At 63.5% G+C, this 55,732-nt stretch carries 52 protein-coding genes (2 of these 52 only partly in view); 26 read left to right on the forward strand and 26 right to left on the reverse strand.

What is annotated here, in order from left to right:
- Window positions 1–252, forward strand: partial view of a precorrin-6y C5,15-methyltransferase (decarboxylating) subunit CbiE gene (gene cbiE, locus BHD07_RS00540; protein ID WP_338277003.1) — the 3' portion only. 981 nt of this gene lie to the left of the window's left edge; the window shows 252 of its 1,233 coding nt (coding positions 982–1,233); its start codon lies off the left edge, out of view; it ends in the stop codon at window positions 250–252.
- A gap of 38 nt (window positions 253–290) precedes the next feature.
- Window positions 291–1,049 (forward strand): precorrin-4 C(11)-methyltransferase, encoded by a 759-nt coding sequence (cobM, locus tag BHD07_RS00545; protein ID WP_100672854.1) that lies wholly within the window; start codon window positions 291–293, stop codon window positions 1,047–1,049.
- A gap of 77 nt (window positions 1,050–1,126) precedes the next feature.
- Here the strand turns inward: cobM and BHD07_RS00550 are convergent, their stop codons facing one another.
- Window positions 1,127–2,059, reverse strand: a complete 933-nt coding sequence (locus tag BHD07_RS00550) for a LysR family transcriptional regulator (protein WP_338277006.1) — start codon at window positions 2,057–2,059, stop codon at window positions 1,127–1,129.
- A 90-nt stretch (window positions 2,060–2,149) separates the two neighbouring features.
- On the opposite strand from BHD07_RS00550, the gene BHD07_RS00555 reads away from it, so the two are divergent.
- On the forward strand, window positions 2,150–2,962 hold the full coding sequence (locus BHD07_RS00555; protein WP_338277008.1) for an NAD(P)H-dependent oxidoreductase: 813 nt from the start codon (window positions 2,150–2,152) through the stop codon (window positions 2,960–2,962).
- Here the strand turns inward: BHD07_RS00555 and mnhG are convergent, their stop codons facing one another.
- From mnhG to BHD07_RS00605, 10 genes are all read right to left on the reverse strand, one after another.
- Window positions 2,963–3,328: a monovalent cation/H(+) antiporter subunit G gene (gene mnhG, locus BHD07_RS00560; RefSeq protein WP_100672857.1), complete on the reverse strand. Its 366-nt coding sequence runs from the start codon at window positions 3,326–3,328 to the stop codon at window positions 2,963–2,965.
- Window positions 3,325–3,606 carry a K+/H+ antiporter subunit F gene (locus tag BHD07_RS00565; protein WP_003528834.1) on the reverse strand — a complete coding sequence of 94 codons (282 nt, stop codon included), beginning with the start codon at window positions 3,604–3,606 and terminating at the stop codon, window positions 3,325–3,327. The genes mnhG and BHD07_RS00565 overlap by 4 nt, the downstream gene beginning before the upstream one ends.
- Window positions 3,603–4,088: a Na+/H+ antiporter subunit E gene (locus BHD07_RS00570; protein WP_324762394.1), complete on the reverse strand. Its 486-nt coding sequence runs from the start codon at window positions 4,086–4,088 to the stop codon at window positions 3,603–3,605. Before BHD07_RS00570 ends, BHD07_RS00565 begins: the two co-directional genes overlap by 4 nt.
- Before the next feature lie 2 nt (window positions 4,089–4,090).
- Window positions 4,091–5,734: a monovalent cation/H+ antiporter subunit D gene (locus BHD07_RS00575; protein WP_198516767.1), complete on the reverse strand. Its 1,644-nt coding sequence runs from the start codon at window positions 5,732–5,734 to the stop codon at window positions 4,091–4,093.
- Entirely contained in the window at window positions 5,703–6,050 is a 348-nt protein-coding gene (locus BHD07_RS00580) for a Na+/H+ antiporter subunit C (protein WP_100672859.1), read from the reverse strand. The genes BHD07_RS00575 and BHD07_RS00580 overlap by 32 nt, the downstream gene beginning before the upstream one ends.
- Window positions 6,050–8,959 (reverse strand): monovalent cation/H+ antiporter subunit A, encoded by a 2,910-nt coding sequence (locus tag BHD07_RS00585; RefSeq protein ID WP_198516768.1) that lies wholly within the window; start codon window positions 8,957–8,959, stop codon window positions 6,050–6,052. Before BHD07_RS00585 ends, BHD07_RS00580 begins: the two co-directional genes overlap by 1 nt.
- 229 nt (window positions 8,960–9,188) lie before the next feature.
- Complete coding sequence (locus BHD07_RS00590; RefSeq protein WP_338279273.1) at window positions 9,189–11,825, reverse strand: bifunctional diguanylate cyclase/phosphodiesterase; 2,637 nt, start codon at window positions 11,823–11,825, stop codon at window positions 9,189–9,191.
- Between the two features lie 153 nt (window positions 11,826–11,978).
- Window positions 11,979–13,592, reverse strand: a complete 1,614-nt coding sequence (locus tag BHD07_RS00595; protein WP_100672860.1) for a cisplatin damage response ATP-dependent DNA ligase — start codon at window positions 13,590–13,592, stop codon at window positions 11,979–11,981.
- 3 nt (window positions 13,593–13,595) lie between these two features.
- Entirely contained in the window at window positions 13,596–14,606 is a 1,011-nt protein-coding gene (locus tag BHD07_RS00600; RefSeq protein ID WP_100672861.1) for a ligase-associated DNA damage response exonuclease, read from the reverse strand.
- A 184-nt stretch (window positions 14,607–14,790) separates the two neighbouring features.
- Window positions 14,791–15,744, reverse strand: a complete 954-nt coding sequence (locus BHD07_RS00605) for a nucleoside hydrolase (protein WP_100672862.1) — start codon at window positions 15,742–15,744, stop codon at window positions 14,791–14,793.
- A 199-nt stretch (window positions 15,745–15,943) separates the two neighbouring features.
- Here BHD07_RS00605 and BHD07_RS00610 point away from each other — a divergent pair, with 199 nt between their 5' ends.
- Complete coding sequence (locus BHD07_RS00610) at window positions 15,944–16,564, forward strand: hypothetical protein (protein WP_338277023.1); 621 nt, start codon at window positions 15,944–15,946, stop codon at window positions 16,562–16,564.
- 53 nt (window positions 16,565–16,617) lie between these two features.
- On the opposite strand, the gene lysS is transcribed toward BHD07_RS00610, so the two are convergent.
- From lysS to BHD07_RS00635, 5 genes are all read right to left on the reverse strand, one after another.
- Window positions 16,618–18,114 carry a lysine--tRNA ligase gene (gene lysS, locus BHD07_RS00615; RefSeq protein WP_100672864.1) on the reverse strand — a complete coding sequence of 499 codons (1,497 nt, stop codon included), beginning with the start codon at window positions 18,112–18,114 and terminating at the stop codon, window positions 16,618–16,620.
- A gap of 10 nt (window positions 18,115–18,124) precedes the next feature.
- Window positions 18,125–19,582: a glutamate--tRNA ligase gene (gltX, locus tag BHD07_RS00620; protein WP_324762386.1), complete on the reverse strand. Its 1,458-nt coding sequence runs from the start codon at window positions 19,580–19,582 to the stop codon at window positions 18,125–18,127.
- A 271-nt stretch (window positions 19,583–19,853) separates the two neighbouring features.
- Window positions 19,854–20,606, reverse strand: a complete 753-nt coding sequence (locus BHD07_RS00625; RefSeq protein WP_338277026.1) for a TerC family protein — start codon at window positions 20,604–20,606, stop codon at window positions 19,854–19,856.
- A 166-nt stretch (window positions 20,607–20,772) separates the two neighbouring features.
- Window positions 20,773–21,612 carry an AraC family transcriptional regulator gene (locus tag BHD07_RS00630; RefSeq protein ID WP_100672867.1) on the reverse strand — a complete coding sequence of 280 codons (840 nt, stop codon included), beginning with the start codon at window positions 21,610–21,612 and terminating at the stop codon, window positions 20,773–20,775.
- 119 nt (window positions 21,613–21,731) lie between these two features.
- Window positions 21,732–22,427: a TetR/AcrR family transcriptional regulator gene (locus BHD07_RS00635; RefSeq protein WP_100672868.1), complete on the reverse strand. Its 696-nt coding sequence runs from the start codon at window positions 22,425–22,427 to the stop codon at window positions 21,732–21,734.
- 246 nt (window positions 22,428–22,673) lie between these two features.
- Here BHD07_RS00635 and BHD07_RS00640 point away from each other — a divergent pair, with 246 nt between their 5' ends.
- The 12 genes from BHD07_RS00640 (at window position 22,674) to BHD07_RS00695 (ending at window position 37,846) form a co-directional block, all read left to right on the forward strand.
- Entirely contained in the window at window positions 22,674–23,879 is a 1,206-nt protein-coding gene (locus BHD07_RS00640; protein ID WP_100672869.1) for an HlyD family secretion protein, read from the forward strand.
- A 28-nt stretch (window positions 23,880–23,907) separates the two neighbouring features.
- A complete protein-coding gene (locus BHD07_RS00645) occupies window positions 23,908–25,497 on the forward strand; it encodes a DHA2 family efflux MFS transporter permease subunit (RefSeq protein WP_338277030.1) in 1,590 nt (529 codons plus the stop codon).
- A gap of 176 nt (window positions 25,498–25,673) precedes the next feature.
- Window positions 25,674–26,759 (forward strand): metallophosphoesterase, encoded by a 1,086-nt coding sequence (locus BHD07_RS00650; RefSeq protein WP_338279275.1) that lies wholly within the window; start codon window positions 25,674–25,676, stop codon window positions 26,757–26,759.
- Between the two features lie 97 nt (window positions 26,760–26,856).
- Entirely contained in the window at window positions 26,857–27,894 is a 1,038-nt protein-coding gene (locus BHD07_RS00655; protein ID WP_338277031.1) for a LacI family DNA-binding transcriptional regulator, read from the forward strand.
- A gap of 9 nt (window positions 27,895–27,903) precedes the next feature.
- Complete coding sequence (gene xylB, locus BHD07_RS00660; RefSeq protein ID WP_338277032.1) at window positions 27,904–29,358, forward strand: xylulokinase; 1,455 nt, start codon at window positions 27,904–27,906, stop codon at window positions 29,356–29,358.
- Between the two features lie 94 nt (window positions 29,359–29,452).
- Complete coding sequence (gene xylA, locus BHD07_RS00665; RefSeq protein ID WP_338277033.1) at window positions 29,453–30,763, forward strand: xylose isomerase; 1,311 nt, start codon at window positions 29,453–29,455, stop codon at window positions 30,761–30,763.
- Window positions 30,764–30,954: 191 nt separating this feature from the next.
- Complete coding sequence (locus tag BHD07_RS00670) at window positions 30,955–32,007, forward strand: sugar phosphate isomerase/epimerase family protein (RefSeq protein ID WP_018096677.1); 1,053 nt, start codon at window positions 30,955–30,957, stop codon at window positions 32,005–32,007.
- Between the two features lie 190 nt (window positions 32,008–32,197).
- Entirely contained in the window at window positions 32,198–33,382 is a 1,185-nt protein-coding gene (locus tag BHD07_RS00675) for a Gfo/Idh/MocA family protein (protein WP_100672875.1), read from the forward strand.
- 209 nt (window positions 33,383–33,591) lie between these two features.
- Window positions 33,592–34,965, forward strand: coding sequence for a GH1 family beta-glucosidase (locus BHD07_RS00680; protein ID WP_338277036.1), 1,374 nt, complete (start codon window positions 33,592–33,594; stop codon window positions 34,963–34,965).
- Window positions 34,966–35,301: 336 nt separating this feature from the next.
- Complete coding sequence (locus BHD07_RS00685) at window positions 35,302–36,378, forward strand: methionine ABC transporter ATP-binding protein (protein WP_338277038.1); 1,077 nt, start codon at window positions 35,302–35,304, stop codon at window positions 36,376–36,378.
- Complete coding sequence (locus BHD07_RS00690) at window positions 36,368–37,033, forward strand: methionine ABC transporter permease (RefSeq protein WP_018096681.1); 666 nt, start codon at window positions 36,368–36,370, stop codon at window positions 37,031–37,033. Before BHD07_RS00685 ends, BHD07_RS00690 begins: the two co-directional genes overlap by 11 nt.
- Window positions 37,034–37,069: 36 nt before the next feature.
- Window positions 37,070–37,846: a MetQ/NlpA family ABC transporter substrate-binding protein gene (locus tag BHD07_RS00695; protein WP_338277041.1), complete on the forward strand. Its 777-nt coding sequence runs from the start codon at window positions 37,070–37,072 to the stop codon at window positions 37,844–37,846.
- A gap of 250 nt (window positions 37,847–38,096) precedes the next feature.
- Here the strand turns inward: BHD07_RS00695 and trhO are convergent, their stop codons facing one another.
- The 3 genes from trhO to BHD07_RS00710 all read right to left on the reverse strand — a co-directional run bounded on the left by trhO (window position 38,097) and on the right by BHD07_RS00710 (window position 40,495).
- Window positions 38,097–39,044 (reverse strand): oxygen-dependent tRNA uridine(34) hydroxylase TrhO, encoded by a 948-nt coding sequence (trhO, locus tag BHD07_RS00700; RefSeq protein WP_338277043.1) that lies wholly within the window; start codon window positions 39,042–39,044, stop codon window positions 38,097–38,099.
- Window positions 39,045–39,122: 78 nt separating this feature from the next.
- Window positions 39,123–40,025: a CHAD domain-containing protein gene (locus BHD07_RS00705; protein ID WP_338277045.1), complete on the reverse strand. Its 903-nt coding sequence runs from the start codon at window positions 40,023–40,025 to the stop codon at window positions 39,123–39,125.
- On the reverse strand, window positions 40,022–40,495 hold the full coding sequence (locus BHD07_RS00710) for a CYTH domain-containing protein (protein ID WP_100672881.1): 474 nt from the start codon (window positions 40,493–40,495) through the stop codon (window positions 40,022–40,024). The genes BHD07_RS00705 and BHD07_RS00710 overlap by 4 nt, the downstream gene beginning before the upstream one ends.
- A 259-nt stretch (window positions 40,496–40,754) precedes the next feature.
- Here BHD07_RS00710 and BHD07_RS00715 point away from each other — a divergent pair, with 259 nt between their 5' ends.
- From BHD07_RS00715 to BHD07_RS00730, 4 genes are all read left to right on the forward strand, one after another.
- A complete protein-coding gene (locus BHD07_RS00715; protein WP_338277047.1) occupies window positions 40,755–41,393 on the forward strand; it encodes a 2-dehydro-3-deoxy-phosphogluconate aldolase in 639 nt (212 codons plus the stop codon).
- Between the two features lie 166 nt (window positions 41,394–41,559).
- Window positions 41,560–42,264 carry a tellurite resistance TerB family protein gene (locus tag BHD07_RS00720; RefSeq protein ID WP_338277049.1) on the forward strand — a complete coding sequence of 235 codons (705 nt, stop codon included), beginning with the start codon at window positions 41,560–41,562 and terminating at the stop codon, window positions 42,262–42,264.
- Between the two features lie 118 nt (window positions 42,265–42,382).
- On the forward strand, window positions 42,383–43,084 hold the full coding sequence (locus tag BHD07_RS00725; RefSeq protein ID WP_338277051.1) for a GNAT family N-acetyltransferase: 702 nt from the start codon (window positions 42,383–42,385) through the stop codon (window positions 43,082–43,084).
- Window positions 43,081–43,293: a hypothetical protein gene (locus BHD07_RS00730; protein ID WP_338277053.1), complete on the forward strand. Its 213-nt coding sequence runs from the start codon at window positions 43,081–43,083 to the stop codon at window positions 43,291–43,293. The genes BHD07_RS00725 and BHD07_RS00730 overlap by 4 nt, the downstream gene beginning before the upstream one ends.
- Before the next feature lie 38 nt (window positions 43,294–43,331).
- On the opposite strand, the gene BHD07_RS00735 is transcribed toward BHD07_RS00730, so the two are convergent.
- The 3 genes from BHD07_RS00735 to BHD07_RS00745 all read right to left on the reverse strand — a co-directional run bounded on the left by BHD07_RS00735 (window position 43,332) and on the right by BHD07_RS00745 (window position 46,001).
- Window positions 43,332–44,351 carry a nickel/cobalt transporter gene (locus tag BHD07_RS00735; RefSeq protein ID WP_127709132.1) on the reverse strand — a complete coding sequence of 340 codons (1,020 nt, stop codon included), beginning with the start codon at window positions 44,349–44,351 and terminating at the stop codon, window positions 43,332–43,334.
- A complete protein-coding gene (locus BHD07_RS00740; protein WP_338277055.1) occupies window positions 44,345–44,989 on the reverse strand; it encodes a DUF1007 family protein in 645 nt (214 codons plus the stop codon). The genes BHD07_RS00735 and BHD07_RS00740 overlap by 7 nt, the downstream gene beginning before the upstream one ends.
- Before the next feature lie 118 nt (window positions 44,990–45,107).
- Window positions 45,108–46,001 (reverse strand): LysR family transcriptional regulator, encoded by an 894-nt coding sequence (locus BHD07_RS00745; protein ID WP_100672886.1) that lies wholly within the window; start codon window positions 45,999–46,001, stop codon window positions 45,108–45,110.
- 581 nt (window positions 46,002–46,582) lie between these two features.
- On the opposite strand from BHD07_RS00745, the gene odc2 reads away from it, so the two are divergent.
- Complete coding sequence (odc2, locus tag BHD07_RS00750) at window positions 46,583–47,722, forward strand: ornithine/lysine decarboxylase (protein WP_234841209.1); 1,140 nt, start codon at window positions 46,583–46,585, stop codon at window positions 47,720–47,722.
- Window positions 47,723–47,807: 85 nt separating this feature from the next.
- On the forward strand, window positions 47,808–48,398 hold the full coding sequence (locus tag BHD07_RS00755) for a GNAT family N-acetyltransferase (protein WP_100672888.1): 591 nt from the start codon (window positions 47,808–47,810) through the stop codon (window positions 48,396–48,398).
- A 225-nt stretch (window positions 48,399–48,623) separates the two neighbouring features.
- Here the strand turns inward: BHD07_RS00755 and BHD07_RS00760 are convergent, their stop codons facing one another.
- Window positions 48,624–49,259, reverse strand: coding sequence for a LysE family translocator (locus BHD07_RS00760; protein WP_338277060.1), 636 nt, complete (start codon window positions 49,257–49,259; stop codon window positions 48,624–48,626).
- Window positions 49,260–49,537: 278 nt separating this feature from the next.
- Between BHD07_RS00760 and BHD07_RS00765 the strand changes: the two genes are divergently transcribed.
- Window positions 49,538–49,984: a glyoxalase superfamily protein gene (locus tag BHD07_RS00765; protein ID WP_338277062.1), complete on the forward strand. Its 447-nt coding sequence runs from the start codon at window positions 49,538–49,540 to the stop codon at window positions 49,982–49,984.
- 69 nt (window positions 49,985–50,053) lie between these two features.
- Here the strand turns inward: BHD07_RS00765 and BHD07_RS00770 are convergent, their stop codons facing one another.
- From BHD07_RS00770 to BHD07_RS00780, 3 genes are all read right to left on the reverse strand, one after another.
- The gene (locus tag BHD07_RS00770) at window positions 50,054–51,043 is read right to left on the reverse strand and encodes a WD40 repeat domain-containing protein (RefSeq protein WP_338277064.1); all 990 of its coding nucleotides are present in this window, start codon (window positions 51,041–51,043) and stop codon (window positions 50,054–50,056) included.
- Between the two features lie 43 nt (window positions 51,044–51,086).
- Window positions 51,087–52,196 (reverse strand): CobW family GTP-binding protein, encoded by a 1,110-nt coding sequence (locus BHD07_RS00775; protein WP_338277065.1) that lies wholly within the window; start codon window positions 52,194–52,196, stop codon window positions 51,087–51,089.
- Between the two features lie 116 nt (window positions 52,197–52,312).
- A complete protein-coding gene (locus tag BHD07_RS00780) occupies window positions 52,313–53,104 on the reverse strand; it encodes a creatininase family protein (protein ID WP_338277067.1) in 792 nt (263 codons plus the stop codon).
- Between the two features lie 113 nt (window positions 53,105–53,217).
- Between BHD07_RS00780 and BHD07_RS00785 the strand changes: the two genes are divergently transcribed.
- The 3 genes from BHD07_RS00785 to BHD07_RS00795 form a co-directional block, all read left to right on the forward strand.
- The gene (locus tag BHD07_RS00785; RefSeq protein ID WP_003528917.1) at window positions 53,218–53,721 is read left to right on the forward strand and encodes a MarR family winged helix-turn-helix transcriptional regulator; all 504 of its coding nucleotides are present in this window, start codon (window positions 53,218–53,220) and stop codon (window positions 53,719–53,721) included.
- Between the two features lie 108 nt (window positions 53,722–53,829).
- On the forward strand, window positions 53,830–54,852 hold the full coding sequence (locus tag BHD07_RS00790; protein WP_026168787.1) for a LacI family DNA-binding transcriptional regulator: 1,023 nt from the start codon (window positions 53,830–53,832) through the stop codon (window positions 54,850–54,852).
- A 73-nt stretch (window positions 54,853–54,925) separates the two neighbouring features.
- Window positions 54,926–55,732: the 5' portion of a 2-hydroxyacid dehydrogenase gene (locus BHD07_RS00795; RefSeq protein WP_100672893.1), read on the forward strand. Its footprint extends 156 nt past the window's final position; the window shows 807 of its 963 coding nt (coding positions 1–807); its start codon is at window positions 54,926–54,928; its stop codon lies off the right edge, out of view.

The following is a 55,732-nucleotide window of genomic DNA, read 5'->3' on the forward strand; positions in this document are numbered from 1 at the left end:
GACGCGATCTTCATCGGCGGCGGCGGCAGCGAGCCCGGGGTAATGGAGGCGGCGGTTGCGGCGCTCGCGCCCGGCGGACGTCTCGTCGCCAATGCCGTGACGACGGAGATGGAAGCGGTGCTGCTCGCCCGACACGCGCGGTTCGGCGGCTCGCTGATCCGCATCGACATCGCCCGGGCCTCGCCCGTCGGCGCCATGACGGGCTGGCGGCCGGCGATGCCGGTCACGCAATGGTCGTGGATCAAGGCGTGAGCCGATCTACGAGCCATGCTTTTTCGAGAGGACAGATCATGACGGTTCATTTCATCGGCGCAGGCCCGGGCGCGGCAGACCTCATCACGATCAGGGGCAGGGACCTGATCGGCCGCTGCCCCGTCTGCCTCTACGCCGGTTCGATCGTATCGGCCGAGCTCTTGCAATATTGCCCGCCGGGCGCCCGCATTATCGATACCGCGCCGATGTCGCTTGACGAGATCGAGGCGGAATATGTCCGCGCCGCCGAAGCCGGCGAGGATGTCGCCAGGCTGCATTCCGGCGATCTCTCCGTCTGGAGCGCGGTGGCAGAACAGATCCGCCGGCTGGAGAAGAATGGGATCGACTACACGCTGACGCCGGGCGTCCCCGCCTTCGCTGCCGCTGCCGCGACGCTCGGCCGCGAGCTGACGATCCCGGCGGTCGCGCAGAGTCTGGTGCTGACCCGCGTCTCGGGTCGTGCCTCGCCGATGCCGAACAGCGAGACGCTTGCCGCCTTCGGCGCCACCGGTTCGACGCTTGCGATCCATCTTGCGATTCACGCGCTCGGTCAGGTGGTCGAGGAGCTGACGCCGCTTTACGGCGCCGACTGCCCGGTCGCGATCGTGGCCAAGGCCTCCTGGCCGGACGAACGCGTCGTCCGCGGCACGCTCGGCGATATCGCAGCCAGGGTCGCGGCGGACCCGATCGAACGCACCGCGCTGATCTTCGTCGGACCGGGCCTGGAGGCATCGGATTTCCGCGAAAGCTCGCTCTACGACCCGGCCTATCAGCGCCGCTTCCGCGGGCGCGATTGAACGGGCGGGCATCGTTCAAAGTGCTATAGCGAGCTTTCCTGATAAGACACGCGGCGCCGCAGAAAAGCGCCGGCTGATCATTGCCCGTTCGGCGAACGGTCCATTCCCGGAAGCTTGCCGATCTCATTTGCGAGGAAGTCGATGAGAAGGCGGACCCGGGAGATGCCGGCGCGGTCCGGTACGACCAGCATGTTGAGCGGCACGGAAGGAAGCGAATAGTCGGGCAGCACGACCTCGATCCTTCCCGCCTCCAGAAGATCGCCGACAAGCCATCGATGCGCAGGCGCGATGCCGCGTCCGGAGACGAGCGCTTCGCGTGCGGCGAGGCCATGGTCCACTTTCAAGCGACCGCCGAAGGGAACGGCGTGGTACCTGCCATCCCGCCCCTGCAGGGCGAGGGTTTCGCTGCCTGCCACATTCGACATCCGGATGCCTTCGTGCCCGATGAGCTCCTGTGGAGTGGCCGGTCTTCCTCGCTTCGCCAGGTAGGCCGGCGCTGCCACCAGCAGCCGTCGGCTTTGGCCAAGCGCCTTCATCCGCATCGAACTGTCGGTAAGAGGCCCCAGGCGGAGCGCCACATCAATTCCCTCCCGCACGAGGTCGATCCGCTCATCGGTAAGGCTCAAATCGACGCCGATATCCGGATAGGCGTCCTGAAATTCGAAGATAAGCCGGCTTACATGCAGCACACCAAAAGCCGCCGTGCAGGAGATGCGGATCGTGCCGGCGTGGGCGCCGCGCGTAACGCGCACCTCGTCGCTGGCCTGTTCCACCAGGCGCAGGATCTCGACGCTTCGAGCATAGTAGCGGCTGCCTTCGTCGGTCATCGTGACGCGCCGGGTGGTCCTGCTCAGCAAAGGCGCGCCGACGGCCTCCTCGAGTTCGCGCAGATGCCGCGTCACGGTGGATTGGCCGATGCCGAGCTCTCGCGCCACTGCCGACAAGCTGCCCCGTTCCGAGACGCGAACGAAGGTGCGTATCCGTTCGAGGGTGACGTCTGATTTATCCATTATATGGCTCAATCATATCCATTCCAGACATATAGTGGAATATTGATGCTCCGGCTACAGTGAGGCGACCTACCATCAGGAGAATGATCCATGAAAATTCTGCTCGTCTTTGCCCACCCTGAATCGCGTTCGCTCAACGGAGCGCTCCGCGACGTCGCGGTCGAGGAGCTCATGAACCAAGGTCACGAAGTGCGGATCTCTGACCTCTATGCCGACGGCTGGAAGTCCGAAGTCGGTCACGCCGATTTCCCCCTTTGGCCGCCGGATGCGCGGCTGGTGCCGGTCGCGGCGTCCAAGAAAGCCTTCGAAACCGGTGCTTTGACGGAAGATGTAAGGGGGGAGATCGACAAGCTGCTGTGGGCCGACGTTCTGATCCTCCAATTCCCGCTCTGGTGGTTTTCCATGCCTGCCATTCTCAAGGGCTGGGTCGATCGGGTGTTCGCCTACGGCTTCGCCTATGGCGTCGGCGAGCATAGCGACAAGCGCTGGGGCGACCGCTATGGCGAAGGCAACCTGGCAGGCAAACGCGCGATGCTGATCGTCACCGCCGGGGGTTGGGAAGAACACTATTCGGCCCGCGGGGTGAACGGACCGATCGACGACCTTCTGTTCCCGATCAATCACGGCATCCTCTATTATCCCGGCTATGACGTGCTTCCTCCCTTCGTGGCTTATCGCGCCGATCGCCTCGACGAAGCCGGATTCACTGAGGCCGCTGAGGGTCTTCGGGAAAGGATGCGGACGATCGGGACCGTCTCACCCATTCCATACAGACAGCAAAATGGCGGAGACTATCTCATTCCAAGCATGCAGCTCCGCCCCGGACTGGGAGACCAGACTGCGTCCAGTTTTGCGCTTCACCTGGATGAGACGCGGGAGGCGCTTCGTCAGGCGGGCGAGTAGCTATTCTTCACCCGGTGCGGGTTTCTGCTTGGGCGGCACGCCCTGCCGTTCCTCGAAGCGGTCGCGGTACAGGGTCGCCTGGCCAAGCAGCATCAGGGTCACGGGCGTCGTCACCGTCACGAAGAAGATGATGAGGACTTCGTGGAACACCCAGCGGCTCTGCAGGACGGCGAAGCAGAGGATCGACGCGAGGCAGAGGAGGATGGTGCCGCCGCTGGTCGCGATCGTCGGGGCGTGCAGGCGCGCGTAGAAATCGGGCAGGCGCAGGAGCCCGAGCGATCCTATCAGGGTGGTCGCGGCGCCGATAAGCATCAGGCCGCAGACGAGCAGCGCCGCCCATGGCGGAAGGTCGGTCAGATGGCTCATTCGATCACCTCGCCGCGCATCAGGAATTTTGCCAACGCGATGGACGAGGCGAAGCCGATCACTGCGATGATCAGCGCCGTTTCGAAATAGACCGTATTCGCCGTACGGATACCGAAGGTGATGAGCATCAGCATCGCATTGATGTAGAGCGTGTCGAGACCGAGAATGCGGTCCTGGGCCCTCGGTCCTCTGGCCATGCGGTAGAGCGCGAAGGCCATGGCCAGCGCAAGCATGGTCTGTGCGACGAGCACGGACCAGACGACGGCAAGCTCCATCATTCGAATATCTCCTTCAAATCGGCCGCATAGCGCGTGATCGTTTTCCGCCACAGGTCCTCGTTGTCGATGTCGAGCACGTGGAAGAGCAGGATCTTCCGGCGACGGTCATATTCGAGCCATGCGGTGCCCGGCGTCGCCGTGACGACGCAGGCGAGCAGCGCCAGGGCGTTCTCGTCGGCGAGATCGAGGCTGACCGTCATGAAGCCCGCATTCACCGGACGCCTGCCTGCGCGCAGGATGATGAGCGTGACGGCGATATTGGAGCGGATGACGTCGCCGACGACGCGCAGGATGAATCCGGCGATCCGGCTCCAGCGGTGGAGACGCGAGCGGGCGGGCTGCAGGTTGAGCGTCACCCATGCGAGAGCCGTGCTGACCACCAGGCCGAGGACGATTGAGCCCGGCGCCACGGACTGGCTCAGAAGCAGCCACATGAGGAGGAGCGCGATCGAGAGCAGCGGGTAGGGGAACCAGGTACGCATCGCTACTGGCTCCCGGCCCGCGGCGCCGAAAGCACGCGCTCGCTGTGGGTGAGGGGCGCGAGCAGATCGTCAGCCGTCGCCTGCATGTAGCGCATCGCGGGCCCCGCCTGCAGGCTCAGGAAGATGCAGGCTGCGAGCAAGACGACGACCGGCGTGATCTCGATCACCACGACCCGCGGGATCGTACCCTCGATCGACGCCCAGAACGTTCGGATGCCGATGCGGTTCATCGCGATCATGGCAGCGAGCCCGGACAGGATGAGGAGAGTGACATAGGTCCAGTCGGCGGCGGATATCGCGGTCGCGAGCTCGGCGCCCGGCATGTCGAAGAGGCCGCTGATGAGCGCGAATTTGGCGATGAAGCCGGAGAAAGGCGGCAGGCCGGCGAGCAGCAGGGCACAGAGGCAGAAGCAGAGGCCGAGAACGGCCATCGTGCCGGGGATGGCGACGCCGACCTCTTCATCCTCCTCGTCCTCGTCAAAATCGCCATAGGCTTCCATCGTCACGGCCAGAACGTCGGCGCCGGCGTCCCGGCCGCGTTCGACGAGCTCGATCAACAGGAAGAAGGCCCCGATCGTCAGTGTCGAGCTGACAAGATAGAAGAGTGCGCCGGCGAGCATTCCGTCGTGGCCGAGGCCAACCGCGGCGAGCAGGGTCCCCGAGGATACGAGAACGGAGTAGCCCGCAAGACGGCCCATCGCCTGCGAGGCGAGCACGCCGATACCGCCGAAGGCGATCGTCAGCATTCCCCCGGTGACGAGCCAGTCCTGGCCGAAACCGGACGATGTGCCCGCCGCAGTGCCGAAGACGAGCAGATGCAGGCGGATGATGACGTAGATGCCGACTTTGGTCAGGACCGCGAAGACGCCTGCGACCGGCGGCGTCGCCGCGGCATAGGCCGTCGGCAGCCAGAAGCTGAGCGGCCACATGCCCGCCTTGACGAGAAAGGCGACGCCGAGGATGGCCGAGCCCATTTCGACGAGTGTTCTGCTTCTCGGTTCGAGGGCTGCGAGCTTCGTCGCGAGGTCGGCCATGTTGAGCGTGCCGGCGGCGCCGTAGATCAGGCTGACGCCGATCAGGAACAGCGCCGAGGCGGCGAGGTTGACGGCGATATAATGCAGCCCCGCCTTCACGCGCAGCGGACCGGAGCCGTGCAGGAGCAGGCCATAGGAGGCGGCCAGCATCATTTCGAAAAAGACGAAGAGATTGAAGAGGTCGCCCGTGAGAAAGGCGCCGTTGAGACCGGCTACGAGAAGCTGGAAAAGCGAATGGAAGTGATGCCCGGCCGTGTGCCACCGCGCCATGGAATAGGCCTGCGCGGCGAGTGCAAGGCCGCTCGTCAGGCACAGCATCAGGGCCGACAGGCGGTCGAGCACGAGGACGATCCCGAAGGGGGCGGGCCAATTGCCGAGCTGATAGACCCCTGATCCGGGCAGGCTGCCGGTGCCGGCCGCGGCAAGTCGCATGAGGATCAGCGAGAGGATGAAGACGACGAGCGTGGACGCGAAGCCGATGGCCCCCTTCAATGTGCGGTCGCGCTCGTTGATCGGGATCAGCACCGCAGCCACGGCAAGCGGCAGGAGGATCGGCAGGATGAGAAGATGATCGAGCCAATCAGTCACCGCGCTGCTCCCTTCCGTCCACATGGTCGGTTCCGGTGAAGCCGCGGGAGGCGAGCAGCACCACGAGGAAAAGTGCGGTCATGGCGAAGCCGATGACGATCGCCGTCAGCACCAGTGCCTGCGGCACCGGGTCGGTATAGCGGGCGAGATCGCCGACGCCGCCGGGATCGAGGATCGGAGGGCCGTTCACCCGCAACCGGCCCATGCCGAAGATGAAGAGATTGACGGCGAAGGAGAGCAGCGAAAGCCCGATGATCACCTGGTATGTTCGCGGCCTCAGGAGAAGATAGACGCCCGATGCGGTCAGCGTGCCGATCCCGGCCGAAAGAATGAGTTCCATTAGCGTGCCGCCTCCTTGTCCGAGCGTGCGGCCTTCGCATGCGCACGCGGCGCACGGACCGACTGGTGCGCCAGCGCGATGAGGATGAGAACGGTGGCGCCGAGCACCAGCGAGAAGACGCCGAGGTCGAAGAGGATCGCGCTTGCGAGCGGAAACTTGCCGACGACCGGCAGGCTTGCATATTGCGCGTGGGAGGTGAGGAAGGGATAGCCGAAGAACCAGGACCCGACGCCCGTGGCCGTCGCGACCAGCAGGCCGATGCTCATCCAGCGAAGCGGATGGATGCGGAGCCGTTCCTCGACCCAGCGGGTTCCGCCGGACATATATTGCAGGATAAAGCCGATCGACATGGCGATGCCGGCGGCAAAGCCGCCCCCCGGCAGATCATGTCCGCGCAGGAAGAGAAAGGCCGCGAGCATTCCTGTGACCGGAAACATCCAGCGCATGATCACTGCCGGGATGAAGAGATATTCGGCGACGCTGTCGCCGGCGGCGCGGTCGGGATGATCGTCGTCGAAGGCGTTCTGCACCCTTTGCTGCTCTGGCGTCTCCAGGCTGTCGGACTGGGGGCGGAAGCGCAGGAGAAGCGCGAAGACCGTGAGCGCGACGATGCAGAGCACGGCGATCTCGCCAAGCGTATCGAAGCCGCGGAAATCGACGAGGATGACGTTGACGACATTTGTGCCGCCGCCCTCCCGATAGGCGCGCTCGAGAAAATAGCTGGCAATGGTTTCGGGGAGGGGCCGCGTCATCACCGTGTAGGCGATGAGCATCATTCCCCCGCCGGCGCCGATCGCCAGCAGCAGGTCGCGCAAGCGTCTCAGGCGGACCCTGATCGAGATGTCCTCCGCCGCCATCGGCTCCTCGATGCGCTTCGGAAGCCAGCGCAAGCCGAGCAGAATGAGCACGGTGGTGACGATCTCCACGAGGAGCTGCGTGACCGCAAGATCGGGTGCCGAAAGCCAGACGAAGGTGATGCAGGTGACGAGCCCTGCTCCGCCGAGGAGGACCAGCGAGGCGAGACGGTGGAATTTCGCCTGATAGGCGGAGCCGATGGCGCAGGCGATGCCTATCGCCCAAAGCAGGGCGAAGGCGGGATCGATGCCGCGGATCACGAGCGGCGGCAGTTCGAAATTGCCGAGAAGAAGCGGCGATGCCCCTGCCGCAAGCGCCAGAAAGACGAGGAGACGCATCTGCGGCTGGAGGCGACGCGTGCCGAGCCGCTGTTCGAGCCATCGGGCCCACTTCCAGGAAAGCGTTACCAGCACGCGCTCGAAAATGCGCTGCCCCTGGAGCAGGCGGAAGACCGGCGGACCCTCGACGGCCGTCGCCAGATAGGAGCGCATCAGGAAGTAGAGGCCGATGCCGCCCGAAAGCGCGACGAAGCTCATGATCAGCGGAATGTTCCAGCCGTGCCAGACCGAAAGGCTGTAATCGGGCGTTCCCTCGCGCAGGACCGAGAGAACGGCCGTGTGAAGGAAGGGACCGATCGTCTGGGCGGGAATAATACCGACGACCAGACAGGCAAGAACGAGGAAGTCGACCGGCGCCCGCATCCAGCGGGGTGGCTCATGCGGTTTTCTCGGGAGGTCCGCCGGTGGCCGGCCGAAGAAGACGCCGTGGATGAAGCGGAGGGAATAGGTGACCGCAAACATGCCCGCGATCGTCGCCACATAGGGCGTAACCGTGTCGAGCGGGTTGACGAGATGCGTCTCGATCGCCTCGGCGAAGAACATCTCCTTGGAGAGAAAGCCGTTGAGCAGCGGCACGCCGGCCATGGCGGCACTCGCCACCATGGCGAGCGTCGCGGTGATCGGCATGAAGTGGAAAAGCCCGCTCAGCCTGCGCATGTCGCGGGTGCCGCTTTCGTGGTCGATGATGCCGGCCGCCATGAAGAGGGAGGCCTTGAAGGTCGCGTGGTTGACGATATGAAAGACCGCGGCGACGGCCGCCAGCGGACTGCCGAGGCTCAGGAGAACGGTGATGAGCCCGAGATGACTGATCGTCGAATAGGCGAGGAGTCCTTTCAGATCCTGCTGAAAAATCGCGAAATAGGCGCCGAGCAGGAGCGTTGTGAGGCCCGCAAGGCCCACGATCCAGAACCAGGCATCCGTGCCGGCCATCACCGGCCAGAACCGCACGAGCAGGAAGACGCCGGCCTTCACCATCGTCGCCGAATGCAGATAGGCCGAAACCGGCGTCGGGGCCGCCATCGCGTGCGGCAGCCAGAAATGGAAGGGGAACTGGGCGCTCTTCGTCAACGCCCCGAGCAGGACGAGGACAAGTACCGTGCCATAGAGCGGATGGTTGCGGATCGCGTCGCCCGAGGCGAGAACCGCGTCGAGTTCGTAGCTGCCGACGATCTTGCCGATGAGTATCAGGCCGATGAACATGGCGAGGCCGCCCATGCCGGTAATCGTCAGCGCCATGCGGGCGCCGTCGCGGGCGTGTGCGTTATGGTGCCAATAGCCGATCAGCAGGAAGGAGACGATGCTGGTCAGCTCCCAGAAGACGGCGAGCAGAATGAGGTTGCCGGAAAGAACGACGCCCAGCATCGATCCCATGAAGGCGAGGAACAGCGCGAAAAAGCGCGGGACCGGGTCCTCCTCGGCCATATAGTAGCGGGCATAAAGGACGACGAGAACGCCGATCGCCGTGATCAGTGCCGAAAACAGCCAGGCGAAGCCGTCCATCCGGAGGGTGAAGTTCAGCCCGAGTTGCGGAACCCAGTCGATCCGGTAATGGAGGACGCCGCCCGAGGCGACGTAGGGGTAGAGGCCGGCGGTCACCAGGAAGCAGACAAGCGCGATCGCACCTGCGAACCAGGAAATCGCACCGCGCTGATCGGACGGGAAGAAGATTGCAATGAGGCTTCCCGCGAAGGGGACAAGAATGAAAACAGAAAGCAATTTCTCCGCGTATTCGATCGTTTATCTCCTTCCGAGTGTATTGGAGGTCGGGACTTCGGTCCCCCGAGGACTGACGCCGGACGGGTCACGCGGACGAGGTCCGCGCGTTCGCATCAGCGGCAGGAGGCATATGTTTTTATGACTATTTTCCGGACGGCTGCCAAGCCTTAGGAGCAAGAAAAAGCCGCGTATGTGCAGTCCGCCTCTGAAAGCGGGGTCCGGATCCCGGTCAAGCGGCGCGCCACCGCCGCTCGAAGACGAAAGTGGCGAGATCGTTGGCGTTCATCGGCCGGGCGAAGGCGTAGCCCTGCAGACCATGGCATTCCATTTCCTTGAGGATGCGGGCGTGCTCGAGCGTTTCGACACCTTCGGCGATCACTTCGATCCCGAGCGATGTGCCGATGTCGATGATCGATGCCACGAGCCGGCGCTCCGCCGGAGAGGCGAGAATAGGCAGCACCAGTTGCCGATCTATCTTCAGGCGGCGTGGCGTCAGCTTCAGCAGGCTCAGGATCGAGGCATAGCCGGTACCGAAGTCGTCGATCTCGATGTCGATGCCGAGTTCCTTGATGCGCCGGATATTGGACATGACCGTCACATCGTTCTCGTCGAAGGAAATCGATTCGAGCAGTTCGAAGGAAAGCCGCCCCTCGGGTATGGAAAGCTCCTCCAGCCGGTCGATCAGTCCCTCGTCTCTCAGGCGCGGATAGGAGAGATTGACCGACACCTTCGGCACGTAGATCCCGTTTGCCTCCCAGCGATAGATCTGAAAGAGCGCCTGTTCGAGAATCTTCTGATCGATCGCCGCGACGACATTGATGTCCTCCGCCGTCTTGAGAAAGGCGTGCGGGCCGAGGAGCCCCTTGGTGGGATGATCCCATCGTGCGAGTGCCTCGACGCCGATGATGTCGAGTGAGCTCGGACAGAACTGCGGCTGGAAATATGCGACGAATTCGTTCTGCTCGAGACCGCGCAGGATCTCGTCGGCCGTCTGTTTCGTCTGGAGCACGGCGGTCTTCAGCGCACCCGTAAAGGTCTCTTGCCGGTTGCGGCCCCGGCGCTTGGCCTCGTAAAGGGCGATATCGGCGTTGACCAGTACCTGGGAAAGGTCATCCGTCGCATCGGTTTGAGCGGCAATCCCGATGCTCACGCCTATGCGGCATTCCTGATCTTCGTACCGCACCGGAACGCTCATCGCCTCGATCACGCGGGAAGCCAGAGCCGCGTCTTCGTCGCCGCCGCCGCTTGCGCGAATGATGACGAACTCGTCGCCGCCGATCCGGGCGACGAAGTCGTCCTGGCGTGCATTGTCCCGCAAAAGGCTTGCCGCATGCTTCAGGATTTCGTCTCCGGCTGCATGGCCCATCGTATCGTTGATCTGCTTGAAACGGTCGAGATCGATATGGAAGATGCTGATCTTCGCATTTGCGTCGGCTCGCCGGCTGCGGTCGAAGAGAATCTGGTCCAGGAAGCGGCGATTGGGCAGACCGGTCAATGGATCGTGCAGCGCGTTGAATTCCATGCGATGGCGCGCCGCCTCCAACTCGGCACTGTGAGCTTCCGCGAGGCGTTTGGCCTCCGACAGCGTCGCGCGTGTCTTCACGTCGGCCGTCACGTCCCAGTTGACGCCGACGATCTTCCTGTTGCCGTTCGTTCCGGCATAGGTCGAGCCGATCGCACGGACGTGGCGGACTTTCCCACCCGGAAGGCGGATGCGGAATTCCGTGTTGTATGCGCCGCCCGTGGCGAGCGTTTCGGCGAATTCCGCCTCGGCACGGGCGAGATCGTCGGGATGAAGCGTGTTCCGCCAGTCCTCGTAGACCGCGCGCATCGACGATCCGATGCCGTAGAGCTCCTTCATGCGGCTGTCCCACAGGAGCGTGCCGCTGTCGACGTCGAGCTCCCATATGCCGATCTTCGAAGTGTCGAGCGCGATCCTCAGCCGGTGCGAAAGCTCCTGAAGCTGATCCTTGCTCTGCCTCAATGCGCGAAAGTTCGCCTGCCTCTCGGCCATGAGGCGGCCGGCGACGATCATCGGAGCGACGATCATCAGGCCGCCGAATATGATGAGGAAGCGGACCTGCCACGCATTCTGCGGTGTCGTCGGCCAACCGCCTTTGGGGATCGCGGCCATGCGCCAGGAACCGCCGGGCAAGGATACGCTCATCTCGACAGGGGCGCTTTCGAAGATTGCCGGGTCGCCGAAAAAATGCGGGCCGCCGCGTCCCGTGCCGTCGCGGCCGGCAATGGCGATGTCGATGTCGAGCGCCGGCGATGAAAGCCCACTGTCGCGATAAAGGCGATCGACATCGATCACCGCTGATACAACGCCCCAGAAGCGCCTGCCACCTTCCGGACCGGTGGTTACCGGGAAGCGGCCGATCAGCCCGCGACCGCCTTGCACGAGGTCGACAGGGCCCGCGAGCACCATTTCTCCGGATGCCACTGCGCGCATGACGGAACTGCGTTGTTTGTCGTTCGCGCGGTAATCGAGACCGATCGCCTTCTCATTGCCCGTCAGCGGGTAGACCATCGCGACCACCAGTTCGGGCGCGGCGGCGATGTTGCGAAGCTGCGAGCCGCCGCTGAAGACGCTGCGTGCGAGCTCTGCGAAGCGCTGCTGCTGCATGTCGGGTTCGGTCTCGATCGTGGCGATCAGCCCCCGGACCAGCTGAATATTGCCGTTGACGCTGCTCTCGAGGCTCGAGCGTATCGGGTTGAGCGCGTCGGCAACCTCGGAGCGCAGCCGCGCTTCCGAAACGATCCGGTTCTGATTGTCCGCGAGAACCCCGGCGGCGACTACAACAACGGCCGCGATGAGGGCCGGAAGGTAGCTGGGGGTGAGAAAGCGCGACAGACGGGACATGGCATGATGCGGCTTCAAAAGAGCAATTCCAGGACGTGGCCCACAAAGGGGAGGGGACGGCATGCAGCAAGCCCGGATAATTCCAGACTCTCCTTAACAAACCTTCATTCGGGGTTTCTGAAATAACTTGCGGTAACGCGTGGTCCAAGCGCTTCAGCGTTGCGTTCCGATCATCGCCTGCAGTGTTTCGAGCCTGTCGGCATCGCGGGGCAGCTTGTCGGGTCTGAGGCGGGCGATCCGCGGGAAGCGCATGGCTACCCCGGATTTGTGGCGCGTGGAGCGGTTGAGGCCTTCAAAGGCAACCTCGACGACGAAGCCGCTGTCGGGTTCGGCGCGCACCGCGCGCACGGGGCCGAAGCGTTCGACCGTATTGTCGCGCACGAACCGGTCGAGGACCTCCAGCTCGGCATCGGTGAAGCCGAAATAGGCCTTGCCGACGGGAACGAGGCTCGTCCCCTCTTCACCCTGCGCCCAGACGCCGAAGGTGAAATCGGAGTAATAGCTGGACCGCTTGCCATGGCCGCGCTGGGCATACATCAGCACGGCGTCGATATTGAAGGGCGCCCGCTTCCACTTGAACCAGGGCCCCTTGGCCCGTCCGGCCATATAGGGCGAATCCAGCCGTTTCAGCATGACGCCTTCGATCACCGGATCGGGCGGGTTGGAGCGCAGCTCGTCAAGCTCCTTCCAGCTTGAAAAGCCGACGAGCGGCGAGAGATCGAAATGCTGCGGCGAGGCCGCCTCGATCAGCGCCGACAGCGCCTCGCGGCGGAGGTGAAAGGGCTCGGGCCTGATATCGCGCTCGCCTGAAAAGAGAATGTCGTAGGCACGGATGAAGGCCGGAAACTCGTCCATCAGCTTGCGACTGACGGTCTTGCGGTTCAGCCTTTGCTGCAGGTCGGCGAATGTCGCGGTGGCGCGGTTGCTGCGCATCGTTCCGCCGACCAGAAGCTCGCCATCGATGACACCGGTGATATCGGCAGCCTCGATGATCTCCGGAAAGGCGGAGGATATCTCGTCGCCGCTGCGTGAATAGAGGCGTCGAGTCCCGCCGACATTGGCGAGCTGGACGCGGATGCCGTCCCATTTCCACTCGGCCGCGAAGTCGGACGGGTCGAGTCCTTCGAGATCGCCCTCTCCGACCGCCGTCGCGAGCATCACCGAGTGAAAGACCGCAGGTGTCTTGAGCACCGGCATCTCCGCCTCACCGGTGAGCCAGAGGAAAAGCGGCAGGTATGGCGGCTCCAATCCGTGCCAGAGCGTTTCGATCTCGCTCACCTCCTTGCCGCCCATCTCCGCAAGCGCCTGCTTTGCGAGCCGCGCCGAGACCCCGATCCGCAAGCCTCCTGTCGCGAGCTTGAGGAGTGCGAAGCGGCCGGAGGTGTCGAGCCGGTCCAGAAGGTCGCGGACGAGCGAGCGAACCTCGGAGCGGCCGGCCCGCTGCAGCCGTTCGACAACCTCGCCGAGCGGAATGTCCTCGGGGGCGACGTCCGGCGGCGGCTCCCAGGCGAGGGAGACCGTTTCCGCGAGGTCGCCGACATAGTCGTAGGAATAGTGGAACAGCACGTCGTCCATGCGCTCGAGCAAGAGGTCGCGAATGAGGGCCGGCTTTACCGTGTTGAGCGAGAGCGTGCCCGCGATCGCGGCCAGCGCGTAGCCGCGGCTCGGATCGGGTGCGCCGCGGAAATAGTCGACGAGCAACCGAATCTTGCCGTTTCGCTGCGGCGTCAGCACGAGCCGGTCGAGCAATTCGGCGAATGCTTTCATCGCTCACTCTCCCTCATCGTCGTAGCCGACAAGGTGCAATGGCCGTGCGGGTATGCCCTGCAACTGACACCAGCGGACCAGCGCCTCCTCACGGCCATGCGTCACCCAGACTTCGGCAGGCGCGATTTCGCGGATCGTGGCCGTGAGCTCGGCCCAGTCGCAATGATCGGAGATGACGAGCGGCAGCTCGACGCCGCGCTGCTTGGCGCGCTGTCGGATGAGCATCCAGCCGGAGGCGAAGATGGCGAGCGGATCGGCGAAACGGCGCGCCCATCGCTCGGCAAAAGCCGCCGGAGGCCCGAGGACGATAGCGCCGGCGAGGTCCTGCCGGTTTTCCTGGCCGAGCGTTGCCGGACGGATATCGCCGAGATCGATGCCCTGGCTCTGGTAATATTCGCACAGCCTGGCGAGTGCGCCATGGATGTGGATAGGTGCGTCGTAGCCCTGCTGGCGTATGAGCGCGATGAGACGTTGTGCCTTGCCGAGGGCGTAGGCGCCGACCACATGCGCACGCTCTGGAAACTGCCGGAGAGACTGGAGGAGCCGGGCGATCTCTCCCCTGTCGTCCGGGTGGTGGAAGACCGGCAGGCCGAAGGTCGCTTCCGTGATGAAGACGTCGCAGGCGACCGGCTCGAAGGACGGGCAGGTCGGATCGGGCCGTCGCTTGTAATCGCCGGAAACGACGATCCGCGTCCCGTCTGCCTCGACGAAGATCTGCGCCGAGCCGAGCACATGGCCGGCCGGGTGGAAACGGACGCGCACGCCGCCGACCGAAATCGTCTCGCCAAAGCGCGCGTCTTGGCTCGCGCCGCAGAAGTCTTCACCATAGCGCAGGCGCATGATGTCGAGCGTCTCGCGCGTCGCGAGCACATGGCCATGTCCGGCGCGCGCATGGTCGGAATGTCCGTGGGTGATGAGTGCCCTCTCGACCGGTTGCACCGGGTCGATATAGAAATCCCCATATTGGCAGTAGAGACCTTTGGGGGCGGGAAAGAGCAAGGCGTCCGGCTTCATACGGATAAAGATAGCCGGCGGCGGCGCATCTGCCAGCTATCTGCAAAAGATTTTCGCCGTAAAGGCGGCTGCGGGCCGTCCGCGGATAAAACCCTTCCCCAGCGCCGGCGTCAGGAAGCGGCGGTGCGACGGGTCAAGCCCCTCCCACCTGTGGGTAGGGGTTGGGGAGGGTGCTTTCCGGAGGTTAGCTGTCGCCCGCGAGCGTATCGCCGATGAGTTTCAGCACCGCTTCGGCATCGATGTCGATACAGGCCTGCTGGCTCGGGAAGCCGTCCCAGGCGTTCGGGGGAAACAGTCGCCCATCCGGCTTTTGAACGGTCTGGCCGTCGGCGATGCCGCCGCAAAGGACCCGGATGGCGCCGCCACGGGTCTGAAAGAATTGGGGCGCGACGACATAGGCGCAGGCGCAGCTGTCGTGCACGATCATGCCGTCATCCACATGGTGCTCGTAGAAGTCGATGTAGAATTGCGAGATGTCGGAAAGAAGCCTCGCCGGTGAACCGCCGCGTTCGGCGATCTCGGAGAGCATGGCGCGGCTCATCACCGTCTTGGTCGTCACGTCGAGACCGATGACGGTCACCGGCCATGGCGCCGTCATCACCACATCGGCCGCTTCCGGGTCGCCGTGAATATTGGCTTCCGCCGCCGGCGTGATGTTGCCGGGAACATCGAAGGCGCCGCCCATGATCACCACCGCCTTGACGAGCGCGGCAATCTCGGGATCGTCGCGCAAGGCGCGCGCCAGGTTGGTCATCCGGCCGACGGCGACGAGCGTCACCTCGCCGGGATTGGCGCGTACCGTGTCGATGATGAAGCGGTGGGCAGGACGAGGGTCGAGCGGCAGGTCCATCTGCGCCGGCACGCCGATATTGCCGAGCCCGTCATCGCCGTGAATGCCCGTCGGCCATTCGACATGCGGCCGGCCGGCATCGAACGTCTCGCCCATGCCCCTGGCAACCGGTGCGGCAATATTCCATGCCCCTTTGAGGAACAACGCATTGCGCGTCGTCGTCTCGATCGAGGCATTGCCGAAGACCGTGGTGATGCCGAGCAGCTCTATGGCCCGGTGACGGTGCAGAAAGAGGAGGGCCATCGCATCGTCGACGCCCGGATCCGTATCGAAAATAACCTTGTGCATACCGCCTCTTCCTGGTTACGGGGGATTCCCGCCTACAGCGACGTTGTGCATGGCGCAATGGACAAGCTGCGGAAGAAAGTCAATCTCTGGCCGCCTGCAGGAGGCCTCCGTTTAAACTTTCCGAAAGGTGGTTCGTCTATCTTCGAAGACGCCTTCGGGCCTTTCTTGCGATCCTTTACGACGACAGCGGAGCCATCCCTTGAAGGCCATTCTCAGCAAACTGCGCCCTTCGAAGCGGCTGGTGATCATCCTGTCCGCTGCCTTCGGGGTCTCCGCCGCATCCGGCGGTGCCGCGGTCTATGTCGGTCGCGACAAGATACTGACGCGCTTCGCGGAGCCCTCCGCCTCCGGCCTCGGATGCACCGCGCTCCGGACCTTGAAGCTCGACCACAAGGGGCAGCGGTGGATCCGCATGCATGTGAAGACGGACCGGGCAACCGGGCCGGATCGGATCAGGACCGCCTTGCGCGTCGCAGGCGGCCTCGCCAAAAAGGAGGAGGCCGATCTTTACCAGGTGGTCGTGCTCGATGCGGCAGGTCCGGAGGATCGCGCAAGCGTGCGCGGTTCGGCGATCGGCGCGGAGGTGCTCTTCGCCCCCGGTCCGCGGAGCGTGCCGGGTTTGGATGAACCCTTCCGCGCCTCCTATAACGAGGCCACGGCCAACGCTGCCGGCAGGTTCCACGGCAAGGTCGTGACGCTCGAACTGGACGACGTCCGCGCCATCATGGCCAAGATGGACGACCGCTCCATGTGCAACGATCCGTCCGCAGCGGGCGATGTCGCGGCCGCTGCGCCGGCCGAGGAACAGGCGAGTCATTAAGGGAGAGCCCCTCCCCAACCCTCCCCCCGTTGGGGAGGGCCTGCTCCAGGGTATCAATCGGCCTTCTGACGGCGGGCCGGGAAGAGGATGATGTCGCGGATCGACGGCGAGTTGGTGAGCAGCATGATCAGCCGGTCGACACCGATCCCCAACCCCCCGGCCGGCGGCATGCCCTGGTCCATGGCATCGAGGAAGTCCTCGTCCAGCGTCTTTTCCTTCTCGCCGCGGGCATGCGCCTGTTCCATCTGCTCGACCATGCGGGCGCGCTGCTCGACCGGGTCGTTGAGCTCGGAAAAGGCGTTGCCGATCTCCCAGCCGTTGCAATAGGTCTCGAAGCGCTCGACGAGCCGCGGCTCGCCCGGCACCTCCTTGGCGAAGGGCGAGATGTCCTTCGGGAAGTGGATGACGTGAGCAGGCTGGATCAAGGTCGCTTCGACCTTCTCCTCGAAGAGGAAGGCGAGCACCTCGCCCCAGGTCGCGTCCTTCTCGATCTCGACACCGGCGTCGCGAGCCGCCTGTCGGGCCTCCTCGTCGCTCTTGATGGCAAGGAAATCGATTCCGGTCGCATCCTTGACCGCCGCCGGCATGGAGACGCGCGGGAACGGCCCCTTGAAGGAGAGCTGCTTGTCGCCGAACTCGAATTCCGTCTTGCCGTGAACCGCAAGCGCCAGGGTCTCGAACATGCGTTCCACGAGACCCATCACGTCCTCGTAGTCGGCATAAGCCCAGTAGCACTCCATCATGGTGAATTCAGGATTGTGCCGGGTCGAGACGCCTTCGTTGCGGAAGTTGCGGTTGATCTCGAAGACCTTGTCGGTAAGGCCGGAAACGAGAATGCGCTTCAGGTAAAGCTCGGGCGCGATGCGCAGATACATGTCGAGCTTCAGCGTGTTGTGATGCGTCTTGAAGGGCTCGGCCGTCGCGCCGCCATAGATCGGCTGCAGCATCGGCGTCTCGACTTCCATGAAGCCTTCGTCCTCGAGGAATCGGCGCAGGCTCGATACGATGCGGCTTCGCTGCTGAAAGCGCAGCTTCGATTCCTCGTTGACCATGATGTCGAGGTAACGCTTGCGATAGCGCGTCTCGATGTCGGCAAGCCCGTGATACTTCTCCGGCATCGGCAGGAGCGACTTGCAGAGCATGGTGATTTCTTTGGCGTTGACCGTCAGTTCGCCGCGTTTGGTGCGGCGCACCTCTCCGGTCACCCCGATGATGTCGCCGAGATCGATCATCGGCAGAAGCGCGCGCGCCTCCTCCGGTGCCGTATCCTTGTGCGAAAAGATCTGGATCTTGCCGGAAGCGTCATGAAGATCCATGAACATGCCGGAATTGCGCGAGGAGAAGACGCGGCCGGCAACGGTTACCGTTTCGCCGCTTTCGGTATCGGGCTCCAGCCCGGCATATTTCTCCGCGAGTTCCGAATTGGTGAGCGTACGGTGGAAATGCGCGGGATAAACATCGCCGATCTGCTGGCGCAGAAGGTCGAGCTTCTGGGAGCGCACTTCCGTCGCGTCGGAGGAAAGGCCGGCTGCCTGTGTCTTGTCGGTCATGGTCTTGTCCTTACTTTCCACTGCCCGCCATGGAGGCGACGACCTGCGCGGCGACCTTCAGCCGCTGGCGCACGACCGAACGGCCGAGCAGTTCCATCGAATCGAACAGCGGCAGCGAGCGCTGCGAGCCCGAGCAGGCGACGAAGAGCGGCGCCACCACGGCCTTCAGCTTCTTGCCCATCCGCTCCGCGCTGGCGCGCAGCTCCGTCTCGATCGATTCCTTGTTCCATTCCAGAATTTTTTCGAGATCCGGCTGGACGGTGTTCAGGATTTCGAGCATCTCCTCGGGCGAGGCCTTCACCCCGGCAAAGGCGGCGGGCTGCAGGCCGAGATCCGACTTGAAGAGGAAGGCGGCGAGATCAGGCAGTTCGCCGAGCTTCGAAATGCGGGTCTGAGAGAGCTTCAGACCTTCCTTGAGCCGCTCGTTGTCCATCGCCCAGGCGAGGACGCGGGCTGCGAATTCCTCGTCGGAAAGCTTCTCGCGGATCCAGCGCGCGTTCAGCCAGTCGAGCTTCTGGATGTCGAAGATCGCGCCGGCCTTGGACAGGTTTTCCGGATCGAATTTCTCCGCCAGCTCCTCCACCGTCAGCAGTTCTTCGCCTTCGGCGATCTGGATGAAGAACAGGCCGAGGAAGTTCATCAGCGCTTCCGGCAGGTAGCCGAGCGCCGTGTAGTAGGAGATGGAGGTCGGGTTCTTGCGCTTCGACAGTTTCGATTTGTCGGCATTGCGCATCAGCGACAGATGCATGAAGACAGGCGGTTCGAGGCCGAGATACCGGTAGATCAGAATGTGCTTCGGCACCGAGGCGAGCCACTCCTCGCCGCGTGCGACATGGGTGATCTTCATCAGATGGTCGTCCACGACGTTCGCCATGTGATAGGTCGGCATGCCGTCGGCCTTGAGCAGTACCTGCATGTCGACGGCTTCCCACGGGATCTCGACATCGCCATAGACGCCGTCGTGGAACTTGCAGGAGCCCTCGGTCGGGATCTTCATGCGCACGACATGCGGCTCGCCGGCGTCGACGCGCGACGTCACTTCCTCGGCCGAGAGGCTGAGGCAGAGGCCGTCATATTTGGGCGGCTTGCCGGCGGCACGCTGCGCCTCGCGCATCTGCTCCAGCCGCTCGGGCGTGCAGAAACAGCGGAAGCCGTGGCCGTTCGCAACGATCTTCTCGACGTAAGGCTTGTAGATGTCCTTGCGGTCGCTCTGGCGATAGGGGCCGTAGGGGCCGCCGATATCGGGACCTTCCGACCATTCCAGTCCGCACCACCTCAGCGCGTCGAGCACCTTCTTCTCGAATTCCGGCGTCGAGCGCGTCGCATCCGTGTCCTCGATGCGCAGGATGAATTTGCCGCCGTGCTTCTTGGCGAAGAGATAGTTGAAGAGCGCGATATAGGCGGTGCCGACATGCGGCTCGCCGGTGGGGGAAGGTGCGATACGCACCCGGACTGCAGAATCTGCCATTGTCTTTGCCCGTCTTGACGTGCTTTCGGGGCCCTTTGCCGGAGTGCTTTCCAGCTTGCGGGCGCGCATTTTATGGGAAGGAAAGGCCCGCAAGGGTTCCGCACCAGCGGTTTAGCCAGGCAATTCCAGTCGGCAGGCGTGAGACCATAGAAAGCCCTGCATGTCAACGGAAAGCCGCGGGCGGCAATGTCGTCGTCTCGCCGCACGCAAAGAGCAAAGATCGCCGCGAAGGCCCGCATTGGTGCGATGCGGGCCCTGTCGTGTCGTGCTTCTATTTCGTCCTTGCGGTCTGTCGCTTCATGCGCGCGTTGCGGGCGACCATGTTGAGAACCTCGACCAGTGCGGAGAAGGCCATCGCAGCATAGACGTAGCCCTTCGGCACGTGGAAGCCCATGCCTTCGGCGATCAGGGTCGTGCCGATCATCAGGAGGAAGGCCAGCGCCAGCATGACGATCGTCGGATTTCTCTCGATGAAGTTTGCAAGCGGGTTCGCTGCAACCAGCATGACGGTCACGGCGACGACGACGGCGACGACCATGATCGGCAGATGCGGGGTCATGCCGACGGCGGTGATGATGCTGTCGACCGAGAAGACGAGGTCAAGAAGCAGGATCTGGCCGATGGCGGCCGCGAAGCTGTTGATCGCGGAGCTGGCGATGAAATCCTCCTCATGATCGCTCGGATCGACACTGTGATGGATTTCCTTGGTCGCCTTCCACACGAGGAAGAGCCCGCCGGCGATCAGGATCATGTCCTTCCAGGAAAAGCCGTGGCCGAAGGCCTCGAAGACCGGCTGCGTCAGTTTAACGATCCAGGCGATGGTGCCGAGCAGCGCCAGCCGCATGACGAGTGCAAGGCCGATGCCGATGCGCCGGGCGCTGACGCGGTGTTCCGGCGGCAGCTTGTTGGTGAGGATCGAGATGAAAATGAGATTGTCGATGCCGAGGACCACTTCCATGACGATGAGTGTGATGAGGGCGATCCAAGCCTCCGGGCTTTGAGCAAGCGTGAGGATTTCCTGCATCGGCAACTTTTCCTTTTCGAGACACGACAGATGGCGCAGTATTTAGGCATACTTGCGAAAGTCGCAAGCGCCGCCGCGCGTTTCGCGGCGACGTTGTCGGCTCCAGGTGATCGAAAAGGTGGAATTGTCGAAGGAAAGCCGGCTGCACCTGTCCGTGCACCGGAAATCAGCCCTTCAGCGGGACCCAGATCTCGACCGCACCCATGCCGGAATGCGGATCGAAGCGCTCGTCGTAGCGTTCCATCAGGTCGGGCAATTCACCATGTCGGTGGCCGGACTGCGGAAACCAGGTCGTGAAGATGTGGTGGGCCGTGTTGGCGATTCCGGAAATGTGCCCGCGGTGGACGAAGATCGCGTAACGCTGCCGGGGCAGCTTGAGTGTCGAAAAGCCGGTGGGCAGGGCCTCGGCGTCCCGTATCTCCGCCGCAGCCATGTAGCGGAAGCGGCCCGCCTCGCCGTCCGACTGGGTGCAGACGCCATAGGCGACATTGCCGTGCTGACCGGGAATGCTGCCGAAATAGGCGTTGAAACGCTGCCAGAGGGACGGGATGCCTTCGGTGCGGTTGTAGTCATAGGTCTCTGCGAGACCGGCGAGAAGAAGCCCCGGGCTTTCCTCGAAGCGCGGCGGTTCGATCTTCAAAGTGCGTGCGTCGTCCATTCTGATCGGCTCCAAAAGCTCGACATTGCGGACGTGCCCCTGCTTGCGGATCGTCTCGGGCGTCACCCCGAACTGCTCGCGAAAGGCACGGGTGAAAGCCTCGTGCGAGCCGTAGCCCGCCTCGAGGGCCACTTCGAGAATGCCGGATGTGCCGTTGGCGAGGGCAAGCGCGGCGCCGCTCAGGCGTCGGCCGCGGATATAGGCACTGATCGAGCGACCAGCCGAAAGCCCGAATACGCGCGAAAGATGATAGCGCGAAAGGCCGGCGGCCGCGGCGATATCATCCAGCGATATATCCTCGGCGAAATGGCTTTCAATGAACCAGATCGCCCTTCCGATGGCACTCATCGTCACTCCCTTTGTGGACACGCAAGGTCTTACGGCCTTTCAGGCGAGCGCGTTTGATCGCGATTGCTGGATTGCAAGAAGATGGTGCGGCATGTTTCGCCGGCAAGGCGCCGTGGCGTTTACTCCGTGCCCGTCGTCTTTCCGTAGGCGGCGAGGAAAACACGGATGGCGGATCTGACGTTCTTTTCGATGCTTTCGGCCGAGACCGCATCGCACATGCCGAAAAGCCGTCCCTTGAACATTCCGGCCATGGCGAGATCGATGAACTGCTTTGCGGCTATTTCCGTGTCTTCGATCGAGAGCGTGCCTGCCGACACCTGCTGGTCGAGATAGGCCTTGAGCACGGTGTATCCGTTCTCCGGCGTCGCGGTGAAGAAGCGCTGCGCCAGCCGGGGCATCCGGTCGATCACCCCGAGTACCGTGCGCATCGCGCGGATCGTGTAATCCGACGTTATGCTCGTCACCAGCTTCACGCCGAAAGCGTGAAGCGCCTCCTCGATCGGTTCATTGCCGTTCAACGATTGCTTGACGCTGTTGACGATAATGTTGCGCTCGCGCGCGATGAGCGCCGTGAACAGGTCTTCCTTGTTCTCGAAATAGACGTAGAGCGTGCCCTTGGAAACGCCGGCCTCGCGCGTGATGTCGTTCATGCTGGCGGCGTCGAAACTGCTCCGCATGAAAACGCGTTTGGCGCCGTCGAGAATCCGCTCGCGCTTGACCGGATCCTCGCCGGCGGCGTGACGCCCACCGGTCGACGGGTGTTCGTGCTGGTCCTGCAGGGATCTTTCCTGCTCTGCGCTTTTCGCTGACGTCATGGCTGCCGGACGTATCCACTCCTTTTGATCTAGCTTGCGTCACGGGAACGCGTCCAGATCCGATTCCAATGAGAATAGCGGGCGCGGAGAGAACGCGCACACTTTATCTTCACCTTACAAATCATCTTCACCTTACAAATCGAACCGACTGGTTCGATTTGCTCTTGATATGCGGTGCGAAAGGCATTATGTCAAGCGTCATCGAACCGAACGGTTCAGTTCAATTCCAAAACAGATCGGTGGCCCATGTCCGCTTCCAGCTCTTCCAGTGCTGCCCGTGTTCGTCCCGTAGGCGACGATTTCGAAATGGATACCCAGAAGGCCGAGGCCAAGGGGCCCGGAACCGACGCTGCAGCCGCAGAGCAAACCGGGACCGAGAGCGCTGCGCCCCCGAAGAAGCGGCGCAAAATCCTTCCGGTGCTGGGTCTCGTGCTTCTCGGTGCTGCCGGCTGGTACGGCTATGACTGGTGGACCAACGGCCGTTTCCTGGTCTCGACCGACGACGCTTACATAGAAGGGGACATCGCGACCATTTCGCCCAAGGTGTCCGGCTATGTGGCCAAGGTCGACGTCGTCGCCAACCAGCATGTAAAGGCCGGAGATCCCCTGGTGACGCTCGACGACGGCGATTATCGTATCGCGGCCGAACAGGCCGAGGCGCAGATCGCCACGCAGAAGCTTGCGCTCGAACGCTTCGATGCGCAGATCGCCGGCGCCAAAGCGAGCCTTACTCAAACCGAAGCGCAGAAGAAGGCGCTCGAGGCGACGGTACGCGGCGCGGAACTGGCCCAGAAACGCGCCAGCGAGCTGCAGTCGAAGTCCTTCGGCACCGACGCTTCCCTCGACAGCGCACAGGTCGCACTCGATCAGGCTCGCGCGAATCTCGCCGGCGCGGAGGCGAACATTGCTGCGGCCAAGTCCAACATCACCGTCCTCGAAGCCCAGCGGATGGAAGCTGAAAGCACCATCCGCTCTCTGGAGCTTACCCGCGACAAGGCAAACAGGGACCTGGCCTTCACGGTGCTGAAGGCGCCCTATGACGGTGTGATAGGCAATGTGGCGGTTCAGGTCGGCGATCTCGTCTCGGCCGGCCAGCGGCTGGCCGCGCTCGTTCCGACGGATGAGCTCTATATAGACGCCAACTTCAAGGAAACGCAGATCGCGCATCTGGTGCCGGGTTCCAAGGTCCAGATCCATGTCGACGCCTATGAGGATCATCCGATCGAAGGCACGGTCGCATCGATCTCGCCGGCGTCCGGCTCCGTCTTTTCGCTGCTGCCGGCGGAAAACGCGACCGGCAACTTCACCAAGGTCATCCAGCGCGTTCCGGTGCGCATCACGCTGCCGGCCGACGTGCTGGCGGAAGGGCACCTGCGCGCGGGGCTGAGCGTCGTGGTCGACGTCGATACCCGCACCGCACCGGAACAGTCGAAGGTCGCGGCCGCGAAGTAAAGGGCTCAAGGCCCGAGGAGTGGCGGAAATGGCCGCAACAGCAACAGCGGGCGCGGCTGCGCCGAGCCTACCCAAGGTCGAGGAGCATATGGACCCGCGGCGGCTCATCGCGTTTTTCGCGATGGTCGTCGGAATGTTCATGGCGATCCTCGACATCCAGATCGTCTCCGCCTCGCTCGCCGAGATCCAGGCGGGCCTGTCGGCCGGATCTGACGAGATCGGGTGGGTGCAGACCGCCTATCTGATCGCGGAAGTCATCATGATCCCGCTCTCTGGCACGCTTGCCCGCATCGTCTCGACGCGGGTGCTCTTCTCCGTGGCCGCGGCCGGCTTCACGGCCGCCAGCGCTCTTGCCGCCACGGCCACCAACATCGAACAGATGATCGTTTACCGGGCGATCCAGGGATTTATCGGCGGCGGCATGATCCCGTCGGTCTTTGCCGCAGCCTTCACCATCTTCCCGCCGTCGAAGCGCAACGTCGTCTCGCCCATCATCGGGCTCATCGCGACGCTTGCGCCGACCATCGGCCCCACGGTCGGCGGTTATCTGAGCCATGCCTTTTCCTGGCACTGGCTGTTCCTCGTCAACGTCATTCCCGGCATCATCGTCGCGACGGTCACCTGGATCTTCATCGATTTCGACAAGCCGGAACTCGGATTGATCAAGAAGTTCGACTGGTGGGGACTTCTCTCCATGGCGGTCTTTCTCGGCTCGCTCGAATACGTTCTGGAGGAAGGCAATGCCAATGACTGGTTCAACGACGAGCACATCGTCATGGGTGCCGTCGCCGCCACGGTCGCTGCCGCCGTCTTCTTCTATCGGGCGTTCAAGGTCGATTTCCCGGTCGTCGATCTCAAGGCCTTCGCCAATCGCAACTTCACCTTCGGCTCGCTCTTCTCCTTCGTCATGGGGATCGGCCTTTACGGGCTCACCTATCTCTATCCGCTTTATCTCGGGCGTATCCGCGGCTACGACTCCCTGATGATCGGCGAAACCATGTTCGTCTCGGGTCTCGCCATGTTCCTGACCGCGCCGGTTGCGGGTTTCCTCGCCGGGCGAATGGATCCGCGGGCGATGATGACCATCGGCTTTGCCGGCTTTGCCGCGGGCACCTGGCTGATGAGCCAGATGACCGCCGACTGGGATTTCTGGGAGCTGCTCGTTCCGCAGATCCTGCGCGGCTGCTCGCTGATGCTCTGCATGGTGCCGATCAACAATATCGCACTCGGCACCCTGCCGCCGGCGCGCATCCGCAATGCGTCGGGACTCTACAACCTGACGCGCAACCTCGGTGGCGCAGTCGGGCTGGCGGTCATCAACACGATCCTCACGCAACGCCAGGATTTCCACTACGCCCGGCTCGCCGAGCACGTGGAATGGGGCAACCCGGAGGCTGTCGAGCGGATGCGCAACATCGCCACGACCTTCACTGCGCACGGCCTCGACGGAACCACGGCTGCGGTCAAGCAGCTGGCGGCGATGGTCCAGCAGCAGGCGGCGATCATGTCCTTCATCGACGTGTTCGTATTGCTCACCGTCCTGTTCCTGTCGATGATCGCCGGCGTCCTGATGATCGCCAAGCCACAAGGCGCCGGCCCAGGCGGCGGCGGGCATTAGAGCGGGAATGAGGAAAAGTGTGCGCGGACGGGGTGGCTGCCCTTATTCCGCTCCAGCGCTTTACGCGGTTTCGAGATCGCTGCAATATTCCGTCTCGTCGAAGCTGTCGGAGGGCGCGCGGAGCAACGCGCGGGCGGCGCATGAACGATCATCCTTGCCTACGGCCTACGCGGCGGATGTTCCTCGCCGGTGCAGTCGGATTCGGTCTCTCGATGACCGTCGGCGGCAGATCTGCGGGGGCGGCCGGCCCTCCGGTCGACGTGACCTTTCTCTTTGCCGCGGATATCCATGCCTGCCTCGTTTCGACGGACGGCTTGGCGCCGAACTGCGAAGCGGAGGGCAAGACCGACGCCAGCCTCTTGCGCCACGTCGCCGCGCTGAACGCATTGGCGGCACAGCACTGGCCGCATGCCGTTGGAGGGAAGCCGAGCGGCCTTGCCAGTGCGGGCACGAGGATTCCGCGTCCGCTCGGTCTGGTGCTCGGCGGCGACATCACCGACGACGGCGGCGGCCAGGTTCGCCAGCCCCGCGAGGGGCGGCAACTACAGCAGTTCCAAAGCCGGTACGAGCAGGCGCCGGGCCCGCACCATATCCACATTCCCGTTTATGTCGGCCTTGGAAACCATGACCTCGACCAGGACGGGCCGCCGCCGAATGCCGACTGGTATCGCCGGGAGCTGCGAGACTATGTCGAGCTTACCCATCGCCAGACCGTTTTCTACAAGCCGCCGGTGCCGGTCGCGAATTACGATCCGCTATCGGACAGCTATTCCTGGGACTGGGGCGGTCTTCATCTCGTACACCTGCAGCGTTTCGGAGGCGACGAGAGCAAGGGCGCGGTGAGCGGATTGCCGTGGCTCAAGAGCGATCTCTCCTCCCATGCCGCCGATGGCCGGCCGGTCGTCCTCTTCCAGCATTATGGCTGGGACGCGTTTTCGACCGAGGCCTGGGATCCGGCGGCAAAGACCTTCGACGACAAGGGGGAGGGCGAGCCGCATTGGTGGAGCGCCGACGAGCGCCAGGCGTTGCTCGACCACGTGCAGGGCTACAACATCGTCGGCCTCTTCCATGGGCACGAGCATGACCGCGTCATGGTCTACAGGGTCGGCGGGATCGACGTCTTCAAGCCCAAGGCGGCCTTTCTCGGCGGTTTCACGGTCGTGCGCGTGACCGGCAGCTTCATGGATGTAGCCTTCGGCGAGGCCGAGGGCGAGCATGGCCACGTCGTGTTCACGCAGGCCTTCAGCAAGCGTTTCGACTGAAGCGACATTCCGGAACTCGTCCATTCGAGCGCTCGCCCGGAGTTTTCTGATTTACGTACATCAAAAATTCCTCTAATGGGTTTGCCGGGAGGAAGAGATGCGACCGACAGTTCACGATATTGCCGCCGAGGCGGGCGTCAGCCTCGCCACCGTCGACCGGGTGTTGAACAATCGTCCGGGCGTGAGAAGCGTCACGCGCGAGCGGGTGGAACAGGCGATCGCCACGCTCGGCTATGTTCGCGACGTCGCCGCTGCCAATCTTGCGAAGAGCCGCAGCTATCCTCTGGTCTTCATCCTGCCCGCCGGCGAAAACTCCTTCATGCGCGGTATCGAGGCGGAGGTTCGGTCGGCAATGTCGCGTTCCGCGACAGAACGGCTGGATATAACCATCCTTTCCGTTCCGGCCTTCGACGCAGCGGCGCTCGCCGCCGCGTTGCTCGAGGCAGGTAAGCGCCGGCCGGCGGGTGTCGCGGTGGTTGCCGTCGACGCGCCGGACGTGACGCGGGCGGTAAAGCAGCTCCGCGAAGACGGCATTGCCGTCGTTACGCTGGTTTCCGATCTGCCGGGGTCGGGGCGCGACCATTTCGCCGGCGTCGACAATGTCGCCGCGGGCCGCACCGCCGGCAGCCTGATGGGCCGGTTTCTCGGCGGCGGCGAAGGACCCGTCGCGGTGCTCGCCGGCTCCATGCTGGTACGCGACCACCGCGATCGGCTGGAGGGTTTCCAGACTGTCATGAGCGAGGATTTCCCCTCGCGCCAGGTCCTGCCGGTGATCGAGGGGCAGGACAATCCGTCGCTGGTCGAGACGCTCGTCGGCACCCTTCTCGGGCAGCATCCCGATCTTGCCGGCATCTACAGCTGCGGCGCCGGCAATCGCGGCCTTGTCGCGGCGCTCGAAAAGGCGGGCAAAGGAAGGGCCGTTTGCACGATCGCGCATGAGTTGACGCCGCACAGCCGCGCCGGGCTTCTTTCCGGCACGATCGACGCGCTGCTCAACCAGAATGCGGGCCACGAGGTCAGGAGCGCCATCCGGGTGCTGAAAGCAAAGGCGGACGGGCTGCCGGTCATCGCGGCGCAGGAGCGCATCCGCATCGATATTTTCCTGAAGGACAACCTGCCGCTCGAGCAGGAATAGGAGGGCACCATGTATCTCGGACTGGATCTCGGCACGTCCGGCGTCAAGGCCATGCTGATGGACGGCGAGCAGCGGATCATCGGCTCCGCCAGCGGCGCGCTCGACGTCGACCGGCCGCATCCCGGCTGGTCGGAACAGGATCCGGCTGACTGGATCCGTGCCGCGGAGGAGGCGATCGCCCGATTGAGGGAAACGCATCCGCAAGCGATTGCCGCCGTCCGCGGCATCGGCCTTTCCGGCCAGATGCACGGTGCGACATTGCTCGACGAAGGCGATGCGGTCCTGCGGCCGTGCATATTGTGGAACGACACCCGCAGCTTCCGCGAGGCGGCAGCGCTCGACGGCGATCCGCAGTTTCGGGCGCTGACCGGCAACATCGTCTTTCCGGGCTTCACCGCACCGAAGCTCGCCTGGGTGCGTGAAAACGAGCCGGAGCTGTTCGCCAGGGTTCGCTGGGTGCTGCTCCCGAAGGATTACCTGCGCCTCTGGCTGACCGGCGAGCATATGTCGGAAATGTCCGATTCGGCCGGCACGTCATGGCTCGATACGGGCAAGCGCAAGTGGTCGGCGAGCCTGCTTGCCGCTACGCAGCTCGAGGAGAGGCAGATGCCCGAACTCGTCGAGGGCACGGATGTGGCCGGCACGCTGCGGCCGGAGCTCGCCGCGCGTTGGGGCATGGGGCCTGGCGTCGTGGTCGCCGGCGGTGCGGGCGACAACGCAGCCTCGGCCTGCGGTATGGGGACGGTCGGGGAGGGGCAGGCCTTCGTCTCGCTCGGCACGTCCGGCGTCCTTTTCGCGGCCAATGCAAGCTATCTCCCCAACCCGGAGAGCGCGGTCCACGCCTTCTGCCACGCATTGCCCAACACCTGGCACCAGATGGGCGTGATCCTCTCGGCGACGGACGCGCTGAACTGGCATTCCGGCATCACCGGCCGGAGTGCTGCGGAACTCGCCAATGAACTCGGCGAGAGCCTCAAGGCGCCGGGCTCGGTTACGTTTCTTCCCTATCTCTCCGGCGAGCGCACGCCGCACAACGACGCGGCGATCCGCGGCGTCTTCGCCGGCCTCGGGCACGAGAGCTCCCGGGCGGTGCTGACGCAGGCGGTGCTCGAAGGCGTTTCCTTCGCGATCCGCGACAGTCTCGAGGCATTGCGCGCGGCCGGCACGAAGCTCACGCGGGTGACGGCGATCGGCGGCGGTTCGCGCTCGCGTTACTGGCTGAGCTCGATCGCGACCGCACTGAACCTGCCGGTCGACCTGCCCGCGGACGGCGATTTCGGCGCTGCTTTCGGCGCGGCTCGGCTCGGCCTGATCGCCGCCACCGGAGCTGACCCGGCCGCGGTCTGCACCGCACCCGAGACGGCGGAAACGATCGCGCCGGAGGCATCGCTCGTGCCCGCCTATGAAGATGCTTACCAGCGCTATCGCCGGCTCTATCCGGCGATAAAGGAAGCGGCGCTGTGAGCAGTTTCGGCGCATCCACCACCTGCCTTCCACCCGATAGCCGGCTCCGTCGCGAACGGTGCCGCCAATTCACAATCCATGAGAGGAGACTGTCGTGAGCACGGGATTTTTCGGCGATATCGCCAAGATCAAATACGAGGGACCGGAAAGCACCAATCCGCTCGCCTTCCGCCATTACAATCCGGACGACGTCGTCCTCGGCAAGCGGATGGAGGATCATCTGCGCTTCGCCGTCGCCTACTGGCACACCTTCGTCTGGCCGGGCGGCGATCCCTTCGGCGGGCAGACCTTCGAACGCCCCTGGTTCAAGGATTCGATGGATGCCGCCAAGCTGAAGGCGGATGTCGCCTTCGAATTCTTCCAGCTTCTCGGCGTACCCTACTACTGCTTCCACGACGCGGACGTGCGCCCGGAGGGGCGGAACTTCGCCGAGAACACGAGCAATCTCAACGAGATCGTCGATTATTTCGCCGGGAAGCAGGAAGAGACCGGCGTCAAGCTGTTGTGGGGCACGGCGAACCTCTTTTCCAACCGCCGCTTCATGGCCGGGGCCGCGACGAACCCGGACCCGGACGTCTTCGCCTTTGCCGCCGCGACGGTGAAGACCTGCATCGACGCGACGCAGCGGCTGGGCGGCGAGAACTATGTGCTCTGGGGCGGACGCGAGGGTTATGAGACCCTGCTCAACACCGACCTGAAGCGCGAGCTCGATCAGCTCGGCCGCTTCCTCAATCTGGTCGTCGAATACAAACACAGGATCGGCTTCAAGGGCACGATCCTGATCGAGCCGAAGCCGCAGGAGCCGACCAAGCACCAGTACGACTACGACGTCGCAACCGTCTACGGCTTTCTCAAGCGATACGGCCTCGAAAACGAGGTGAAGGTCAACATCGAGCAGGGCCACGCGATCCTTGCCGGACATTCCTTCGAGCACGAGCTGGCGCTCGCCAATGCGCTCGGCATCTTCGGTTCGATCGATATGAACCGCAACGACTACCAGTCCGGCTGGGACACCGACCAGTTCCCGAACAACGTGCCGGAAATGGCGCTCGCCTATTACCACGTGCTTGCGGGCGGCGGCTTCAAGACCGGCGGCACGAACTTCGACGCGAAGCTGCGCCGCCAGTCGATCGACCCCGAAGATCTGCTGGTCGGCCATATCGGCGGCATGGATTGCTGCGCGCGCGGCCTGAAGGCGGCCGCGAAGATGATCGAGGACAAGGCGCTCTCCGCACCGCTCGAAGCGCGCTATGCCGGCTGGAACGTGCCGGAGGCGAAGAAGATGCTCGACGGCGGCTTCTCGCTCGAGGAGATCGAGGCCTGGGTGCGGAAGGCCGACGTCAACCCGCAGCCGAAGTCCGGCAGGCAGGAGCTTCTGGAAAACGTGGTCAACCGCTACGTCTGACGGGCACGGAGATCCTTTTTCGCGAGGGGGGCACAAGCCGATTGCCCCTCGCGAAGAATCTGCTAGCTTCTGGCTCCTGCAACGTTGCAGGTGTATCAGCTGCTGCGAATTCGCGGACCGGAAGCACTGGAAGTCAACGGTCGGCCGCAGTGCCGGCACATCGGACACCGCTCCATCAGGGAGGAAGTTGTATGAAGACGATCAAAGGACCGGGGCTGTTTCTTGCGCAATTCGCCGGCGATGCGGCACCCTTCAATTCCTGGGATTCGATCACCAAATGGGCAGCCGATTGCGGCTATAAGGGCGTCCAGGTCCCGAGCTGGGACGGCCGGCTCTTCGACCTGAAGAAGGCTGCCGAATCGAAGACCTATTGCGACGAGGTTGCCGGCAAGGCGCGCGACAACGGCGTCGAGATCACCGAGCTTTCGACCCACCTCCAGGGCCAGCTCGTTGCGGCGCATCCCGCCTATGACGAGGCTTTCGACGGTTTCGCCGTTCCGCAAGTTCGCGGCAATCCCCGCGCGCGCCAGGAGTGGGCGGTCGAGCAGGTGAAGCTGGCGCTGACCGCCTCGAAGAACCTCGGCCTCGATGCGATGGCAAGCTTTTCCGGCGCACTCGCCTGGCCCTTCGTCTATCCGTGGCCGCAGCGCCCGGCGGGCCTGGTGGAGACCGCCTTCGACGAGCTCGCGCGGCGTTGGAAGCCGATCCTCGACCATGCGGAGGATTGCGGTGTCGACGTGTGCTACGAGATCCATCCGGGCGAGGACCTGCACGACGGCATCACCTACGAGATGTTCCTGGAGCGCACCGGCAACCATGCCCGCGCCTGCATGCTCTACGACCCGTCGCACTATGTGCTGCAGTGCCTCGACTATCTCGAGAATATCGACATCTACAAGGACCGCATCCGGATGTTCCACGTCAAGGACGCGGAGTTCAACCCGACCGGACGCCAGGGCGTCTATGGCGGCTATCAAAGCTGGGTGAACCGTGCCGGCCGCTTCCGCTCGCTCGGCGACGGTCAGGTGGATTTCGGGGCCGTCTTCTCGAAGATGGCCGCCAATGACTTTGCCGGCTGGGCCGTCGTCGAGTGGGAATGCTGCCTGAAACATCCGGAAGACGGCGCGCGCGAAGGCTCCGAGTTCGTGAAGGCGCATATCATCCGCGTCACCGAAAAGGCCTTCGACGATTTCGCCGACAGCGGCACCGACGAGGCGGCGAACCGGCGGATGCTGGGAATCTAGTTCGTGATCTCACTGTCTGCCCCTCACCCGAACCCTCTCCCCGCAAGCGGGGAGAGGGGACTTGCCCCGCGGTCCCGCCGTGACAAAAGGAGGCGTCGCCACGAGTCCATTCGCCCCGCCTGCGGGGAGACGGTCGCGGCAGCGGGATGAGGCGCAGTTCCACGCCAAACACTTCAGAAGAGGAAACAGAATGGCTATCGAGGGAAGCAGTACGGAAACGCGTCAGAAGCGCATTCGGCTCGGAATGGTGGGCGGGGGCTCGGGCGCCTTTATCGGCGCGGTGCATCGGATCGCCGCCCGGCTCGACGATCACTACGAGCTTGTCGCCGGCGCGCTCTCGTCGACACCGGAGAAGGCCGAGGCTTCGGGCCGCGAGCTCGGGCTCGACCCATCGCGCGTCTATTCGGATTTCAAGGAAATGGCGATCCGTGAGGCGAAGCTGAAGAACGGCATCGAGGCGGTGGCGATCGTCACCCCGAACCATGTTCACTATGCTGCTGCCAAGGAATTCCTGAAGCGCGGCATCCATGTCATCTGCGACAAGCCGCTGACGTCGACGCTCGCCGATGCGAAGAAGCTCAAGAAGGCGGCCGACGAAAGCGATGCGCTCTTCGTGCTGACGCACAACTATACCGGCTATCCGATGGTGCGCCAGGCGCGCGAAATGGTCGAGAATGGCGACATCGGAGCCGTCCGCCTCGTTCAGATGGAATATCCGCAGGACTGGCTGACCGAGAATATCGAGCAGTCCGGTCAGAAGCAGGCCGCCTGGCGCACCGATCCGGCGCGCTCCGGCGCCGGCGGCTCGACCGGCGACATCGGCACGCATGCCTATAATCTCGGCTGCTTCGTATCCGGCCTCGAACTCGAGGAGCTCTCCGCCGATCTCGACAGCTTCGTTGGCGGGCGGCAGCTCGACGACAATGCGCATGTGCTGATGCGCTTCAGGGAAAAGGACGGAACGCGCGCCAAGGGGATGCTGTGGTGCAGCCAGGTGGCGCCCGGCCACGAGAACGGTCTGATGGTGCGCGTCTACGGTACCAAGGGCGGTCTCGAATGGACGCAGAAGGATCCGAATTACCTCTGGTACACGCCCTTCGGCGAGCCGAAGCGTCTGTTGACGCGCGCAGGCGCCGGCGCTTCGCCGGCGGCGGCACGCGTATCGCGCATTCCGTCCGGCCACCCCGAGGGCTATCTCGAAGGCTTCGCCAATATCTATACGGAAGCGGCACGGGCGATCTATGCCAAGCGCAACGGCGGGAAGGCGGATCCTTCCGTCATCTATCCGACGATAGACGATGGCATGAAGGGCATGACCTTCGTCGATGCCTGCGTGCGTTCCTCGGAGCGCAACGGCGCCTGGATCAAGGTCTGAACCATTCAAGCCGGAGCATTTCCGCGACCGGTGAAAATGGAGATGTTCCGGAGAAGGGCGGGGATACCTCGCCCTTTTTCATTGACATTTGCCGCCGCGGCCTTAGGCCACATCCACAGACGAGGGCGAGACTTCCATGGCCCGCCTTACCATTGACCCGTACGCAGCCATGCCTTCGGTCCGGCTGCGCAGACGATGAGGCTCAAACGATGATCGAAGCCAAGAAACTGGCAGAGCGTTTTCCCGGCGACTTTGTCTTCGGCGTTGCGACCGCATCCTTCCAGATCGAGGGAGCCAGCAAGGCGGACGGGCGCAAAGCCTCCATCTGGGACGCCTTCTCCAATATGCCGGGGCGCGTTTACGGGCGCCACAACGGGGACGTCGCCTGCGACCATTACAACCGGCTGGAGCAGGATCTGGACCTCATCAGCGGCCTCGGCGTCGAGGCCTACCGCTTCTCGATCGCCTGGCCGCGGATCGTACCGGAGGGCACCGGGCCGATCAACGAGAAGGGGCTCGACTTTTACGACCGCCTCGTCGACGGCCTGAAGGCGCGTGGCATCAAGGCGTTTGCAACCCTCTATCACTGGGACCTGCCGCTGGCGCTGATGGGCGACGGTGGCTGGACGGCGCGCACGACCGCCTATGCCTATCAGCGTTACGCCAAGACCGTGATTGCGCGTCTCGGCGATCGTCTCGATGCGGTCGCGACCTTCAACGAACCGTGGTGTTCCGTCTGGCTCGGCCATCTCTACGGTGTCCATGCACCGGGCGAGCGCAACATGGATGCAGCACTTGCCGCACTGCACTTCACCAATCTCGCCCATGGGTTGGGGGTTGCGGCGATCCGCTCGGAACGGCCGGAGCTGCCGGTCGGCATCGTCATCAATGCCCATTCGGTCTATCCCGGCAGCGACAGCGCCGAGGACAAGGCCGCTGCAGAGCGCGCCTTCGATTTCCACAACGGCGTCTTCTTCGATCCGATCTTCAAGGGCGAGTATCCGGAGGGTTTCCTCTCCGCGCTCGGCAAGCGCATGCCGGCGATCGAGGACGGCGACATGGCAACGATCGCCCAGCCGCTCGATTGGTGGGGGCTCAACTATTATACGCCGATGCGCGTTTCGGCAGACTCCGCGAAAGGCGCCGAATATCCGGCGACCGTCAATGCCAAACCTGTCAGCGACGTGAAGACCGATATTGGCTGGGAAGTCTATGCGCCGGCTTTGGGCAGCCTGGTGGAGACGCTCAATGCGCGCTACAGGCTCCCCGATTGCTACATCACCGAAAATGGCGCCTGCTACAATATGGGCGTCGAGAACGGTACCGTCGACGATCAGCCTCGGCTCGATTACATTTCGGACCACCTCGCCGTCACCGCCGATCTCATTGCCAAGGGTTATCCGATGCGGGGCTATTTCGCCTGGAGCCTGATGGATAATTTCGAATGGGCGGAGGGCTACCGGATGCGCTTCGGCATCGTTCACGTCGATTACGAGACACAGGTCCGCACGATCAAGAAAAGCGGTCGCTGGTATAAGGATCTCGCGGAACGGTTTCCGAGGGGCAACCACAAGCCGGGATGACGCCGGAGCGGGCGGACGGCAGTTCTGCACAAAAAGAGTAGACTTTTGCGTCGCACTTTGGGGCTCCGGAAAAACGTACCTGTAAAAGGGCGCGCTCGCGCGCCATAAGATCCACATGCTCCTCGGCATGGCAGTCATGCCGGGGAGGCGTTGAACTGACCGGTTGGCCGATGATAGAGAGTTGCTCCACGTTTCGAATGCCTTGCCGAATGTTTGTCTGACGAGGCGACATTTTTTCCGTGCCGGCCCTATTTAGCAGGGACCGGAGTTTCGAACATCCGAGAGCATCATGTATCCTCCCATCGTTTTGATCCCTCCTGCGGGGGCGACCGGACAATGACACTCCCTCGATCCGAGATCTCGGCCGGTGATGCGGTCGTCTTCGATGCCGTGTCCAAGCGCTTTGCCGCCTCCGGCGGAAATACGGCCTTCACTGCGCTCGACAATGTCAGCCTGACGGTCACTCGCGGCTCGATCACCGGTATCATCGGCCGTTCCGGCGCCGGCAAATCGACGTTGATCCGGCTGGTAAACGGCCTCGAAAAGCCTTCGAGCGGCAAGGTGTTCGTCGATGGCGTCGATGTGGGTGCGCTGGACGAGGCGGGCCTGCGCGATCTCCGCCGCTCCGTCGGCATGATCTTCCAGCATTTCAACCTGCTTTCCTCGCGCACCGTCTTCGGCAATGTCGCGCTGCCGCTCGAAATCGCCGGCATGGATCGGCGCGCGATCGAGCAGCGTGTGCGCCCGCTTCTCGAACTCGTCGGTCTTGCCGACAAGCACGGGCGCTATCCGGCGGAACTGTCGGGCGGCCAGAAGCAGCGCATCGGCATCGCCCGGGCGCTTGCGACCGAACCCAAGCTGTTGCTTTCGGACGAGGCGACCTCGGCGCTGGACCCGGAAACGACGCAGTCGATCCTGGAATTGCTCAGACGGATCAATGCGGAGCTGGGCCTTACCGTTCTGCTCATCACTCACGAGATGGAGGTCGTGAAAGCGATCACCTCCGACGTGGCAGTGATCGACAAGGGCGAGATCGTCGAGCGAGGGCACACTTTCGATGTCTTCACGCATTCCAGGCACGAGACGACGCGGGCGCTGCTTTCCGGTCTGGCGGGTTCGAAACTGCCGGAAGCCGTTGCCAGAGGCCTGAGGCCGGCGGCGGCAAGCGGCGATCGCGTCGTGGTGCGCCTCACCTTTTTCGGGGCAGCGGCGGAGCGCCCGCTGATCTCGCAGCTCATCCAGTCGGTCGGTGCCGAGGTCAACATCATCGCCGGCACGATCGACGAGATCGGCGGCAAGCCCTATGGCTCGCTCGTCGTCGCCTATGGCGCCGATGCCGAAACCTCGGGCAAGGCGGAGCGCTTCTTCGCAGAAAACGGACTGGTCACGGAGGTGCTCGGCTATGTCGCCTGATCTTCTGCTTCGCATAGGCAGCGCCACGCTCGACACGATGTACATGGTGGCGATCGCCGGCCTCGTGGGCTCGCTGATCGGGCTGCCGATCGGCATCTTCCTGGCGACCAGCGGCAAGGGCGAGCTGTTTCCCGCACCCAATCTCAATCGCGCGGTGGGACTTGTGGTGAACGCGACGCGGTCGACGCCCTTCATCATCCTCGTCGTGGCGATCATTCCGTTGACGCGCCTCATCACCGGTACCTCCATCGGCACCAAAGCGGCGATCGTGCCCTTGACGATTGCGACCATTCCCTTCGTCGCCCGCCTTGTCGAGGCGGCGATCCGCGACGTCGACAAGGGGTTGATCGAGGCGGCGCGCGCCATGGGCGCCACCCCGATGCAAATCGTCTTCAAGGTCCTGCTTGCCGAATCGCGGCCGGCGCTGACGCTGGCGCTCACCATGACGATCGTCAGCCTCATCGGCTATTCGGCGATGGTCGGCGCGGTCGGCGGCGGCGGTCTCGGCGATCTGGGCATCCGCTACGGTTATCAGCGCTTCATGCCCGACGTGATGCTCGTCGTGGTCGTCGTGCTCATCGTACTCGTACAGCTCGTCCAGAGCGCCGGCGACCGGATGGCGCGGCGCTTCGACAAGCGCAGCCGCAAGACCTGATCTTTCCGACACACCACCAGCAACAAGGAGACATCCATGAAAAACCTCATTCTCGCGGCGGCCTTCGCCGCCCTGGCTGCCGGCACGGCGCTTGCAGACACCATCAAGGTCGGCGTGACCCCGGGCGAGCATGCCGAGATCATGGAGAAGGTGAAGGAAGTCGCCGCCCCCAAGGGCCTCGACATCGAAATCCTCGAATTCTCCGACTACGTGGTTCCGAACCAGGCGCTCGCCGACGGAGACCTCAATGCCAATTCCTTCCAGCACCAGCCCTATCTCGACAACCAGATCGCCGATCGTGGCTTCGACATCGTCAGCGTGGGCCTGACCATCACCACGCCGATGGGCGTTTATTCGAACAAGGTGAAAAGCCTCGATGAGCTGGAGGACGGCGCCACGATCGCCATCCCGAACGATCCGACCAATGGCGGCCGCGCGCTCCTGGTCCTCGCATCGAAGGGCCTCATCAAGGTCAATCCGGATGCCGGGCTGAAGGTCACCCCGGCCGACGTGACGGAAAATCCGAAGAACATCGAGTTCGCCGAGCTCGATGCGGCGCAGCTGCCGCGCTCGCTGGCCGATGTCGACGCGGCCGTGATCAACACCAATTACGCTCTCGAGGCCGATCTCCACCCGAAGGAAGACGCCATCGCCATCGAAAGCGAGAAGTCCCCCTACGCCAACGTCATTGCGGTGCGTAGCGCAGACAAGGATGCGCCCTGGGTGAAGACGCTCGTGGAATCCTACCACGACGACAAGATCAAGGCTTTCATCGTAGAGCACTTCAAAGGTGCGCTTATCCCGAGCTGGTGAAGATCGCACCGGCGGGAAGCGGGTACATGCCCCGCGAAAGCCGGTGTTAACGGCAGTGGAGGCGCTTGCCACGGGTCCCTTCTTCCCGCCCGCGGGGAGAAGGTGCCGGCAGGCGGATGAGGGGCATCGACCGGGTGAGTCGATTGGACTGGAGCAGTTCAACGTTTCATGGAAACACTGAAATGCTCTGACCATTTGGTCCAACGCACTCCCGGACGGAAAACCGTTACGGACTTTTCCTGGACGTGCTCTAGCTTCCGAGATGCCGCGCACCGCGCTTCTTGGCAAGCATGATCTGCCTCTGCCTCTGGCGATAACGCTCGCGATCCTCTTCGGTGCGGGTGTCATGGCAGTGAACGCAGGAGACGCCTTCCTCGTGAAGATGCGACTGGAGGTCGTCGGGCGTCAGCGGCTGGCGGCAGGCATGACAGAGCGTGTGCTCGCCCTCCTGCAGCCCGTGGGTTACGGACACGCGCTCGTCGAAGACGAAGCAGGCGCCTTCCCAGAGGCTCTCTTCCGGCGGTATTTCCTCGAGATATTTGAGGATGCCTCCCTTGAGGTGATAGACCTCCTCGAAGCCCTGGTCTTTCATGAAGGCCGTCGCCTTCTCGCAGCGGATACCGCCGGTGCAGTACATGGCGATCTTCGGCTTGTTGTGCAGGCCGCTATTGCTGCGCACCCACTCGGGAAATTCCCGGAACGTCTTGGTCTTGGGGTCGACGGCTCCCTGGAAGAGGCCGATGGCCGTTTCATAGTCGTTGCGCGTGTCGATGACCAGCGTTTCCGGATCGGAGATCAGCGCATTCCAGTCCTTCGGCTCCACATAGGTGCCGACCACCTTTTTGGGGTCGATGTTTTCGACGCCCATGGTGACGATCTCCTTCTTCAGGCGCACCTTCATGCGCAGGAAGGGCATGGCCGAGGCCCGGCTCTCCTTGTGTACCAGGCCGGCGAATTCCGGCTGCGCGCGCAGACAGGCCAGGACCGCCGCAATGCCTTCCTCGGTGCCGGCGATCGTCCCGTTGATGCCCTCATGCGCAAGAAGCAGCGTTCCCTTCACCCCATTGGCGTCGCAGATCGCCTGCAGCGGCTCGCGGAAACCGGCGAAGCGCGGAAAGCATACGAAGTGGTAGAGGGCGGCCACCAGAAACTGGCCCGGCGTCTCCGGGCGGCGCGATGTCGTGAGCATGTCGGTCATGCGGCACGCAAATACAGCTTTCGGGCGCCAAGTGCAATTGCGGCGAATCACGCCTGAGCCTGACTTTCGGGAAGCGTTCTACCTTCCGGCTTCGAGCCAGAGCAGTTCGAGGGTTCGGCTCTCCCTCCGCGGCCGGTCGAGAAAGACCGCATCAGCGCGCTTCAAGGCCTCACGCCTCAGCGCGTCCTGCCTGGCCGCGACATTCGAAAGAAAATGTTCCCTGCTGTTGCCGGCAAGGTCGGGCCGCTCGTCGACGAGCGACATCAATTCGGCGATGTCATTCAGATGGCCGAGCACGTCGACCAGTTCGCTGGCCTCCGCTCTCTTTGCCCGCATCCCCGATGGCCACGCCTCGCGAAGCAGGGCAAGCTGAATTCGGTAATCCTGTGCGCTTTTGCGCAAGTCGTGAAACAGCGCCGTATCGGTGCTGGCCGCACAGGCTGCCCTGGCGCGTGCGGCGCGCCGCAATGTCTGCCGCCAGCCCTTCGCGAGGCGGCGGGCGGATTTCCGCCTGCCGTCATGGAAGGAAACATGCGCGAGTGCAGCGTGCGCCTTTCGGCAATTGGCGATGGTTTCCTCGATCTTCCGGTCGAGATCGCCTCGTTCTTCGGCAATCCGGTCGCGCCGGCTTGCGAGGATCGAGCAGACCTTGTCGAGGGCCAGCTGCTGCTCCTCGCTCGCCGCGTGCTGGCGCAGATAGCCGGCATTCTCGACAAGCGCTGCAGCGTCGCGGAATGTCGAGAGATTGCGTGCCATGGCGCGGAAGCGTGCGTTTTCCTGCCTCTGGAAGAGTGGCGCATCCGCGACCACGAGGCGATAGAGCGAGCGCAGGCGCTTGAAGCTCTTGCGCGCATCGTGAATCGCTTCATGCACGCCTTCGGGTTGAACCTCGAGCATCGCAATCGCGCGTTCGATCTGTTCCCCTCCGACGGCGCGGAAGTCCTCTGTAAAGGGGCGCTTCGGATGGAAGGCAAAGGTCATGTTTGCGCTTCCAGCAGTCCTTCGGTGGCAAGCGCCTGATTGGAGTAGCGGCGATCGCCGGTGATCTCGCGCCCAAGCCATGCCGGCAGGTTGGGCAGGTCCGTTTCCCGCTTCATTTCGACTTCGGCGACGGTGAGCCCTTCGAGCGCGCCCTCATAGACGTCGACCTCCCAGGTGAAACCCTTGTGCGGTATCCGGAAACGCCGTTTCTCGATGACGATGCCGATTGCCTGGGTCAATAATTCCCGCGCGTCGTGCATGGGGAGATCGTATTCGTACTCGTTGCGGACGAGGGCCGATTTGCCGATCTTGATGGTCAGGCGTGCCCGCTTGTTGCCGTGAATGCGCACGCGTACGGAGCGGTCTTCCATGGTGACGATGTAGGCCTGACGTAGCCTGATGCCCTTGTCCGCGTGTTGCCGCCAGCCGTCGGTGGCGACAAGAAACTTGCGCTCAATCTCCTTTGCCATGGATCTCCTGCCATTTCGAGATGTCGGCCGGCACAGACTACCGTTTAATCGATGTCGCTCAAGTCTTGTCCCTTCGATCACGATGATTTTAGATCGGATCGACCTGAAATCGTGAACGTGACCGGTCCTGACAAGTTAGAGCGGAAGCGGGCGGTACAGCGCGAATAGTTTTCCGCGCCCCGATCTGCCGGGCTCGACAACCGCAGACTGGCACGCTATGCGAGGGGCATTATTCAATCGTTTTAAAAGGACGATCGGCATGAGCGCGAAAACGGACAAGCTTCTCTCAATCCTCAAGCTGCAGCCGGTGGTTCCCGTCTTGGTGATCGACGATGCGGCGTCGGCGGTACCGCTCGCGCGGGCGCTGGTCGCCGGCGGCCTCAAGGCGATCGAGATCACCTTGCGCACGCCGGCCGCACTGGAAGCGATCCGTGCGGTCGCGGATGAGGTGGAGGGCGCCGTTGCCGGTGCCGGCACCATCCTCAATGCCGCCCAGTTCGAAGAGGCCGTCGCGGCCGGATCGCAGTTCATCGTCAGCCCCGGCACGACGCAGGAACTGATCGACGTCGCCAACGATCACGAGGTGCCGCTGCTTCCGGGTGCGGCGACGGCGAGCGAGGTCATGGGGCTGCGCGAAGAAGGCTACGGGGTGATGAAGTTCTTCCCGGCCGAGCAGGCCGGAGGCGCCGCCTATCTGAAGTCGCTCTCATCGCCGCTCGCGGGCACCCTGTTCTGCCCGACCGGCGGCATTTCGCTTGCCAATGCGCGCGACTACCTGACGCTTCCCAACGTCGTTTGCGTCGGCGGCTCCTGGGTGGCGCCGAAGGACCTGGTCGCCAGGGGCGACTGGTCCGGCATCACCAAGCTTGCGGCCGAGGCCTTCGCGCTCAAGGGCTGATCCCAGACGGCACGTGATGGAGGAGGGCCGGCAGTCGTCCGGCCACTTCATTCTTCACGCCGGTTTGTATTTCCGCGGCAACGTTCCTATGTCTCAATCGGCCAACGACGGAGCGGGGTGGGGCGTTCATGCTCGCCACCGCATGGACCGAAAAGGAGCAAGCCTGATGTTCGACGCGAAGAAATTGCTGGATCAGTTCCTGGGATCGCAGGTGCCCGGCGCCGGAGGGTCTGTCCGCGGCCGGGCGGATCAGGTGACCAAAGTCGCGAAGGACAATCCGCTTGCCACCGGCGCGATCGCCGCGGTTCTGCTCGGCACGAAATCCGGACGCAAGCTGGCCGGCAATGCCGCCGTCCTCGGCGGTCTCGCAGCCATCGCCGGCCTTGGCTATCAGGCCTACAAGAACTACCAGTCCGGCAAGGAGCCGGTGGCCGAGCCCGCACCACGCGCACCGGCCCAGTTGCCCGCGCCTCCCGCCGACTCCGGCTTCGCCGCGCCGGAAGCGCTGAGCGACGACTTCGCGCTCGTGCTGGTGCGCGCCATGATCGCCGCTGCGCGCGCGGACGGCCATATCGACGGCGCCGAGCGCGGCCGCATCCTGGACAAGCTGTCGGTTTCGGGTCTTTCCGCGGATGCGGCGGCCTTCCTGGAAGCGGAACTCGTCAATCCGATCGATCTCGACGCCATCATCTCCGCCGGGAAGACGGAGGAGGAGCGGGTGGAGATCTATACGGCATCCCGTCTCGCGATCGAGCCGGACGGCCGGGCCGAGCGCGGCTATCTCGACCTGCTTGCCGGACGGCTCGGCCTGGCCGATGGGCTCGTCGACCACATAGAGGCGACGGTTTCTGCGGCAAAGATTCCGGCTTGAACGGATTCAAGGGCGGGCGCCGATCCGTTCCGCTCATGGGTCGCATCACGAGTTTGAATTTGTCACCGCCCCGCGTCTGTCCTATTGCCAAACACGAATGCAAACGCGGGAGCAGTTGATGCGTGACCTTGCCGACTGGAAGGGATGCCCGGCGCCGAAACCGGTGCTCATCGAGGGACGATACGTTATCGTCGAGCCCTATGACCGGGCGAAGCATCTGAATGCTCTCTGGAACGATGCCTTCGGTGGCATGGCCATCAACCCTCTGCTCAGATATTTCTCCCAGGACGATTTTTCGGGCATAGAGGATTTCGACGCCTGGCTTTCGGCGGTTCAGCAGAAGTCGGGCTGGGTGACCGAAGTCTTTCGCGAACAGGCGAGCGGCAAGGTCGTCGGCATGGCAAACTACATGCGCGCCGATCCCGCCAACGGCGTCGTCGAGGTCGGCGGCGTCGCGCACGGGGCCGCCATGGCGCGGTCGCCGCTTTCGACGGAAGCGCACTATCTCATGGCCAGGCACGTGTTCGAGGACCTCGGCTATAGGCGCTACGAATGGAAGTGCCACAGCGAAAATCAGGCGAGCCGCACCACTGCGGCGCGCCTCGGCTTCACCTTCGAGGGCATTTTCCGTCAGCACATGGTTTCGAAGCGCGCCAATCGCGATACGGCCTGGTTCTCGATGATCGATCGCGAATGGCCGCTCATCAAGGCCGCTTTCGAGCACTGGCTTTCGCCCGACAATTTCGATCGCGATGGGCGCCAGAAGCAGCGCCTCGAGGATATCCGCGCAACGCTTGGCGCTGGGGAGGAGCGAAGGTGAGCACGCCCGAGAAGGAGAAATCGCCCGCCGTCGCGGCAGCCATCATTCTGCTGGTGGTCGGGATCGGCTTCCTCGCGTTGCCGTCGATCATGGTGAGGCTCGGCGACATATCCCCATGGCTTGCGGCCGCGGTCGGCTGCCTATTCGTGATAGGCTTCTTCCTGATCTTCTGGCTGCGCGCCCGCCATCAGCGCCGGAAGGGGCTGTAATTCTCGCGATCGACGCGCGCATGCGCTGACGCCGCGCCTCAGCTCTGCAGTGCCGCGCCCAGAAGCACCAGCCCGAGCAGCAGGACAAGCAAAGCACCAGCGATCTCGATGCCGTTCGAGATGCGCGCCGCAGCCGAATCGCTGGAGGCATAGCGCACGGCAATGCCCTTGGCCGTGACGGCCATGGTCGCCAGGATCGAAACGGTGATTGCCGTACCGATCGACATGGCGAAGACCGAAAGCACGCCGCCGAGATAGAGCCCGTTCAGGAGGGCGAAGGACAGCACGATCAGTGCGCCGGAGCAAGGCCGCAAGCCGACTGCGACAATCGCCGACCAGGCTTCGCTGAGCGCGAAGCGGTCGCCCTTCAGGAGCGCCGGATCGGGTGCGTGGGCGTGGCCGCAGGTGGCGCAGACCTCGCCAGGCCCATGCGCGTGGTGGTGATCGTGATGATGATGATGCTCGTGGCCATGAACGTCATCGGCGTGCATCGTGGCAGGGGCAGGGGCCGGACGCAGCATCGATCGCAGCTTGCGGAAGACCAGCCAACCGCCGAAGGCAGCGATCAGCGCATAGCTCGCGATTTCGAGTGCACGGGTGGCGTTCGTCATGCTGATCGAGGAGCCGCGCAGCACGAGATAGACGGCGCCGATCAGGAGGATGGCAACGACGCCCTGCAGGATCGAGGAGAGGAAGGAAAGCAACACGCCCCTCTTCAGTTCCGTCTCATTGGCGATCATGTAGGAGGAGATGACTGCCTTGCCGTGGCCCGGACCGGCGGCGTGGAAGACACCGTAGGTGAAGGAAAGGCCGATCAAGGACCAGAGCTGCCACGGGTTCTCGCGCATGTCCTTGAGCGCGTCGGTCAGCATTCGGTAGAAGCCCTGCTGCTCCATGTTCACCCAGGAAAAGAAACCGCCAAGAAAGCCTGTCGTCCGGATGGAGGGCTCGGCCGTGCCGATGCCGAGAGGCGACTGTGCGGCGGCGACGGTTGCGGAAAAGACCGTCAACAGGAAGGCGGCCGCTATCAGGCGGCCGGCGTCGCGGGCATTCAGCATGTGATCTCGATCCTGGTTGCAAAAAGCTTCGACGTGTCGGTCCCGGTCGGATCGTTCCAGAAGGCGTCGGTCAGCGTGTCCTTGTTCTCCGCCAGCACTTCGTCGGGATCGGGCCGCACCACCTGATGCTGGCAGGCCTCGATCTTTTCGCCGACGACGGAGAGGTCCTCGTCGGTGGGGAAATCCATGGCGGTATACATGGTCGGGTCGTAGACGCCGAAGGAAAGCTTGCCCTTAAGCGGCATGGTCTCGGCAGGCTTGACCGCAAACATCATCAGGAGCTGGTTATCCTTGTAATCGACGGTGATGCTGTCGGGTCTGCTGACCTTCACGGATTTGCCGTTGTCGGAAATCGACGTGTAATAGTTGTACTCCGCCAGCGACTCGAGCACCGTCTGGCCGACTTCCTTCAGTTCATCCGGGTCGAGCGTGGCGTTCGCGTTCTTGTCGAAGTCGAGAACGACGCTTGCCGAAAACAGCTCGTCGAACCGCCAGACATTCCTCAACTCGCCGATCCCGCCCGTTTCGTCCGAGACGATCTCGAGGCGGGCTTCCGCGAATATATGCGGGTGGGCGAAGGCGAGCGTGGGCGCGAGGAGCGTCGCAAGGCCGGCCATGACGAGGCTTTGTATTTTCATGGGAATGGGAATCCTTTCGGCCGGGGCCGCGCGAATCGTCCCCGAATGTACCGTAAATGAGACGGAATTGGGACTTGCAGCGCGTCGTTCCAACGCGTGAGGAAGGATCGCAGTCGCATCAGCGCGTGCTGCGGAACCAGCTGTGGAGGAAGTCGACGAAGGTGCGAACCTTGGTCGGGAGGTAACGACGATGCGGATAGATGGCATAGATGCCGCGATCCTTGGGCAGGAAATCGTCGAAGAACGTCACGAGCTCGCCGGAAGCGATCTTCGGCCGGGCGATGAAATCGGGAAGGACCGCCACTCCGATGCCGCTCACCGCGGCCCGCGCCGCGGCAAGTGGACTGTTGACCTCGATCTGCCCGCTGACCGGCACAGTGAATGGCGAACCGTCCTTTTCGACGAAACGCCAGCTCGAATAGGATCGGCCGTTGGTGTCGAGGATGCACGGCAGCTTGGAAAGTTCGCTCGGATGCGCAAGGGCGCCGGCCTTGGCCATGAAATCCGGCGAGGCGCAGACCAGCACCTGGAAGTCGTCGAGCTTGCGGGCGATCAGCGTCGAGTCCTCGAGCCGGGTGATTCGGATGGCGACGTCGAATCCTTCCTCGACGAGGTCGATGAACCGGTCGTCCGAGACGATGTCGAGCGACAGTTCGGGATGCTCCTTGCCGAAGTCGATCAGGGACTGGCCGATATCCGCGTCGACGAAAGTCCTCGGCACGGTGATTCGCAATCGGCCCTTGAGGTCGGAATTGTTGGCACGCACGAGATCGGCGAGGTTGTCGATCTCCTTCAGGATTTCCGATGCGCTGCGATAATAGGTGTGGCCGGCCTCGGTCAGCGAGAACTGGCGCGTCGTGCGGTTCAACAGCAGCGCGCCGAGCTCGTCCTCGAGTTCGCGTACATATTTCGACAGCAGCGCCTTGGATTTGCCGATGCGCCGGGCCGCGGCCGAAAAGCCTTCCGCGTCCACGACATCGATGAAGGCGCGGATGCGGGTCAAGGTATCCATGGTTCGTCTTTCTCTGGCGTGCAGGCGAAAACGCGCATGGGTAGGCGGGTCTCGGTTCCCGCACGCACGGCCTGCTGCGATCGTTCAGCCAAAGTGAACACTGGCGCCGTTGCCCGGTCCAGAAAAAATTAGCGGCGAGATGGAAAAACCTCTTGATTACGACGATGATTTTTCTTACCTACGCCTTGCCCAAAGTCGCACGTGCCTGTGGGTGTCCGCCGACCCTCGATTAGGTGAGGTTATCGGTAAGGTACCTGGAACTAACCCCTCCAGTCGCTATTCCGGCCAACCGGGAAATGCGAGGACATCTTGAAGCAACGACGGTGCGGGCCTTTCTGGTGTCTGCCGGCTTTCCAACAGCCGGGGTTACTGAAGAGGCACACCTTCATTGCCGGAAGTGCGGTTGGGTTATTCCCTCCAATCCATGGCAGACAAAGCCGAATCCTAGCCTTTGCGGGCTTTGATTCACATTCGCGCATCGAGCGCATGCATGGTTCCGGGGTCTCCACCGGCTGGTTCCAGTGCAGGCGTGCGTATGCCCTTTGTCCTCCACAAATGTGGAGTCTAATGGATCGGGGAATATGGCCATGACCACCGCACGTATCATCGACTTCCTCAACACCCGACGACCCGAAGGTCCTTGCCTCGTTGTCGACCTCGACGTCGTGCGCGATAATTTCAAGGCCTTCCGTCATGCGCTGCCCGACAGCGCGATCTACTATGCCGTGAAGGCAAACCCGGCGCCGGAAGTCCTGCGCCTTCTCGCCGGCCTCGGCTCCAACTTCGATTGCGCGTCGGTCGCCGAGATCGAAATGGCGCTCGATGCAGGCGCGACGCCGAACCGCATCTCCTATGGCAACACCATCAAGAAGGAGCGGGACGTTGCGCGCGCCCATGCGCTGGGCATCAGCCTCTTTGCGGTGGACAGCCACGAAGAGGTCGAGAAGATCGCGCGCGCCGCTCCCGGCGCCCGTGTCTTCTGCCGCGTGCTCACCGATGGCGAAGGCGCCGAATGGCCGCTGTCGCGCAAGTTCGGCTGCGTGCCGCAGATGGCGGTCGACGTGCTCGTCTATGCGCACCAGCTCGGGCTCGTTTCCTACGGCGTCTCGTTCCATGTCGGCTCGCAGATGACGAAGCTCGATGCATGGGATGCGGCTCTTGCCGATGCCAAGCGTGTCTTCGTCCAGCTTGCCAAGCAGGGCATCGAGCTCAAGATGGTCAACATGGGCGGCGGCTTTCCGACGAAGTACCTCAGGGACGTTCCGTCGGCCGAAGCCTATGGCCAGGCGATCTTCGGCGCGCTGAAGAAGCACTTCGGCAACAACATTCCGGAGACGATCATCGAGCCGGGCCGCGGCATGGTGGGAAATGCCGGCGTGATCAAGGCGGAAGTCGTTCTCGTGTCGAAGAAGTCGGACAACGACAGCCACCGTTGGGTCTTCCTCGACATCGGCAAGTTCGGCGGTCTCGCCGAGACGATGGACGAGGCGATCCGCTATCCGATCCGTACGGCCCGCGATGCCGATGCGATGGAACCCTGCGTGCTCGCCGGCCCGACCTGCGACTCGGCCGACGTGCTCTATGAGAAGAACATGTATCCGCTGCCGATCTCGCTGACGATCGGCGACGAGGTTCTGATCGAAGGCACGGGTGCCTACACGACGACCTACTCGGCCGTCGCCTTCAACGGCTTCGAGCCTCTGAAGGCCTATGTCATCTGATCCTGCTCGCTCCCGCTCAAGCGGGAGCGGCTTTCACAATTCATGTCCGGTCCGCCTGAAGCGGTTTTGATGACGGGAGGCCCAGATGGCCGCTGTTGTTGATTCCCTGCGCGCGTTCTTCGCGCCAACCACCTTTATAATCGACTCGGAAAACCCGGGCGATGTCGTTGCGCGCGAGAACCTGCTCGACCGTGCCATGGGCGCGGGTCGCCGCAGGAAATCGTCGGAGAAGCTGCGCCGCGGCCGCGTGCCTGCCGAGGGCCTTGCCCTTGTCGCGCGGGATGCGGACGGTCACGTCATCGGCACCGTGCGCCTCTGGAACGTCGAGGCCGGCGTCAACCGCGAGGGCCAGGCGGTGCCGGCGCTGCTGCTCGGCCCGCTTGCGGTCGATCCGGCGCATGAGGGCAAAGGTATCGGCGGCATGCTGATGCGCGCGGCGATCCAGGAAGCCAAGAACCGCGGCCATGGCGCTGTCCTGCTCGTCGGCGACGCCGCCTATTACGAACGTTTCGGCTTCTTCGCGCAGCGCGCGCAGCATCTCGTGATGCCCGGTCCTTTCGAACGCAACCGCTTCCTGGCGCTCGAGCTCAAGGAAGGCTGGCTCGACGGTGCTGCCGGGATGCTGGTTCCCAGCGGCCGGAAACTCGCTTTGCCGCCGCTTCGCCGCGCGGCCTGAATTTCTTCCGCTCGCACCCTGCGGAGGTGGATTATCAGCAGCGCTCCTGCCCTTCGCTGCGGGAGCGCTGTGGCGCTTCAGAGCACTTCCAGGAAAAGTTTGTAACGGTTTTCCCCCGCGGAAGTCTGTTGGATCAAACGGTTGAAGCATCTCAGTGTTTCTACGACATGTTGAAGCACGGCCATTCCCTTCGAATGACCATGCCACACGCTGTGCCGAAGCCTTCTAATTCGCAGCGCGGCGATAGAGCGCCAGAGATCCGGCGAGCGCCAGCAGTGCGCCGCCGCAGATGCGGTCGAGCCAGATCGCGCCGGAGCGCCTCATGAAGCGTACCGCCTGCGACCCGAGCAGGGCATAACCGAACATCACCATGAAATCGATCGACGCGAAGACGATGGCCAGCATGGCGTATTGCGGCGCCTGTGGCAGGGCGGGATCGATGAATTGCGGCAGAAAGGCCGAAAAGAACAGATAGCCCTTGGGATTGGTGACGGCGACGAGGAGGCTCTTGGTGAAGATGGAGCGCGTCGCCCCGGCATCCATGGCCTGCGACGCTTGCGGCGGGAGTTCCAGCGTCCCGCGCGATCGCAGCAGCATGACGCCGAGATAGGCGAGATAGGCGGCGCCCAGCCATTTGATCACGGAGAACCAGAATTCCGACGCTGCGAGCAGTGCGCCAAGCCCGAGTGCGACCGCGCCGATCAGCACGAAATCCGAGAGCATCGCGCCGATCATTCCTGCCGTTGCCCGTTTCACGCCATAACGCGAACCATTGGTGAGGGCGAGAAGCACGGTCGGTCCAGGCGTTGCAATGCCGATGAAGGCGACAAGCGCGAATGCGAGAATGGTGACTTCGCTCATGATGTGCTCCCCGGATCACTTTTCCTCATCCGCTCTTGGCGACGCCAAGTCGTCCCATGGCGGTCGCTTGCGTGCAAGTGGCATCGCCGGCGGCCCCGCGCGTTTGACAGCCTGCGTCGTTTCCCCTATTTCAGGCGCCGGGCGAGGGCCCCTGCCGTCCGCGAGCGTCAAGCTTCGGTGAAGTCTCTCTTTTCGACACGGTCACGCCGCGCGGCATGCTACCGATGGCAATGCGGACACCCATCCCGGAAATGCATGCCGTAACAGGAGACCCTGTCATGACGCATGAATTACGAAGCCTTCCCTCGCTCGATGCGCTGAAGGACCAGGCCAGACGCCTGAGATCGCGGCTTGTGTCGGAGGGTGACGAAGTCACCCACTCCAAGTCGCTCGAGCTGATCGCCGCCCAGTATGGCTATCGCGATTGGAACACGCTGCACGCGGCTGTCGGCAACCGACCTGCTTTCAATCCATGGATGCTCGGGGCGCGGGTCAAAGGCCGTTATCTTGGCCAGCCTTTCGAAGCGGAAGTCCTCTCGGCCCAGACGATCGGTGCGAAGCCGGGACGTTATCGCCTGACGTTCAAGTTCGACGAGCCTGTCGACGTCGTCACGTTCGAGAGCTTCTCCGCCTTCCGCCAGCGGGTCACCGCTACCATCGATGAGAGCGGGCGGACCGTCGAGACGACATCGGACGGGCGGCCGCATCTGGAACTGGAATGGTGAGAACAGGCGGAGCCGGCCCCATCCGGCTACCCCGCCTTTCGCCGCAGCGGGGGCATGCATTCACCCCCGCTACCCGGCGATATCCACCACACCGCAATCGCCCGCCGCCGATCCAAAAGCGAGTTGGCGGCCGCTCTTGTTCCAGGCCATGGCGGTGATCGCGCCATTGCCCGGGCGACGCAACAGGACTTCCTTGCTGTCCGCGAAGCGGGCGGCAAGGATCATGCCGTCCTCATAGCCGATGGCGACGATATCGTCCGCCGGGTGGCAGGCGACCGTCGTCACCATGATGTTGGCGCGGGTGCCGAGCTCGAGCGGCGCCTTGCCCATCGGCCCGTCCTTGCCCTGAAATGGCCAGACGATCGCCGCCGGCGCCCCGGACGATGCGAGCCACTTGCCCTTCGCTGACCAGGAAAGCGACTTCACCTTGGCCGGATAGCCGGTCATGCGCATGTGGCGCGCCTCGGCGCCGGGCTTCGCGTCGAGCTTCCAGCCATGCAGCGCATTTTCCTGCATTGCGGTGACGACGAAGCGTCCGTCGGGAGAGAAGGTGACGGCGGTGTGGGCGCCCTTCCATTCGAGGTCGACCGGCTGGCCTGCCATGGCCACCCAGTGCAGCGAGACGCCGTTGTAGCGCGCGGAGGCGATCCTCAGGCCCTTGGGTGCGAAGGCGATGCCTTCGACGGTCCGCTGCTCGGGAAAGTCCCTGGTGGTACCGTCGGAAAGACGGACATGCGTCGTCTTGCCGTAGGCGTAAGCGACCGCACCCTGCGGTCCCGCCGCAACTTGCGAGATCCATTTGCGACCCGTGTCGGCAACGAGGCTCGCCGTCCCGTCTGCCGAAATGCGCATTACCTTGCCGTCTTCGCCGCCGGTCAGCAGCGTATCGGTCGCCTCGTCGACAACGAGGGACAGCAGCCCGTCATGTGCTTCGGTCGTCTTGTGGCCGTGATCGAGCCGGTGGATCGTGCCGGCGGCCCCGGCGAAGAAGGGAACATCCTTGAGGAAAGCCACGCCGACGACGTGACCTTCGAGATCGAGCGGAGCGACGGTCGGCATCAGTTTGACGGACTTTCTTTTTTCATCATGGACTTATCCGGGATCATGCCGGGACTTCGCACGCCTTGAAGGTGCGCTCGATCTTCTCGCGGTCGAGATCGCGACCGATGAAGACGAGCCTGCTTTCGCGCTTCTCGCCGTCCTTCCACGGGCGCTGGTGATCGCCTTCGATGATCATGTGAACGCCTTGGACGACATAACGCTCCGCGTCGCCGGCAAAGGCGATGATGCCCTTGAGGCGCAGGATGTTCGGACCGTCGGTCTGGGTGATCTTCTGGATCCAGGGGAAGAAGCGATCCGGATTCATTTCGCCCCCGCGCAGCGAAATCGACTGCACCGTCACGTCATGGATCGGTGAGGGGCCGTCGTGATGGTGATGGTGATGGTGGTGGTCGTGATCATGCTCATGATCATGATCATGATCATGATGGTGGTGATCATGATGGTGATGATCGTGGTCGCAATCGGGACCGCAGACGTGGTCGTGATCGTCCTGATCGAGGAAGTGGGGATCGTTTTCGAGCGCCCTGTCGAGATTGAAGGCACCCTGGTCGAGCACCTTTCCGAGGTCGATCTCGGAGCGCTGCGTGCGATAGATGCGGGCGGACGGATTGATGACGCGCACGGTTGCCTCGACGCGCTCCAGTTCCTCCGGCGTCACGAGGTCGGTCTTGTTGAGAAGCACCACATCGGCGAAGGCGATCTGGTCCTCGGCCTCGCGGCTGTCCTTCAGACGCAGCGGCAGGTGCTTGGCGTCGACGAGCGCCACGACCGCGTCCAGTTCCGTCTTGGCGCGAACGTCGTCATCCATGAAGAAGGTCTGCGCGACCGGCACCGGGTCGGCAAGGCCGGTGGTCTCGACGATGATCGCGTCGAAGCGCCCGGGACGGCGCATCAGTCCTTCGACGACCCGGATCAGGTCGCCTCGAACGGTGCAGCAGACGCAGCCGTTGTTCATCTCGTAGATTTCCTCGTCGGACTCGACGATCAGGTCGTTATCGATACCGATCTCGCCGAATTCGTTGACGATGACCGCATATTTGCGGCCATGATTCTCGCTGAGGATGCGGTTCAGAAGCGTCGTCTTGCCGGAGCCGAGATAGCCCGTGAGCACGGTGACGGGGATCGGCTTCAGCGCGGATGTTTCGGTCATGGGAACCTCGAGGGTTGGCGATGCGCCGCAGGCATCGATGGTTGGGTTCTCATATAAGAGATGAGGTGGCGATGCGCAAATACAGACCTGTGTCGCGATCGACGCGAAAGAAAAAATCAGTCGAGCTCGCCGGCATCGAAGGCGTTCACATCCTCGAGCAGTTCGATGATGCCTTTCGCAGCATGCGCAAGCAGCGCTTCGCCGCGCTCGGCGGTGGCGGCGGCGGCATTGCCGGCGGCGCCGTCCGGGCTCAGATCCGACATCTTCCAGCCGAAGGCGTGCGGGCCGTAGGCGCGCAAATGCTTGAAGGAACGCGCGAACTCGCTCTGGCGCGAGGCGAAGTCGCGCGTCTTCGCCATGTCCACCTTGTCCGGATGGAGCGCCAGCATGACCGAGGTCTCGATATCGCCGCCATGGATGTCGACTGCCTTGTCCTCGGCGCCGATCCAGCCATCCGGCTGTCCGAAGCGTGTCCAGCTCGTCGCCACGGCGAGCATCCGGAAGCGTATCCGCGCCTCAGTCGCTACGATGGTCATCAGGGGCGAATTGCCGCCATGCGCGTTCAGCATCACGAATTTGCGGATGCCGAGTCCGGCGAGGCCCTCGGCGATGCCGAGCCAACGTTCGACCGCCTCGTCATAGGCGAGCGTTCGGGTGCCGGGCACGTCCATGTGTTCGATCGAATAGCCGACCGGTTCGACAGGCAGGAAGGTCACGGGCAGGGCTTGGGGGAGTGCGGCGATAACGCGTTCGACGATGCCCGCCGCAATCAGCCGGTCCGTTTCGAACGGGAGATGCGGCCCGTGTTGTTCATGTGCGCCGAGCGGGAGCACCGCGATCCAGTCCCGCCGCTCGACAGGTTCGAGTGCGGCGGAATTGTCGGTCCATCGGGGCTTCGGCAGCGACATTTCTACTCGGACCTCGGCGTGGTTTGTCGTAAAATCGTTATTTGAGTCATACAGTTCGTAAACTCAAGCCTTATTGCTATAAGTGTAGTGTAGGGGATTCGGCGGGAGGTCCAATGGGCAAGAAGAGCAAAGCCGAAAGGAAGGGCAAGAACGGCAAGAAGAAGGACGAGATCGTCGCCGAGGCGAACGATCACGATCTGGCTTCGGTTCTCGTCCAGGCGGCCCGCTCGATGCGCACCGTGCTCTCTCGCAACCTCGTCGCGAGCGGCCTTTATGCCGGGCAGGACGGCGTCATGCTCGCCCTTGCCGAAACCGACGGGCTCACGGCCGGGGCGCTGGCGGGCAAGCTCGGGGTCAAGGCACCGACGATGACGCGCACGATCGGCCGCATGGAAGCGCAAGGCTTCCTCGAACGCCGCCCGGACAGGGACGATGCCCGGCTGACCAAGGTCTATCTGACAGAGCTCGGCCGTGATCGCCTGCAGATCATCGCGGAAGCGGGCCAGCATTCCGAGAAGCTTGCAACACGCGGTTTGACCGACAAGCAGGTACGCACTCTCATGAAGCTCCTGCGCGCTGTCGACAGCAATCTGCAGGCCGCCAGAGCTGCGGATTGAGCCGCGGTGTGAGAACCGGGCGGCTTGAACTTCCCGATTGCAGCGATATTTTAAACAGTTTAAAGGAATTTAAACTGGCTGACGGCAGCGACTGCAACGGGGGATATGGTGGCGCAAAAGGTCAAGCTTTCGACAATCGCGGAAACACTCGGCCTTTCGACGGCGACGGTATCCCTGGCATTGCGCGACAGCCCGCTGGTGGCGGCGGTCACCCGCGACAAGATCAAGGAGCAGGCGCGCGCACTCGGCTATATCTACAACCGCCGTGCCGCAAGTCTCAGGACGTCGCGCTCGGGCATCATCGGTGTCGTCGTGCACGACATCATGAACCCGTTCTACGGTGAGATCCTCAAAGCGATCGAGGCTGAGCTCGATCGCGACAAGCAAACCTTCATTCTGTCCAACCACTACGATTCCGTCGAAAAGCAGCGGGATTTCATCGAGACGCTGCTGCAGCTCGGCGGCGACGGCGTCATCATGTCGCCCGCCATCGGCACGCCGCCGCAGGATATTCAGCTTGCCGAGGACAACGGCATGCCGGCGATCCTGATCGCCCGCTCGATCGAGGGGCTCGACGTCCCGATCTTCCGCGGCGACGACGCCTATGGCATTTCGCTCGCGACCAATCACCTCATCGGGCTCGGCCATCGCTGCGTCGCGATGGTCGGGGGAACCGACCAGACCTCGACCGGCCGCGACCGCTATCAGGGTTACGTCAATGCGCTTCGCAAGGCGAATATCGAGGTCGATCCGGACCTGCGCATCCCGGGGCCGCGCTCCAAGCAGGGCGGTTTCGAGGCCGCCGTGCATCTCCTCTCACTGCCGCAGAAGCCGACCGCGGTCGTCTGCTGGAACGATCTGGTCGCCATCGGGATGATGAACGGCATTGCCCGCGCCGGCCTCGTGCCGGGCGTCGACATCTCGGTCACCGGCTACGACGACCTCGAGGAAGCGTCGATCGCGACGCCCGCGCTGACGACCGTCTGGAACGGCCAGGCGGAGGTGGGCCGCAGCGCTGCGCGCGCGCTCCTCGACAAGCTTTCCGGCAGCCATGAACCGGACGGCATCCATCTGATCAAGCCGGAAATGCGCATCCGCCAGTCGACCGGCCCGCTGCGGGTAACGGCTTGATCGATTCCTCCGAGTCTGAACAGGATGCGTGAGTGTTCGCCCGCATTCCCGCTATGTCCGGAAAGGAAACCCGATGAGTCGTCCCAGAATTCTCGTGCCCGGCAAGATCAACCCGAGGGTCCTCGAACGATTGCCGGAAATGTTCGAGACCGTGTGCATCGAGCGCGCCGATGCGGCTCTCGTGACAGCCGACATGCGCGACGTTTCCGGCATCGCCGTTTCGGGCAAGCTGCCGGTGCCGCTGATGGATGCATTCCCCAGCCTCGAGATCGTTGCGAATTTCGGCGTCGGCTACGACGGCGTCGATGTCTCGCGCGCAGCAGCCCGAGGGATTGTCGTCACCAATACGCCTGATGTCCTGACGGAGGAAGTCGCCGACACGGCCATCGGCCTCCTCCTCAACACGCTGCGCCTCCTGCCGCAGGCCGAGCAATGGCTGCGCCAGGGCCGCTGGGCGCGCGAGGGCGCCTTCCCGCTATCGCCGCTATCGCTCCGCGGCCGTACGGTCGGGCTGTTCGGCCTCGGCCGGATCGGCCTCGCGATCGCACGGCGGCTCGAAGCCTTCGGCGTCTCCATCGCCTACCACACGCGAACGCCGCGCGAAGGGCTCGCTTTCACCTATCATCCGACCCTTTCGGGTATGGCCGAGGCCGTCGACACGCTCATCGTCATCGTACCCGGGACGGCGAGCACGCTGAGGGCTGTCGATGCGGATGTCCTTTCGGCGCTCGGCCCGAAGGGCGTGCTGATCAATGTCGGCCGGGGATCGACCGTGGACGAGGCGGCGCTCATCGCCGCGCTTCGCAACGGCACCATTGCCGGAGCCGGTCTCGACGTCTTCGAAAACGAGCCGCATGTTCCCGAAGCGCTGCTTTCGTTT

Origin of the sequence: Sinorhizobium sp. KGO-5 (genome assembly GCF_036245905.1) — a bacterium.
In the GTDB taxonomy this organism is placed as follows: Bacteria; Pseudomonadota; Alphaproteobacteria; order Rhizobiales; family Rhizobiaceae; genus Sinorhizobium; species Sinorhizobium meliloti_A.

What these genes read in the sequence shown, in the direction of transcription:
- cobM (WP_100672854.1), top strand. Translation starts at nt 291, where the DNA reads ATGACGGTTCATTTCATCGGCGCAGGCCCGGGCGCGGCAGACCTCATC.
- BHD07_RS00550 (WP_338277006.1), bottom strand. Translation starts at nt 2,059, where the DNA reads ATGGATAAATCAGACGTCACCCTCGAACGGATACGCACCTTCGTTCGC.
- BHD07_RS00555 (WP_338277008.1), top strand. Translation starts at nt 2,150, where the DNA reads ATGAAAATTCTGCTCGTCTTTGCCCACCCTGAATCGCGTTCGCTCAAC.
- mnhG (WP_100672857.1), bottom strand. Translation starts at nt 3,328, where the DNA reads ATGAGCCATCTGACCGACCTTCCGCCATGGGCGGCGCTGCTCGTCTGC.
- BHD07_RS00565 (WP_003528834.1), bottom strand. Translation starts at nt 3,606, where the DNA reads ATGATGGAGCTTGCCGTCGTCTGGTCCGTGCTCGTCGCACAGACCATG.
- BHD07_RS00570 (WP_324762394.1), bottom strand. Translation starts at nt 4,088, where the DNA reads ATGCGTACCTGGTTCCCCTACCCGCTGCTCTCGATCGCGCTCCTCCTC.
- BHD07_RS00575 (WP_198516767.1), bottom strand. Translation starts at nt 5,734, where the DNA reads ATGTGGACGGAAGGGAGCAGCGCGGTGACTGATTGGCTCGATCATCTT.
- BHD07_RS00580 (WP_100672859.1), bottom strand. Translation starts at nt 6,050, where the DNA reads ATGGAACTCATTCTTTCGGCCGGGATCGGCACGCTGACCGCATCGGGC.
- BHD07_RS00590 (WP_338279273.1), bottom strand. Translation starts at nt 11,825, where the DNA reads ATGTCCCGTCTGTCGCGCTTTCTCACCCCCAGCTACCTTCCGGCCCTC.
- BHD07_RS00595 (WP_100672860.1), bottom strand. Translation starts at nt 13,592, where the DNA reads ATGAAAGCATTCGCCGAATTGCTCGACCGGCTCGTGCTGACGCCGCAG.
- BHD07_RS00600 (WP_100672861.1), bottom strand. Translation starts at nt 14,606, where the DNA reads ATGAAGCCGGACGCCTTGCTCTTTCCCGCCCCCAAAGGTCTCTACTGC.
- BHD07_RS00605 (WP_100672862.1), bottom strand. Translation starts at nt 15,744, where the DNA reads ATGCACAAGGTTATTTTCGATACGGATCCGGGCGTCGACGATGCGATG.
- lysS (WP_100672864.1), bottom strand. Translation starts at nt 18,114, where the DNA reads ATGACCGACAAGACACAGGCAGCCGGCCTTTCCTCCGACGCGACGGAA.
- gltX (WP_324762386.1), bottom strand. Translation starts at nt 19,582, where the DNA reads ATGGCAGATTCTGCAGTCCGGGTGCGTATCGCACCTTCCCCCACCGGC.
- BHD07_RS00625 (WP_338277026.1), bottom strand. Translation starts at nt 20,606, where the DNA reads ATGCAGGAAATCCTCACGCTTGCTCAAAGCCCGGAGGCTTGGATCGCC.
- BHD07_RS00630 (WP_100672867.1), bottom strand. Translation starts at nt 21,612, where the DNA reads ATGAGTGCCATCGGAAGGGCGATCTGGTTCATTGAAAGCCATTTCGCC.
- BHD07_RS00635 (WP_100672868.1), bottom strand. Translation starts at nt 22,427, where the DNA reads ATGACGTCAGCGAAAAGCGCAGAGCAGGAAAGATCCCTGCAGGACCAG.
- BHD07_RS00640 (WP_100672869.1), top strand. Translation starts at nt 22,674, where the DNA reads ATGTCCGCTTCCAGCTCTTCCAGTGCTGCCCGTGTTCGTCCCGTAGGC.
- BHD07_RS00645 (WP_338277030.1), top strand. Translation starts at nt 23,908, where the DNA reads ATGGCCGCAACAGCAACAGCGGGCGCGGCTGCGCCGAGCCTACCCAAG.
- BHD07_RS00650 (WP_338279275.1), top strand. Translation starts at nt 25,674, where the DNA reads ATGTTCCTCGCCGGTGCAGTCGGATTCGGTCTCTCGATGACCGTCGGC.
- BHD07_RS00655 (WP_338277031.1), top strand. Translation starts at nt 26,857, where the DNA reads ATGCGACCGACAGTTCACGATATTGCCGCCGAGGCGGGCGTCAGCCTC.
- xylB (WP_338277032.1), top strand. Translation starts at nt 27,904, where the DNA reads ATGTATCTCGGACTGGATCTCGGCACGTCCGGCGTCAAGGCCATGCTG.
- BHD07_RS00670 (WP_018096677.1), top strand. Translation starts at nt 30,955, where the DNA reads ATGAAGACGATCAAAGGACCGGGGCTGTTTCTTGCGCAATTCGCCGGC.
- BHD07_RS00675 (WP_100672875.1), top strand. Translation starts at nt 32,198, where the DNA reads ATGGCTATCGAGGGAAGCAGTACGGAAACGCGTCAGAAGCGCATTCGG.
- BHD07_RS00680 (WP_338277036.1), top strand. Translation starts at nt 33,592, where the DNA reads ATGATCGAAGCCAAGAAACTGGCAGAGCGTTTTCCCGGCGACTTTGTC.
- BHD07_RS00685 (WP_338277038.1), top strand. Translation starts at nt 35,302, where the DNA reads ATGACACTCCCTCGATCCGAGATCTCGGCCGGTGATGCGGTCGTCTTC.
- BHD07_RS00690 (WP_018096681.1), top strand. Translation starts at nt 36,368, where the DNA reads ATGTCGCCTGATCTTCTGCTTCGCATAGGCAGCGCCACGCTCGACACG.
- BHD07_RS00695 (WP_338277041.1), top strand. Translation starts at nt 37,070, where the DNA reads ATGAAAAACCTCATTCTCGCGGCGGCCTTCGCCGCCCTGGCTGCCGGC.
- trhO (WP_338277043.1), bottom strand. Translation starts at nt 39,044, where the DNA reads ATGACCGACATGCTCACGACATCGCGCCGCCCGGAGACGCCGGGCCAG.
- BHD07_RS00705 (WP_338277045.1), bottom strand. Translation starts at nt 40,025, where the DNA reads ATGACCTTTGCCTTCCATCCGAAGCGCCCCTTTACAGAGGACTTCCGC.
- BHD07_RS00710 (WP_100672881.1), bottom strand. Translation starts at nt 40,495, where the DNA reads ATGGCAAAGGAGATTGAGCGCAAGTTTCTTGTCGCCACCGACGGCTGG.
- BHD07_RS00715 (WP_338277047.1), top strand. Translation starts at nt 40,755, where the DNA reads ATGAGCGCGAAAACGGACAAGCTTCTCTCAATCCTCAAGCTGCAGCCG.
- BHD07_RS00720 (WP_338277049.1), top strand. Translation starts at nt 41,560, where the DNA reads ATGTTCGACGCGAAGAAATTGCTGGATCAGTTCCTGGGATCGCAGGTG.
- BHD07_RS00725 (WP_338277051.1), top strand. Translation starts at nt 42,383, where the DNA reads ATGCGTGACCTTGCCGACTGGAAGGGATGCCCGGCGCCGAAACCGGTG.
- BHD07_RS00735 (WP_127709132.1), bottom strand. Translation starts at nt 44,351, where the DNA reads ATGCTGAATGCCCGCGACGCCGGCCGCCTGATAGCGGCCGCCTTCCTG.
- BHD07_RS00740 (WP_338277055.1), bottom strand. Translation starts at nt 44,989, where the DNA reads ATGAAAATACAAAGCCTCGTCATGGCCGGCCTTGCGACGCTCCTCGCG.
- BHD07_RS00745 (WP_100672886.1), bottom strand. Translation starts at nt 46,001, where the DNA reads ATGGATACCTTGACCCGCATCCGCGCCTTCATCGATGTCGTGGACGCG.
- odc2 (WP_234841209.1), top strand. Translation starts at nt 46,583, where the DNA reads ATGGCCATGACCACCGCACGTATCATCGACTTCCTCAACACCCGACGA.
- BHD07_RS00755 (WP_100672888.1), top strand. Translation starts at nt 47,808, where the DNA reads ATGGCCGCTGTTGTTGATTCCCTGCGCGCGTTCTTCGCGCCAACCACC.
- BHD07_RS00760 (WP_338277060.1), bottom strand. Translation starts at nt 49,259, where the DNA reads ATGAGCGAAGTCACCATTCTCGCATTCGCGCTTGTCGCCTTCATCGGC.
- BHD07_RS00765 (WP_338277062.1), top strand. Translation starts at nt 49,538, where the DNA reads ATGACGCATGAATTACGAAGCCTTCCCTCGCTCGATGCGCTGAAGGAC.
- BHD07_RS00770 (WP_338277064.1), bottom strand. Translation starts at nt 51,043, where the DNA reads ATGCCGACCGTCGCTCCGCTCGATCTCGAAGGTCACGTCGTCGGCGTG.
- BHD07_RS00775 (WP_338277065.1), bottom strand. Translation starts at nt 52,196, where the DNA reads ATGACCGAAACATCCGCGCTGAAGCCGATCCCCGTCACCGTGCTCACG.
- BHD07_RS00780 (WP_338277067.1), bottom strand. Translation starts at nt 53,104, where the DNA reads ATGTCGCTGCCGAAGCCCCGATGGACCGACAATTCCGCCGCACTCGAA.
- BHD07_RS00785 (WP_003528917.1), top strand. Translation starts at nt 53,218, where the DNA reads ATGGGCAAGAAGAGCAAAGCCGAAAGGAAGGGCAAGAACGGCAAGAAG.